56 protein-coding genes, 1 tRNA gene, 3 pseudogenes and 1 other annotated feature (1 of these 61 running past the window's edge) are annotated in these 57,671 nt (G+C 42.5%); of the genes and pseudogenes, 29 read left to right on the forward strand and 31 right to left on the reverse strand.

The window, feature by feature from the left end; all coding sequences use genetic code 11:
* Window positions 1–330: 330 nt before the first annotated feature.
* The 3 genes from PG901_RS10735 to PG901_RS10745 all read right to left on the reverse strand — a co-directional run bounded on the left by PG901_RS10735 (window position 331) and on the right by PG901_RS10745 (window position 2,169).
* Window positions 331–504: a hypothetical protein gene (locus PG901_RS10735; RefSeq protein WP_271134397.1), complete on the reverse strand. Its 174-nt coding sequence runs from the start codon at window positions 502–504 to the stop codon at window positions 331–333.
* Window positions 505–779: 275 nt separating this feature from the next.
* Entirely contained in the window at window positions 780–1,358 is a 579-nt protein-coding gene (locus tag PG901_RS10740; RefSeq protein WP_201629362.1) for a PepSY domain-containing protein, read from the reverse strand.
* Window positions 1,359–1,539: 181 nt separating this feature from the next.
* Window positions 1,540–2,169 (reverse strand): DedA family protein, encoded by a 630-nt coding sequence (locus PG901_RS10745; protein WP_201629361.1) that lies wholly within the window; start codon window positions 2,167–2,169, stop codon window positions 1,540–1,542.
* Window positions 2,170–2,540: 371 nt separating this feature from the next.
* Here PG901_RS10745 and PG901_RS10750 point away from each other — a divergent pair, with 371 nt between their 5' ends.
* Entirely contained in the window at window positions 2,541–3,017 is a 477-nt protein-coding gene (locus PG901_RS10750) for a CinA family protein (protein ID WP_227671005.1), read from the forward strand.
* On the opposite strand, the gene PG901_RS10755 is transcribed toward PG901_RS10750, so the two are convergent.
* Window positions 3,014–3,694: a DUF421 domain-containing protein gene (locus PG901_RS10755; protein WP_201629359.1), complete on the reverse strand. Its 681-nt coding sequence runs from the start codon at window positions 3,692–3,694 to the stop codon at window positions 3,014–3,016. The genes PG901_RS10750 and PG901_RS10755 overlap by 4 nt on opposite strands.
* A gap of 392 nt (window positions 3,695–4,086) precedes the next feature.
* On the opposite strand from PG901_RS10755, the gene PG901_RS10760 reads away from it, so the two are divergent.
* Window positions 4,087–4,410: a hypothetical protein gene (locus PG901_RS10760; RefSeq protein WP_201629358.1), complete on the forward strand. Its 324-nt coding sequence runs from the start codon at window positions 4,087–4,089 to the stop codon at window positions 4,408–4,410.
* A gap of 138 nt (window positions 4,411–4,548) precedes the next feature.
* Entirely contained in the window at window positions 4,549–5,544 is a 996-nt protein-coding gene (locus tag PG901_RS10765; protein ID WP_271134398.1) for a phosphatase PAP2 family protein, read from the forward strand.
* Between the two features lie 138 nt (window positions 5,545–5,682).
* Here PG901_RS10765 and PG901_RS10770 read toward each other — a convergent pair whose 3' ends face one another.
* Window positions 5,683–5,958 carry a CsbD family protein gene (locus tag PG901_RS10770; RefSeq protein ID WP_413500926.1) on the reverse strand — a complete coding sequence of 92 codons (276 nt, stop codon included), beginning with the start codon at window positions 5,956–5,958 and terminating at the stop codon, window positions 5,683–5,685.
* A 294-nt stretch (window positions 5,959–6,252) separates the two neighbouring features.
* On the opposite strand from PG901_RS10770, the pseudogene PG901_RS10775 reads away from it, so the two are divergent.
* Window positions 6,253–7,331: pseudogene (locus tag PG901_RS10775) on the forward strand (IS3 family transposase).
* Window positions 6,528–6,644 (forward strand) — a sequence feature (AL1L pseudoknot). (Overlaps the previous pseudogene by 117 nt.)
* A gap of 267 nt (window positions 7,332–7,598) precedes the next feature.
* Here PG901_RS10775 and PG901_RS10780 read toward each other — a convergent pair.
* The 7 genes from PG901_RS10780 to PG901_RS10810 all read right to left on the reverse strand — a co-directional run bounded on the left by PG901_RS10780 (window position 7,599) and on the right by PG901_RS10810 (window position 13,230).
* A complete protein-coding gene (locus PG901_RS10780; RefSeq protein ID WP_271134399.1) occupies window positions 7,599–7,940 on the reverse strand; it encodes a hypothetical protein in 342 nt (113 codons plus the stop codon).
* Between the two features lie 132 nt (window positions 7,941–8,072).
* Window positions 8,073–8,333, reverse strand: coding sequence for a helix-turn-helix transcriptional regulator (locus tag PG901_RS10785; protein WP_201629355.1), 261 nt, complete (start codon window positions 8,331–8,333; stop codon window positions 8,073–8,075).
* A 168-nt stretch (window positions 8,334–8,501) separates the two neighbouring features.
* A complete protein-coding gene (locus tag PG901_RS10790; protein WP_271134400.1) occupies window positions 8,502–9,413 on the reverse strand; it encodes a recombination directionality factor in 912 nt (303 codons plus the stop codon).
* A 126-nt stretch (window positions 9,414–9,539) separates the two neighbouring features.
* Complete coding sequence (locus PG901_RS10795; RefSeq protein ID WP_271134401.1) at window positions 9,540–10,667, reverse strand: YqaJ viral recombinase family nuclease; 1,128 nt, start codon at window positions 10,665–10,667, stop codon at window positions 9,540–9,542.
* Window positions 10,668–10,788: 121 nt separating this feature from the next.
* Window positions 10,789–11,784 carry a DUF932 domain-containing protein gene (locus tag PG901_RS10800; protein WP_271134402.1) on the reverse strand — a complete coding sequence of 332 codons (996 nt, stop codon included), beginning with the start codon at window positions 11,782–11,784 and terminating at the stop codon, window positions 10,789–10,791.
* A gap of 101 nt (window positions 11,785–11,885) precedes the next feature.
* The gene (locus tag PG901_RS10805; protein WP_201629351.1) at window positions 11,886–12,173 is read right to left on the reverse strand and encodes a hypothetical protein; all 288 of its coding nucleotides are present in this window, start codon (window positions 12,171–12,173) and stop codon (window positions 11,886–11,888) included.
* 166 nt (window positions 12,174–12,339) lie between these two features.
* On the reverse strand, window positions 12,340–13,230 hold the full coding sequence (locus PG901_RS10810; protein WP_201629350.1) for an inovirus-type Gp2 protein: 891 nt from the start codon (window positions 13,228–13,230) through the stop codon (window positions 12,340–12,342).
* Window positions 13,231–13,654: 424 nt separating this feature from the next.
* Between PG901_RS10810 and PG901_RS10815 the strand changes: the two genes are divergently transcribed.
* Window positions 13,655–14,575, forward strand: coding sequence for a hypothetical protein (locus PG901_RS10815; RefSeq protein WP_271134403.1), 921 nt, complete (start codon window positions 13,655–13,657; stop codon window positions 14,573–14,575).
* Here PG901_RS10815 and PG901_RS10820 read toward each other — a convergent pair.
* On the reverse strand, window positions 14,572–15,933 hold the full coding sequence (locus PG901_RS10820; protein WP_271134404.1) for a tyrosine-type recombinase/integrase: 1,362 nt from the start codon (window positions 15,931–15,933) through the stop codon (window positions 14,572–14,574). The two genes, PG901_RS10815 and PG901_RS10820, sit on opposite strands and share 4 nt — an antisense overlap.
* Window positions 15,934–16,216: 283 nt before the next feature.
* Window positions 16,217–16,307 (reverse strand) — tRNA-Ser (locus tag PG901_RS10825).
* A gap of 146 nt (window positions 16,308–16,453) precedes the next feature.
* Between PG901_RS10825 and PG901_RS10830 the strand changes: the two genes are divergently transcribed.
* From PG901_RS10830 to PG901_RS10840, 3 genes are all read left to right on the forward strand, one after another.
* Window positions 16,454–17,347: a DNA/RNA non-specific endonuclease gene (locus PG901_RS10830; RefSeq protein ID WP_271134405.1), complete on the forward strand. Its 894-nt coding sequence runs from the start codon at window positions 16,454–16,456 to the stop codon at window positions 17,345–17,347.
* A gap of 74 nt (window positions 17,348–17,421) precedes the next feature.
* The gene (locus PG901_RS10835) at window positions 17,422–17,685 is read left to right on the forward strand and encodes a hypothetical protein (protein WP_271134406.1); all 264 of its coding nucleotides are present in this window, start codon (window positions 17,422–17,424) and stop codon (window positions 17,683–17,685) included.
* Window positions 17,686–17,958: 273 nt separating this feature from the next.
* Window positions 17,959–18,342 carry a DUF2147 domain-containing protein gene (locus PG901_RS10840; protein ID WP_201545882.1) on the forward strand — a complete coding sequence of 128 codons (384 nt, stop codon included), beginning with the start codon at window positions 17,959–17,961 and terminating at the stop codon, window positions 18,340–18,342.
* Between the two features lie 289 nt (window positions 18,343–18,631).
* Here the strand turns inward: PG901_RS10840 and PG901_RS10845 are convergent, their stop codons facing one another.
* The 5 genes from PG901_RS10845 to PG901_RS10865 form a co-directional block, all read right to left on the reverse strand.
* Window positions 18,632–19,894: an ammonium transporter gene (locus PG901_RS10845; RefSeq protein ID WP_271134407.1), complete on the reverse strand. Its 1,263-nt coding sequence runs from the start codon at window positions 19,892–19,894 to the stop codon at window positions 18,632–18,634.
* 83 nt (window positions 19,895–19,977) lie between these two features.
* A complete protein-coding gene (locus tag PG901_RS10850) occupies window positions 19,978–20,316 on the reverse strand; it encodes a P-II family nitrogen regulator (RefSeq protein WP_271134408.1) in 339 nt (112 codons plus the stop codon).
* 448 nt (window positions 20,317–20,764) lie between these two features.
* On the reverse strand, window positions 20,765–21,619 hold the full coding sequence (locus PG901_RS10855; protein WP_201563701.1) for a universal stress protein: 855 nt from the start codon (window positions 21,617–21,619) through the stop codon (window positions 20,765–20,767).
* A gap of 148 nt (window positions 21,620–21,767) precedes the next feature.
* Window positions 21,768–23,267: a SulP family inorganic anion transporter gene (locus PG901_RS10860; protein ID WP_201563699.1), complete on the reverse strand. Its 1,500-nt coding sequence runs from the start codon at window positions 23,265–23,267 to the stop codon at window positions 21,768–21,770.
* Window positions 23,268–23,528: 261 nt separating this feature from the next.
* Window positions 23,529–23,696, reverse strand: coding sequence for a hypothetical protein (locus PG901_RS10865; RefSeq protein WP_201624953.1), 168 nt, complete (start codon window positions 23,694–23,696; stop codon window positions 23,529–23,531).
* Between the two features lie 401 nt (window positions 23,697–24,097).
* On the opposite strand from PG901_RS10865, the gene murD reads away from it, so the two are divergent.
* Window positions 24,098–25,531, forward strand: coding sequence for a UDP-N-acetylmuramoyl-L-alanine--D-glutamate ligase (murD, locus tag PG901_RS10870; RefSeq protein ID WP_271134409.1), 1,434 nt, complete (start codon window positions 24,098–24,100; stop codon window positions 25,529–25,531).
* Window positions 25,532–25,947: 416 nt separating this feature from the next.
* Window positions 25,948–27,144 (forward strand): FtsW/RodA/SpoVE family cell cycle protein, encoded by a 1,197-nt coding sequence (locus PG901_RS10875; RefSeq protein ID WP_227670463.1) that lies wholly within the window; start codon window positions 25,948–25,950, stop codon window positions 27,142–27,144.
* A 120-nt stretch (window positions 27,145–27,264) separates the two neighbouring features.
* Here PG901_RS10875 and gluQRS read toward each other — a convergent pair whose 3' ends face one another.
* The 6 genes from gluQRS to PG901_RS10905 form a co-directional block, all read right to left on the reverse strand.
* Window positions 27,265–28,239 carry a tRNA glutamyl-Q(34) synthetase GluQRS gene (gene gluQRS, locus PG901_RS10880; protein WP_271134410.1) on the reverse strand — a complete coding sequence of 325 codons (975 nt, stop codon included), beginning with the start codon at window positions 28,237–28,239 and terminating at the stop codon, window positions 27,265–27,267.
* Between the two features lie 269 nt (window positions 28,240–28,508).
* The gene (gene dksA / locus PG901_RS10885) at window positions 28,509–28,946 is read right to left on the reverse strand and encodes an RNA polymerase-binding protein DksA (RefSeq protein ID WP_201563693.1); all 438 of its coding nucleotides are present in this window, start codon (window positions 28,944–28,946) and stop codon (window positions 28,509–28,511) included.
* A gap of 409 nt (window positions 28,947–29,355) precedes the next feature.
* Window positions 29,356–30,231, reverse strand: a complete 876-nt coding sequence (locus PG901_RS10890; RefSeq protein ID WP_271134411.1) for a metallophosphoesterase — start codon at window positions 30,229–30,231, stop codon at window positions 29,356–29,358.
* A 222-nt stretch (window positions 30,232–30,453) separates the two neighbouring features.
* Window positions 30,454–31,299 carry a metal ABC transporter permease gene (locus PG901_RS10895; protein WP_201563689.1) on the reverse strand — a complete coding sequence of 282 codons (846 nt, stop codon included), beginning with the start codon at window positions 31,297–31,299 and terminating at the stop codon, window positions 30,454–30,456.
* A gap of 69 nt (window positions 31,300–31,368) precedes the next feature.
* A complete protein-coding gene (locus PG901_RS10900) occupies window positions 31,369–32,121 on the reverse strand; it encodes a metal ABC transporter ATP-binding protein (protein ID WP_372829602.1) in 753 nt (250 codons plus the stop codon).
* A gap of 155 nt (window positions 32,122–32,276) precedes the next feature.
* Window positions 32,277–32,825 (reverse strand): transcriptional repressor, encoded by a 549-nt coding sequence (locus tag PG901_RS10905; RefSeq protein WP_271134412.1) that lies wholly within the window; start codon window positions 32,823–32,825, stop codon window positions 32,277–32,279.
* 240 nt (window positions 32,826–33,065) lie between these two features.
* Between PG901_RS10905 and PG901_RS10910 the strand changes: the two genes are divergently transcribed.
* From PG901_RS10910 to PG901_RS10970, 13 genes are all read left to right on the forward strand, one after another.
* Window positions 33,066–33,950: a metal ABC transporter substrate-binding protein gene (locus PG901_RS10910; RefSeq protein ID WP_271134413.1), complete on the forward strand. Its 885-nt coding sequence runs from the start codon at window positions 33,066–33,068 to the stop codon at window positions 33,948–33,950.
* 378 nt (window positions 33,951–34,328) lie between these two features.
* A complete protein-coding gene (locus tag PG901_RS10915) occupies window positions 34,329–34,736 on the forward strand; it encodes an ATP synthase subunit I (protein ID WP_271134414.1) in 408 nt (135 codons plus the stop codon).
* A 734-nt stretch (window positions 34,737–35,470) separates the two neighbouring features.
* Window positions 35,471–36,337 (forward strand): F0F1 ATP synthase subunit A, encoded by an 867-nt coding sequence (gene atpB / locus PG901_RS10920; protein WP_149490806.1) that lies wholly within the window; start codon window positions 35,471–35,473, stop codon window positions 36,335–36,337.
* A 33-nt stretch (window positions 36,338–36,370) separates the two neighbouring features.
* Entirely contained in the window at window positions 36,371–36,619 is a 249-nt protein-coding gene (gene atpE, locus PG901_RS10925; RefSeq protein ID WP_025651437.1) for a F0F1 ATP synthase subunit C, read from the forward strand.
* 117 nt (window positions 36,620–36,736) lie between these two features.
* The gene (locus PG901_RS10930) at window positions 36,737–37,207 is read left to right on the forward strand and encodes a F0F1 ATP synthase subunit B (RefSeq protein ID WP_149490807.1); all 471 of its coding nucleotides are present in this window, start codon (window positions 36,737–36,739) and stop codon (window positions 37,205–37,207) included.
* A 13-nt stretch (window positions 37,208–37,220) separates the two neighbouring features.
* Window positions 37,221–37,844, forward strand: a complete 624-nt coding sequence (locus PG901_RS10935; RefSeq protein WP_201563681.1) for a F0F1 ATP synthase subunit delta — start codon at window positions 37,221–37,223, stop codon at window positions 37,842–37,844.
* Window positions 37,845–37,935: 91 nt separating this feature from the next.
* Window positions 37,936–39,480 (forward strand): F0F1 ATP synthase subunit alpha, encoded by a 1,545-nt coding sequence (atpA, locus tag PG901_RS10940; RefSeq protein WP_149490809.1) that lies wholly within the window; start codon window positions 37,936–37,938, stop codon window positions 39,478–39,480.
* A gap of 245 nt (window positions 39,481–39,725) precedes the next feature.
* Window positions 39,726–40,607, forward strand: a complete 882-nt coding sequence (gene atpG, locus PG901_RS10945; protein WP_201563679.1) for a F0F1 ATP synthase subunit gamma — start codon at window positions 39,726–39,728, stop codon at window positions 40,605–40,607.
* 50 nt (window positions 40,608–40,657) lie between these two features.
* Window positions 40,658–42,091, forward strand: a complete 1,434-nt coding sequence (gene atpD, locus PG901_RS10950) for a F0F1 ATP synthase subunit beta (protein WP_201563677.1) — start codon at window positions 40,658–40,660, stop codon at window positions 42,089–42,091.
* 115 nt (window positions 42,092–42,206) lie between these two features.
* Complete coding sequence (locus tag PG901_RS10955; protein ID WP_201563675.1) at window positions 42,207–42,623, forward strand: F0F1 ATP synthase subunit epsilon; 417 nt, start codon at window positions 42,207–42,209, stop codon at window positions 42,621–42,623.
* A 692-nt stretch (window positions 42,624–43,315) separates the two neighbouring features.
* On the forward strand, window positions 43,316–44,032 hold the full coding sequence (locus PG901_RS10960) for a response regulator (protein ID WP_021812806.1): 717 nt from the start codon (window positions 43,316–43,318) through the stop codon (window positions 44,030–44,032).
* 227 nt (window positions 44,033–44,259) lie between these two features.
* Window positions 44,260–45,945 carry an ATP-binding protein gene (locus PG901_RS10965; protein ID WP_271134415.1) on the forward strand — a complete coding sequence of 562 codons (1,686 nt, stop codon included), beginning with the start codon at window positions 44,260–44,262 and terminating at the stop codon, window positions 45,943–45,945.
* A 314-nt stretch (window positions 45,946–46,259) separates the two neighbouring features.
* Window positions 46,260–46,439, forward strand: a complete 180-nt coding sequence (locus PG901_RS10970; RefSeq protein WP_183621012.1) for a hypothetical protein — start codon at window positions 46,260–46,262, stop codon at window positions 46,437–46,439.
* Window positions 46,440–46,536: 97 nt separating this feature from the next.
* On the opposite strand, the gene PG901_RS10975 is transcribed toward PG901_RS10970, so the two are convergent.
* Window positions 46,537–48,009: an ATP-binding protein gene (locus PG901_RS10975; RefSeq protein ID WP_271134416.1), complete on the reverse strand. Its 1,473-nt coding sequence runs from the start codon at window positions 48,007–48,009 to the stop codon at window positions 46,537–46,539.
* Between the two features lie 286 nt (window positions 48,010–48,295).
* Between PG901_RS10975 and rpsP the strand changes: the two genes are divergently transcribed.
* From rpsP to rplS, 4 genes are all read left to right on the forward strand, one after another.
* Window positions 48,296–48,565 (forward strand): 30S ribosomal protein S16, encoded by a 270-nt coding sequence (gene rpsP / locus PG901_RS10980; RefSeq protein WP_010197931.1) that lies wholly within the window; start codon window positions 48,296–48,298, stop codon window positions 48,563–48,565.
* A 180-nt stretch (window positions 48,566–48,745) separates the two neighbouring features.
* Window positions 48,746–49,279, forward strand: a complete 534-nt coding sequence (gene rimM / locus PG901_RS10985; RefSeq protein WP_201563669.1) for a ribosome maturation factor RimM — start codon at window positions 48,746–48,748, stop codon at window positions 49,277–49,279.
* A 147-nt stretch (window positions 49,280–49,426) separates the two neighbouring features.
* Complete coding sequence (trmD, locus tag PG901_RS10990) at window positions 49,427–50,197, forward strand: tRNA (guanosine(37)-N1)-methyltransferase TrmD (RefSeq protein ID WP_201619606.1); 771 nt, start codon at window positions 49,427–49,429, stop codon at window positions 50,195–50,197.
* Between the two features lie 199 nt (window positions 50,198–50,396).
* Window positions 50,397–50,789: a 50S ribosomal protein L19 gene (gene rplS / locus PG901_RS10995; RefSeq protein WP_191690714.1), complete on the forward strand. Its 393-nt coding sequence runs from the start codon at window positions 50,397–50,399 to the stop codon at window positions 50,787–50,789.
* Window positions 50,790–51,019: 230 nt separating this feature from the next.
* On the opposite strand, the gene PG901_RS11000 is transcribed toward rplS, so the two are convergent.
* A complete protein-coding gene (locus tag PG901_RS11000; protein WP_271134417.1) occupies window positions 51,020–51,577 on the reverse strand; it encodes a DUF4442 domain-containing protein in 558 nt (185 codons plus the stop codon).
* 444 nt (window positions 51,578–52,021) lie between these two features.
* Here PG901_RS11000 and PG901_RS11005 point away from each other — a divergent pair, with 444 nt between their 5' ends.
* Both PG901_RS11005 and uvrC read left to right on the forward strand, forming a co-directional pair.
* Window positions 52,022–53,542 (forward strand): DUF3360 family protein, encoded by a 1,521-nt coding sequence (locus PG901_RS11005; protein ID WP_201619608.1) that lies wholly within the window; start codon window positions 52,022–52,024, stop codon window positions 53,540–53,542.
* A gap of 148 nt (window positions 53,543–53,690) precedes the next feature.
* The gene (gene uvrC / locus PG901_RS11010; protein ID WP_271134418.1) at window positions 53,691–55,535 is read left to right on the forward strand and encodes an excinuclease ABC subunit UvrC; all 1,845 of its coding nucleotides are present in this window, start codon (window positions 53,691–53,693) and stop codon (window positions 55,533–55,535) included.
* Between the two features lie 120 nt (window positions 55,536–55,655).
* Here the strand turns inward: uvrC and PG901_RS11015 are convergent, their stop codons facing one another.
* The 4 genes and pseudogenes from PG901_RS11015 to PG901_RS11030 all read right to left on the reverse strand — a co-directional run.
* Window positions 55,656–56,228, reverse strand: coding sequence for a dihydrofolate reductase (locus PG901_RS11015; protein ID WP_271134419.1), 573 nt, complete (start codon window positions 56,226–56,228; stop codon window positions 55,656–55,658).
* Window positions 56,229–56,272: 44 nt separating this feature from the next.
* A pseudogene (gene thyA / locus PG901_RS11020) lies at window positions 56,273–56,560 on the reverse strand (thymidylate synthase); the annotation flags it as partial.
* A gap of 206 nt (window positions 56,561–56,766) precedes the next feature.
* Window positions 56,767–56,946 (reverse strand): annotated as a pseudogene (locus tag PG901_RS11025) (restriction endonuclease subunit S); the annotation flags it as partial.
* A 119-nt stretch (window positions 56,947–57,065) separates the two neighbouring features.
* A protein-coding gene (locus PG901_RS11030) for an ATP-binding protein (RefSeq protein ID WP_068037363.1) crosses the window boundary here: on the reverse strand, window positions 57,066–57,671 show its end. Its footprint extends 873 nt past the window's final position; only the last 606 of its 1,479 coding nucleotides appear in the window; its start codon lies off the right edge, out of view; its stop codon occupies window positions 57,066–57,068.

The raw sequence follows: 57,671 nt of genomic DNA on the forward strand, positions 1-57,671 counted from the left end.
CTGAGAGAAAGTAAGGCCAGCTTTACCATAGAGGGAGAAGGGAAAGAGTTAAAACGTATTGAACGTTTTGCAGATGTGATGGCACGGCGCACAGGTAAGGGTGAGCTATGCTGAAGAAACTGTAGAACCTATAGTGTAACTTTTAAGACTGAAGCCATCAAAAAAATAGCAGAAAACAACTAAAATGTTTCAGCGACGGCAAAGTAGCTAGGCAGCTCAGGATGAATGAGATACCTTAAATATAGAAATAGGAAATGAAGCACTGCTTCGCCCCGACGCAAGATAAGAGCTATGCTCGAATGAGACCAACGTGTACTTCGCAAATCACAGTTAGTGAAATACGCCTTTATTAAAGATAACCAGTCCCTCTTCAGCATTACTACTATTTATAGTGTCGATAAAGGATTGTATGAGCTGCTTTTGAATAGCTGTGATGTCATCAAAGCTATTCATGCTACCAGCCATTTGCCCGGCCAGTTTTTTAATGTCAGATTGAGTAGTCATTGCTTATTCTCCTGTTAGTGTATTATAAGCAGTTACATTCCCTTTAGGAGAGGCTCAAAATAGCTAAATCAACTTGTTTTAGGCGCAATTTCAACAGTATATTATTGATTCAATTTTCTGTAATCATCACAGCCATCCTAATCTGCACTAACACATTTTTATAGTGGCCGCGCTAAACCAAAAGGCTCTAAGCGATCTGGGGATGGCGCTTAGAGCCTTTTAGAAATCATTAGACATGGGTGTTAACTTATTTATCAGTTCGACTTACTGTAATATTAATCATCATTATCAGCTGCTTCTACTTGGCTACGAATAATCTTACCAGTCATGCTATCGACAACCACTTTATGTACTTTAGTCCCTTTAATAATCTCAATTTTATAAGTAGGTTTGCCAAAATCCATATCAAACCCTGCTTCAATGACTTTTCCTTTCACACTTTGGTTCGCTTTTTGTATTGCTTGGTTCAAACTGGTCTTAGACTTTTTCATCGCGTTATATTCTGCTATATCTTCTTTATCAAGTTTCTCTTGCTTATTGCTTAAAACCTTACCGCTATTGGCATCTATTTTTACTTTATATTCAGTATTATTAGCGATAGTCTTAACCTCGTAATTGCCACCTGCTGAATGGTCATTTTGATCAAAGTCAGCGCTAACAACATCACCTTTAATGGTTTTTTTAGCAATAACAATGGCTTGCTCAAGACTGACCTTGCTTTGTGCCGCTGCTACAGCCTTACTGACTTCGGTTCTTGTAGTGGTGCTTTGCCCTACAGCGATAGCAGCGGTGCTAACACCTGCAATACTAAGTACCATAATGATAGATTTGCTTAGAGTTGATAAGTTTTTCATGATGTTATCCTTTGTCTTTGAGTGTTTTTTATGACAGATGGGTTGTGCCATCTACTGTATTTATAATTTCAGTATAGGGAAGAAAACATAGGTGAAGAGTAGCGCTGGTTGAGGGTTACAGTAGCTGTGTTTTATTTAAAAAAACCATTAAAATTTGGAAGTCAAATAAATCGGTTTTGTATTAAATATTATTACTACTATGCTGATCAGACAGTCGACGTTTAATAAACCAAACAATAATAATGACTATGGCAAGCAATAAGAAAACTTTGGAGTAAGGCGCTAACATAGTCGTAATGACCTCATAGTTTTTACCTAAGTAAAATCCTGCTAGGGCCAATATTGTCGTCCAAATGCTAGATCCCAAAGCCGTTAATACTAAAAAAGAGGCCATTGGCATCTTATTCATCCCCGCAGGGATGGAGATCAATGAACGAATACCAGGTACCATGCGGCCAAAAAAAACCACTTTCTTACCATGTTTATCGAACCACGCATTGGACGACAAAACATCCTCAGACTTAATAAACACGTATTTTCCGTACTTTTCAGTAAATACCATTAAGCGTTCTTTATTGAACAAAGTTCCCAGATAATAAAGAGGTAATGCACCAAGGACGCTACCAAACGTACCGGCTACTATGATTAATAGTATATTTAAATCACCTCTAGCGGCCGAAAAACCTGCTGCTGGCATAATAAGCTCAGATGGTATAGGCGGAAAAACATTTTCAGCAAACATAGCGAATAAAATGCCGACATAGCCAAACTTTGCCATGATAGCCAGCACCCACTCACTCATTTGATGCATTAATTTACCTTATCTTGTTGATGACTGATTTCTTATTATAGTGGAATAAAGCGGATTCAAATTAAAGGTAATTTGTAACAATAGTTACTAATAATTATTTGGCGGTGTTCTAAAAAGTATACTGACATCAGACACAGTCATAATTGACATAATAGAATACCAAACCAAATACTTTAAAGTGATTATCGAGAAAAATAGCATGCCCTAATCTAATCAGATTACAGAACCTAAATCATTACCTATTCTACCTTTGCTAGTGCAAACCTAATTAAAAAATACTGTTACGCAAATTCATCACGATATGAATTGAGTTTTTAATAGGAAAGGACTGTAATAGCCTTGATTGTTCTAATGTTGATATGGAGAGCGTTGTGACTAATAGCTGTGCAAAGTTGTTGGCAGATAAGCAATTAACCATAGTTTTTATTGAAAGTGCGACCGCGGGCTATCTAGCGCATCGCTTTTCTATGAGTCCTTATTCAGGCGATATATTAATGGGCGGCTTGGTATGTTACGACGTTGCGATAAAAAAGAACGTGTTAAATATATCAAGCCAATTAATTGCTGAGTGTACGCCTGAATCACTAGAGGTAACAAAAGAACTGGTTAATAAGTCTAAGACAATATTTGATGCCGACTTGCATGTCGCTTGTACAGGTTTATTAAAGCCTGGAGGCTCTGAAACAAAAGAGAAGCCTGTCGGAACGTTTTTTTATTGTATCGGCTATAAAGATGAGCTTCATGATTTTTGCAGCATCTGTCAAGGCGCGCCTGAGCAAAAGCTACGCAGCATCAATAGTCTTATTTGTAAGAGCATTATTGAGGTGGTAAACCGCCATACTGACTAATTTACAATCTTATTGTTTAAAGCTTTAGCCCATCCTCTTGAAAGATGGCAGCGATTGCATTCTTCATTTGGCGCTGAAATACATTCGACATAACCGCAATGCATACAAGCATAGAGCTGACCATCTTTTATGGCTTTCGTAGCCTGAAACTCTTTAGGAAAAATGGGTAGCCCATACTGTGTGCCCTCGTGTGGAAATAACAATACACTAAACTCACCATCTGTTTCGAGCAATCCTACTTCCACTTGTCCTAAGTGACGCACGCCTTGTTGGCGCATTTCAGCAAAGAACTCATCGTGCGACATTTTACCTTTCTTGACATCTTCCATTATCAGCATGCCATTTTCTACGATATAAGTAGGTTTGCCTTCTAATAACAGCTCAAAAAGCTTATGTTTTGTGCTGAACCACGTAAAAAATCTATAGAGAAAAAGGACAAGGCTCATGATGAGCACCGCTTGGATAAGTGGCAGATCCTCTGTAAACATTGGGTCACCAGCGATAGAGCCAAGTGCCAAAATTATAGTTAATTCGAAAATTGAAAGTTGGCGGATGCCGCGCTTACCTGTACTTCGTAATAACAAAATGATCAAGCAAAACATAATGGTGGTACGTATGACTATTTCTGCCGCAAAATCCCATGTAGTGTCATAAATAAAAATACTTATCCAATCCATTTTGTTTTTCCTTGGTATACACCGTATAGCTAAATTTATAGTGCCATGTGGAGAATTGGAAATGGCTTTCCCATATCTCCTAATGGCGATTGTACTATGACTTTAAATCCTAGGTATTTATAAGAACCATATGTCCTTTAAAAAAATATATGGCACACAAGCTAACAAACTCTTACCTTTCACTACGTGAAAACATTAAATTTGTCTGTTAGGTTTAACTTGCTAGTTGAGCGTTATTTTGGTTTTGGTTTCATAAAAGAATGACAGCAATAAATAATAAAAAGAGTAAATGGTCTGCGTTAGTACTTAAATTGGCTCAGCTCAATGACTGTATGATGGTTTCCTAGAGTTTTTTTAAATATTTCGATCTTAATTATAATAAGGATATTAAAATGAAAACATCAGTACCTACTAGGTCGCTTCAAAATAAATTATGGATAATGTTTTTAGTGAGTTTCTTTGGTCTCAGCGCTTGCAGCAGTGAAACAGAAGAGCCAGCTCCTCATACAAAATCTAGCGAAATGACACCTGTGCAAACAGCAACCGAGGCTGAAGATCAAAGCCCTGCTTCCACAGAGGATGTAGAAGGTGCGGGAGGTACAGCGTACTATTCTAGTAATGGCAGTGTAGAAAATGACCAAAAGGCTGATGATACGGTTACTGTCAATGAAAATAACTCGAACTTAGATCAAACACCAGCAGATGGAGTGCAGTAAGTATCAAAAAGCGCGCAATCCATTAAAGATTAAAGGGTTTCTGTAAGGTTGTCATCAGCTTGAATCGCTCTGATTATATCGGCGGTTGATTTACTTAAGTCAGACAGCTATGCCTAAACTCTCAGAAAAGGTTCAATAATGATATCTTTAATATCAGAAAATCAGCCATTGTTCGCCTTAGGTTTTCTGGTTTTTTTGGTTGTTACTGTTTTATTGATATTGCAGCACTCGGTTATTCGTTATGGTCAGCAGCTTTTCACTCAAGCAATCCGCTGTTGGGTGAGGATAAAAAGGAACCTTGCAAAGAACAAACGTATCATTCTATTCAGAGGTAAGTATCCCAAGCTGGATGTGATAATGTCTCGGCGGTTTGATTTACGGGATTTTTATTGGCTGTCACTGACATTTCTATGGGTAGTGATAGGTTGCATGCTGGTGTTATTCATTGCATTGGCTGAAGCTGTGGCTACGTTGAATTCTATTGTTTCCATCGATTATTTTATATCGGCACAGATGAGCTTACTACGTGATTCCGACGTTGTTGGTTTTTTCGTCCTGATAACCAGCTTTGCGTCTACGCCTATTGCCGTTTTGGTGGTTTTGTTTGTTGCTGTGAATTGCTGGGTAAAGCAGCAACGCTATATAATAGTAGGGTTATTGATTGCTACTTTAGGCAGTACTGCATTTACTTCTTTGTTGAAATATTTATTTCAGCGTGAAAGGCCTGCTAATAGCTTATTAGTTGTGCAAACTTATTCGTTTCCAAGTGGTCATGCGACGATCGCTATGGCGTTATATGGATTTATCGCTTACCTACTGATTCGATTCCACCAAAATTTTGCTCAAAAAATTCGTATATTTACAATAGCGATTATTTTTATCCTCTTGATCGGATTGAGCAGAGTTGTATTGAACCAGCATTATCTAAGCGATGTACTGGGCGGTTATCTAGTAGGTGCATTTTGGTTGACACTTGGCACCAGTATTACAGAGTGGCTAAGCGTAGAAAGTAAAATCATATGGAAAGTCGGGTGGTCAACTTCTCATGCATACATGATCTGGCTGAGCGGGTTAGGCGTATTTATTAGCACGTTGATTTACGCAAAAATCTATCAACTTCCAATGTTATCCTAAGCATCGTATTAAGCCACGATGAAGTATCAATAACACACAGCCAAAGAATCAAGTCCTAACTAAACTGACTAAAAAAGGCCGTGATCATAGTCACGGGCTTTTTATATTTTCAGGGTATGATTATTGAAGATAGAATAATCAATATTTATTTTGGTTACGCCACTCAGCCACATCCCGTTCAGCATCTTCTTGTGAATGACCATAACGCTCTTGGATACGGCCAACCAATTTGTCACGGTCACCTTCGATATGGGTTAGATCGTCATCTGTTAAATCTGCCCACTTTTGCTTTACTGAACCTTTAAGCTGGTTCCATTCGCCTTTTAGTGTCTGGTTATTCATATCATTATCCATTTTTTGATTGTTTTTGTACTGTTCATCCATACTTTGTTCGTTCACATCTTGATTGTCCATTATGGTTTTCCTTTTCCATTTATGAGTTTGTGATTCATTGTCTTTATACCAATACCAAGCTCATTCATCTTTTATTTTTTTTATTGATGAATGGGCTATCAGCAGTTATTAAGCTTCAAGCTGACATATCTAATATAGAGAGACACAATTAGGCTGTCTGTACAATGAATGTTTAAAGTGTTGCTGAGCTATTATTAAGTCCGCTAATATGTTATCACGATGTAAGTTGTGTCTTTGGCTAGACTGAACCGACTCGGGATTGTCGGAGACTAAACATTCTGAGAGAATACGACAATGAAAAGACAAACCTACACTCATGAGATTAAAGAACGTGCTGTTCGCATGCGGATTGAAGCGTCGAGCGACTACCCCTCTACATAGTCAGCCATTCAAGCCATAACGTCAAAGATTGGCTGTACATATGAAGCCCTGCGATCATGGCATAAGAAGCACATACAACAAACCATTCCTGCCTCAGTACAAGCTCAAAGCCAAGAGCAACGTATTAAGGATCTCGAGTGCGAAAATAGAGAGCTTAAGCAAGCCAGTGAAATTATACACAAGGCTGCTACTTTTTTCGCCCAGGCAGAGACGGGCCGTACACCCAAGTAATGGTCGACTTTATTGATGACCATAAAAACAATTACGGGATCGAGCCAATCTGCCTAGTACTACCGATTGCCCCATCAGCTTACTATCGCGCTAAAGATTTAAGCGACAACCCAGAAAAGTGTTCACAGCGTCAGTGGCATGTCGATTTCTACATCAGTGAAATCAGCGGTATCTGGCTGGACAGTAAATGCCGTTATGAGTGCGTAAGGTTTGGCAGCAGATGCAAGCGAACGGTTTAGAGGTTGCTCGATGTACTGTTGAGCGATTAATGAGACATTATGGCTTACAAGAAATTGAGCGGCTAGGTATATACTGCTTTTATCATTAATGTATTTACACGAGTAATTGTCGGCTGGAAAGTATCTAGTCGTATGAACACTGATATAGCAGCGGTAAATCAGGCGATAGCAGACAGAAATAAGCCTAAAGAGGTGATTCATCACAGTGATCGAGGGGTTCAGTGCTTATCCATCTGCTATACCAATAAAATTGCCGAATCGAACATTATTGCGTCTGTGGGCACCAATGGTGATTCATGCAACAATGCATTGGCTAAGACGATTAATGGGATTTATAAATCTGAGGTGTTTCATTATTTAAAGCAGAGCTGGGACGGTGTAAATGATGTTGAACTGGCAACCTTTGAATGGGTGGATTGGTTCAATAAAACCCGTTTGCATAGTACGATTGGTTATGTGTGGCCCTTTGAGTTTGAAAAGGGGTATAGTAATAATCTTAATCTGTTAGGTGAAGCTGCCTAGCTCAAGTAAATCAACCTCCGATAAAGTCGGGGCGGTTCAGTTTAGTCGTTTCTGAAGGTTGGTCTTGGTATCTTGCAAAGCGCTAAGGATAGCTAAAAACAGCTAAGGATAGCTAAATGTAGCTAGGTTAAGGTATCTAAAGTGTTTCAAAAATAGGCCTAGTAGCTGTTTGAGTCTATCGTTTTGCCACCTATCTGCCTGACTATAAATATACTCATTTATCACATATCTTGCTATATCACTTATATAGCAAAGCAAGTTAATTTCTTAGTATGCGCTAGCTGTAGTCATCCCGTTGGATTGCATATGATCTAGCTGATCGTAGATTGCGTCAGTTTGCAACCAAATACCATTACCCTCATAGTTGCTTAGCTCTTTGAGCTGGGCTGCTACAAACGATAAAATCATATCGTCGTAGTAACTCCATGAAAAAGACTTTTCTGTTTGGCGCTGATAGCAAACATCATCCCATAAGTTTTTGAGATAGCCCATATTTAATGCAGTATCAAAGTTTTGCATCCATCTGATAGTCTGTCTAGTGATCTTATCTAACAAGATTCTAGATAGCGCTGCAGAAATATTCAACGCTATTTCTTTTCTTAAATCCATAGCTATAGTCTGTATCTAACCTTTATATATGTCTAATTAAAGCTACATTGCATATAGCATGTTACTAAATTACTGGATCAAAAAGGAGGCAAAAAAACAAGCCGCACTACGCGCCTTGTTTTCTATCCTTGATCAGTGAATCCGCGCAGCCATCTTACTTTCAATCCAATCAGCCACTTCGCTTTCTACCCATGCTACACGTCCCTTTGATAGCTTTACTTGAACAGGGAATGTTGGGTCGTAACGATCAGATTTTTTATTGACCATCTCATAAATCGTAGTACTGCTAAGCGCTGTATAATGCATTACCTGCTTGAGCGGTATCATGCGAGGTATCTGTAAAGTGCTAGCTGTTGATACGTTTTGTTGTGTGTTCGCATTTAATAATTGCATGATTATCTCCTTTGTAAATTAATGAGAATCTTTCTTCTCATACAGTTACGGAGTCCCATATTTTTTTACGGCATCCCATGTAGTCCAGTGACTGGCCTTGTATGAAACAATAAAAGAAGGAGCTGAATGATCAGCTCCTTCTTATGTCGCATCTCTAGCCCGATGGTTTTAGCTCACTGCTGTCACGCTTTTTCGTAAGCCTTGCTCAATGCTGCTCACGTTCTGAGTGGCTAACCCATTCTGATAATTCCCTTGCTGAGTACTGCTCACATCCTCTGTCTCTACTGGATAAAACTCTTCAGCCACATCAAGCATGCCATCACTATCAACCTCAAAGCAGGAGTTCACATAGCCAAGCTTCGCCGCGGCCTCTAATGCCGCTTGATCAAAGCCATGTTCGCTAAGCTCACGATCAATCGCTCTAGCATGCTGTACCGCATCTTTAAGCGTCACCCCATCACGTAATGTCAGATCCACAAAGTAAATCGGCGTTCGATAGCTTTGCGTGGTGCTTTTGCCTCGTAAGGTGAGTTGTAGTGGTAAGCATGACAGCTTGTTGCCTGACACGGCGGCAAAGTAGCTTAGGCGTGCGGCAAGCGTTCTAATACTATTAAAGCCAGTAGTGCGAAAGATAAACGTGCCCAGCTCATCTTCTTCAGACAGATTCACGTAGAGTCTGCCATATGGCTTACAGGCTCCGCCTTGCGCTAATGGACAACGATCAGGGGATGGACATGGCAATTGCTCAACACCCTTGTTTGTGCGGCGCTGACAGCTCTCACCGTCACCCACACATAACGGTCTGCCCGTTTGTCTATCAAATAGCGTGTACTCAGCTCGTAGGTTTAATTCTGGATCATTGAACAGCATACGTACCGGTATTTGCCTCAGCTTGCCTTCATTATTTGCGCGTAGCTTTTCATCAAGGGGATGATTGATCCAGCCATCCTTATTTTGAACTTGACTGGTGATGGTGAATTGATCGTCTTTGGCAGGAAGACGTTTACCGTCCTTTTGAATGATACGTCCAATGCTGATGCGACCTAAAACTGGTGGAGTAATGGTTAGACCCTTAATCATGGTGATATTCCTTTTGTGTTGAATGAATTTGTTTAAGCCATAAAAAAGCCCACCTGTGCTAGGTGGGCGGTTATGAACTTATTTCGTTCAGTTGAGTAATGGGTTGATGATGAAGTAGTTTGTGACTTATTCATTAAGAATGACAAAGCGTCTGCTACCTTGACGGGTTTTACTGAATTTAGCTAATAGTTCAGGATAGGCTTTAATGACAGCTTTACTATCCAGACCGACACTGTCTTTCGAGCGCTTCCATGAAATAGCACCTTTCTCAAATACAGCGACCTCATTGTCGGCAATTAGCGTTTGCAGCTGGTGCTTTACCTGATCATGACGCTGCTCTAACTCTTGCATATAGTCACGATAACTCAGCAGTTGCTCAAATAATTTGTTGGCGCCATCGTCATCTCGCAGATCAACCTTGCTTGATGGTTTAGGGTTTGGATACAGCTGTTTTAATGCCCGAGCTGCCGATTCAGAATGGTCAGGGGTTGGTGGTGTGTCGGTTGCTACGTATTGCCAGAACAGGCGCTCATGCTCGATGATGGATTTAATCAATCGCTCATCACGCTCAACCTTATAAATTTTCGCCTCATGACCGCAAAGCAGCACACAGATATGCGCTGCAGTTTTGCCAGTGACCGCTAATTGGTGCTGTACTTGGCAAGTGACATATAACGGTACGCCATGCTTCCAAAGCTTGGCACCATGTTCCCCTGCGGTTTTACACTCTAAAATCTGTATCTTATCTGACCCCACCACCGAGTAATCTAAATTAGCCAGCATAAAGTGCTTGTCAGGATCAGGATGCTGCAAGATGGCATTGACACGCCTGACCTTATTGCCAGTGTGTTCTTGATAGTATTTCGCCACCATCGGCTCTAGCGTATTGCCCCAGTACAGCGGTGAGTAGCCCTCTAAGCTTTCATCAATGCTTGATTCCATGCGTCCTGTCTTAATCATCCATAGCTCAAGCATCGATAAATACGGATGAATACCACAAGCGGCAGCGGCATCAGAGCTGCCGATACCTTGTTTGCGAACAGCTAGCCACTCTTCACGGCTTAGCGATTTGGTATTTACCAAACGCTTAGGTGTACTTGATTGAATAGCAGACGATTTAACGGTTTTACCTTCTATCTTAGTTGTTGGTAACTCTGCGCTATTGTGCCGAGCTTTGATTGAAGCCTTACTCTTAACGGTTACACGCTTAACTCTTGGCTGAGTAGTTGTATTGTTTAATGCGATCATGTTCATAATGAATTCCTTCGTTAGATTTATTATTAATAAGTAATGCGGTACTTTGTTTGATTGACGGCATAAAAAACCACGCTCAAAGGCGTGGTTGATTCATCAAGTAAACAAAGTCATTAAGAGACTAGGCAATTAAGCGTAGCGCTTCATCCAAGCTCTTATCTTTAAGCTTCGCCCCGGCACCAAACCAAGCTGAGTCTAAGCGATGGTCCCTCGACATGGCACGGCGTTCATGATCCACAAACTCCGTCATGGCTGACAGCAGGCCATAAGCGGTATCTTTAGCAGAGTCTAAATCTGCACCTCGACCTTGACCGTTAAACATCGTCATCACCTGATTCATGGCACGGGCATTAGGAACCGCCTCTTTCTCCTTCTTAGCGGTATTAAATAAAATGAGACCATCGTCTTTGACATCGTTAAACACGCGGTTTAAATAATTGGCGGCTTCTGCTTGCGTCACTCGTCTATTGGTTAATTGCTTCATCTCATAATTAAAGTCATCCCACTGACTAACAGATACGCCTAGTTGCTGTTTGACCTTATCCGCATCAAAGGTGGTGCTATGCGGAACTTTGACCACCCCTCCGCTGCCATCAGCCAGACTGATTGCTAAGGTGTTATTACACACCACACGGATATTGGTGAACTGCGCAGTAGTCGCTAGCGTCCCATCACAAGCCGTTGCTAGCAGCAAGTAGCCATGACTGACATCACCGCCTCGTAGCGTTGCCGATTGTCCAGTACGAGCGAGTGCCCAGAACTTACGACCGCCTTTTAAAACCCCTGCTGTTTCTAACTCAAAGTCAGCTTGTTCAGTCAGATCACGATAAAACTCTAAGATCTCACTCGGTTGCACTTCTTGGTAGCGCTGACTGACCACTGATAATGGCTCTAAGTTATCAGAGCGGTAAAGCACCTTATTGGTGTCAAAAGGCATGATTAGACTTTGTCCTTTTTCATTGTTCGCCATATAACTGACGTCTGATGATTCAATACGCCAATCCATTCCCGCCTCACGTGCCCAGACTTCGATAGGCTGCTTGGGAGATAGCTCGTTGCCAAGACCGTGCCAAGGAGTGTCACCGACGTATGCGATTGATTCGATTAAATGTGCCATAAGAATATTTCCTTTTATTGTTGAATAAAATAAGTGGTTTAACTGATTGCATGCTTTGATGCATGAATCATTGAAGGTTTCAATAAATGAGCATGTTAGAGTCAGACGTTAAAGGTATGCTGACAGGTACGGCATAAATAGCGCGGCAGGACAGCCGCTCTAATGAGTGGGGGCTGCATCAGTCCTTGCTGTGCCAGATTAATGACGGTGGCAATGGCGCTGCCTGCGACCATGCCAATCATGGGATTGATCTTGTAGTACTTGCAGACGCTCATACCAAGACCAATTAGCAGCTTTGGTGAGAGTACCTGCTCTGTTAACCCTTGTGTACTGGTGTCTATGTTTTCGATGACATGGGCTGAATGACAGTTGGGACAAATAGGTTTCATAGGATCTCCTTGATAGTAGCGCATAAAAAGGCCTGCTTTATAGCAGGCCTTGATGACACGTTTTGGGGTAGATTGATGAGGCAACGATGACATCGGTGCTCATCACATAGGGATGCTATATATCTGTAATTATTTTGATATTTAAGCAAGTACAAGTGTTTATGTTCTACTTTTCCTTAAATTCACCATGTCCAAATGTTTGCATTTTAGGCAACCACACTTTGAGTTTTTGATCGTACTTACCGGACTTTGTTAAATACGTTGCCACAGTAAAAGCGTTCTTAACCTCCTGAGGATTATTGCGATGTATTCTACCGATACCTAGCTTTCCGTCTTTTTCAAGACGACGTTTATTCTCAGCATCATGAGAGCTATGATAAGTACCGACACCTTCTGTGGCCTCTTGCCATTTCTCACCTATCGTTTTAGCTATATGCCAGTCTGAGTACCTTTTTGAATTATCGTAAGTTAATACTAGGTGGCAGTGAAAACCTCCGTTTTTATAACCTTGCTCTAGTGCCCATGCATAACCCGTGAGGTGTTTAAAACAAGATCTTCTCTTACGAATAAGTTTTCTTATCTTTTCGATATGATAATAAAAATCAGAAATAGTCACATGATGACGTTGATCTTTTAAATATTTTAGCTCAATAAAAACAACTAGTACCCTTGATTTATTTTCAATCAACTTTTTAAAGTAACATTCTAAGCCTTTTTGATTTTGTGATTCCTGATAACGCCAGTCATAAAGCTCTCTTATAATACTGTTTCTATAATCTGATAATTTCGTAATAAGTTTTTGACTTCTCTCGTAATCCCAAATCATATCGCAAGGATATTCAGCACCAATTAGAGTAATGGTGCTGTTCATAAATGCGTTAATAGCTTGAGAGTAATTTAAAGAATCTTGTAAATAATACATCAGCATGAACGGTCGATATAATTCGTTCAGCTGATCTTGAAGGCGTTTACCTTTGAGGTTTTTGAATAATACATTTTTAACGAGCTTATCAACATCGTTGGTGATTTTGGATTGGTTGTAGGTTAGATGGGACATAATATTCTCCTATGAATTTATTGGTTCATAGAGTTATGTTCATCTGTATTTTTATAATATCAGTCGCTAAGAGGGTAGCTCTTAGCTTAGTAGTTATCATACTGATGTAGTTGTCCTATTGATACTGTAATACCAACTATTAGTTTGTTGATGGAGCCCTACATCTTCAAAATAATAGTAAGACTTACTTAAGAATAAAACCGTATATTCTGAGTCAAATAGAAATTCATAATAGGATAGTTACCTGAGATACTACAATTTCACTAGTTAATACTACCTACAGATAGATAGGTTATTGATATACATAAGTGTAGTCAATATTTTTAATATGGAAATACTATCGGAATACCACGTAAACATGATAATATTATTATCTAAAGAATAGTAAAATATCACGCGTGATCCACGCATGGAGAGCATTATAATGAGTGTTGTATTTTCAGATCCTATTAGTCAAAATATTTACGATAATAAGAAATACTTTGATGCAAATATAAGATCTTTGTCTCAAAGGCAGGTTCGATGGATGCAAGAGTATTTATCTTCTAATAGGGTGGAATTTACTCATGCTGGATCAACCAATAGGCATGAAGAGTTTATAAGGCAGCTAGCAAAGCGTGAAAATTTTAAAGAACTTGTAAGTATGTCTTATAAAGTGATGCTGTACCGTTTAGTACCTGAGAGTAATTTTGGATGGCTTGTAAATAATTTGAGATGCCAAATATTCATAGTGAACGTATTATCATTAGAATATAATTATAATTTCTTAGAAAATAATAGTAGTAAATTAATGGATGAGATTTACTTGTTTTTTGACAGAAAGGATTTTGATGAAAGTGTAGGTTTTAAATCTTCTTTGATAAATGATATATATCAGAGGTGGCAAGCAGTTTATAGAAAAGACAACTATTCGAAATGGTTAAAGGTTGATGATGGAAATCAGATAGAATGGAGTCAAGATTATTTAAAGAGAGGTAGCAGAGCTAAATTATTATTTAGTGATAAAGAATCAATTGAAGAAATGAGAATCTTTGTTATCGCTTCTTTAGATATCATTGATTATCCTGTTTCTAATAAAGAAAGCAATATTTACAACAATCATATACCTTCTGCTCGAAAAGAAAAACTCATAGAGAAGATGAAGCGAGCCTGGAGCCAGCAAAAATACCGAGATGCTGGTAAAACAAAAAAGCCATACCATTTGCCCCTGACAAAGAAAACAAAGGCTAGATTAGCGAAAATGTCTCAAGTACAAGGGCTGTCAGAGACAGCCATGCTTGATATATTGATAAATAGATTTTATGAGCTCGATTATGTTGATATTAATGGTAAGGATTTATACTAACGCTCGTTAATATATATTTGTAGCTCATCTGCTGTGATACCTTGATCTAACAGTGCTTTAATGAGATCTTGCTTATCAGCATTTTGTAATGAGTCAGGACGTTTGCTTTCTAACGACTTCTCAATTTGCTGCCGTGCTATCTGAAAGTCAACAACTTCGCCTGTGTCTCTGAGCAAGTCTAAAAAGTCTGCCCAGACTTGCATGATCTTGCGGCGCTCATCTAAGTGCTGAGCATGATTATAGACTGCTCGGATATCGTTTTTTTTGTCATGTGCCATCTGCTTTTCAATCGCATCGCCCATATAGCCAAGCTCGTTTAGGTTAGTTGAGGCGATGTGACGAAAGCCATGACCTGTCTGTTTACCAGCATATCCTAAGATATCAAGCGCATTATTAATAAACTCTTCGCTATACGGCTGATGCATGCCCGTATGATAGAACACGTATTCATATTGACCCGTGATAGCTTTCATTTCTTCTAGTATTGCTAGCATTTGATCTGACAGCGGAACCACATGCTTACGCGCTATTTTAAGATTATCGATATCAACACGCCATAAACGGTTAGCAAAATCGATGTGTGACCATTTCATCATACGTAGCTCAATGGTACGACAGAATGAATAGGCTAAGAATTTCATACCTAATCGGGTTTGGTCGTGACCATGATAGCCTTCGATAGCTTGGAGTAGGGCAGGTAGATCATGAATATCTACATGCTTCATATGCTGGCTTTTGGCTTTAGGATAGAGCGCCTTTAAATCATCGATTGGGTTTTGCTCAATGATACGTTCGCGTTTGGCACGCCTTAAAACATTAGCAACCAGATCGATAGTGCGTCTGGTAACCTCACGCGGCGGCTCACCGTTTTTGTTCACACGCTTTTCGATCTCATCTGCCATTGCTCGGCAATCCTCAAAGCTCACATCTTTTAGTGCAATGCCATCAAAGTGTGGCAACACGTCTTTATGCATACGATTATAGTCTTGCTGATAGGTACGCGGCTTGACGTTACGCTGACGTTCAGCGAGCCAGTCTAATGCGTAGTCGTTGAATTTTTGCGCGTGGATATTGGCAAGCTTGTCTTGACGCTTTTTATTTTTTGGATCGATACCATCTGCTAGTAGCGTTTTAATCTCAGTATTGGCTTGTCTGGCTTCCGCGAGCGACATGATTGGATAAGTACCAAGTGTGAGGCGTGTCTGCTTACCATCAAAGCGATAGGCGCTTATCCATGTCTTTGTGCCTGTACTGCGTACCAAAATCTGTAGTCCTTGCTGGTCACTGTATTTATCAGGACGGGAAGGCGTGCATTTCTCACTAGGTTTGAGCTTGCGGATCTTACTATCGCTTAACATGTTGGTCTATTCCTTATAGCTACAAGCTATATGAATCAAGCGATACAACAAAAACGTTGGTCTAAAGCTGAATCATAAAGCTTAAATGTTGGTCTTTTTGAGGTCTAATGAAATCATAGACCAACAGATAGACCAACACAAGCCATAGGATAGGTGGGTCACATTGGGTCGAATTGGGAAAATAGCAGGCATAAAAAAAACGCTAGGCGCGTTATTTATAAAGGGTTTGATTGGTATATGGGTAGAGTTGGGGCAAGGTGGGAAAACTAGGAATTTATAAGGTTGGCGGTGAAGGAGGGATTCGAACCCTCGATACGCTATGAACGTATACACACTTTCCAGGCGTGCGGTTTCAGCCACTCACCCACTTCACCGTTTTTTGCAAGACCAAGATTTTTGGCTGCCTAAGTATAGCGGATAGCATTTAAAATGTCACCACTTACGCCGCATCTTTCTTTATTGGTAACTGCCTGCTAGGATAGCGCATACGTAATGGCAGGCATAGATGGTTAAAAGTGGCATGATAAGTTTTTTTAAAGATAAAGCACGGGTTAAAATTAACCTCATAATGGCAGTATTCACTGTCTTAATAGGGATATCGTCTGCACAAGCGGATGACCTCAGCCAATGTAGCCAGTCGTTTTATGGTGGCGTCTATCCTGAATTTACCAATCCTAAGCTCAGTAATAATACCCAAGCGCTATGTATGGACGGTTTTGCCGTTATGTACTCGGGCGTATCACGCACCCCGCTGTGGTCAGCAGAATATCTTGACCGCAAGCGCTTGCAGCAAGCCAAAGAGATTGACCGAGAAGACAGCTTTCATGAAGAAAGCCGCCTGCCAAAATCCATGCGCGCCAAACTGTCTGATTATTCAGGCTCCGGTTATGATCGCGGGCATTTAGCGCCTAATGGCAATATGGCCAATCGCAGCCAGCAGTATGATAGCTTTAGCCTTGCTAACATCGCGCCGCAATCACCGCGTAATAATCGCTATATTTGGCGTAATATTGAGTCTGCCACGCGCTATCTAACCCAGCAATATGGCGAGGTTTACACCATTACGGGAGTGTCTTTTACCAGTAAAAAAACCAAACAACTGGCGGATCGTGTACTGGTACCCAGTCATTTCTTTAAAGCGGTTTACATACCTGCAAGCAACCAAGCAGGCGTCTATTATGCGCCCAATGATGAATCAGAGCGTATAGAGGTGATTAGTCTCGATGAATTAACCGCCAAGATTGGCATCGATGTGTTACCGGTATTGGATGCCCAAACCAAAGCCCAAGCGTTTGATTTGCCTTTAAAGGCAGGTGACAGCTCCGATTTGCCCGAAACTCCCCAAGAAGAACCGGTTTGGATGCTATTTGTCCTAGCAATCATTGACTGGCTCATGGCACAATTACAGGCATAAGTGGTTTAAATGTAACTAAATCCCCACAGCATTGAAAGATTGGGTAATGCGCTGTTAAGGTAAAGGAGGACGAGATGATTGATCCATTTGCAAATAATCACCAGAGTATGCAGATTGGTGATTTGGTTATTGAAAATCAAGAAGATAAAATCATTATTTATGGCGACATTAATCTGGTCTTTAATGAGGCGGGATATGAGCAAGCACAGCAGCTACACGAGCTCACTAGTAAAATTATGCTGGCATTTGAAAACCGCAGTCAATATAGTAATTACGATGATAAGTCAAAAGAAAAAGATGACCAATCGGATAAAATTGTAGACAATCCGTTCCTGTAACTGATTGATATGCTTTTGATTTTATAGTAATAATAAACTATAAAAAAATTACTAGGCAAAATCTAAAAATTGCTTATAATGGGTCAAGACATCGCTTATGTCGATCAAACCTTTTTTGCAAAGCTAAGCATTAATAAGATATTAATATCGGCTTTCAACTGAAACTTAGGATAGAGCTGCAAGCTTGCAATAAAAGATTGTTGATAAAAGGATAAGCGTAGGACATCAGAAACACAACGTTTCTAGTAATCATTGAATGAAGGGAGTCAATTTATGAAATTATTCGCAAAAACCACTTTAGCAGTTGCTGGTATCAGTTTAGCAAGTATGGCATTCGCCGCTGACCCATTACACAACACTACTTGGCAGACTTTTGATGAAGGCCAGCCAAAAGGCGTGGTTAAAATCACTGAGTCTAATGGCGTCCTAACGGGTAAGCTTATCAGCACGACTTCAGAAAAAGGTAAAAAGCATGTTGGCATGACGATTATCTCTGGTCTGAAAGCTGACGGTGGTGGTAAATACAGTGGCGGTACGATTACTGACCCTGAAAAAAATAAAGATTATCGTATGACTGCTAACTTAAGTGGCAGCACTTTAAAACTAAAGGGTTATATCGGTCCATTCTCACGTAGCCAAACGTGGAAAAAGAAATAAACTGCTATAATTCTGCCTTGTGAAGTTTGGTTGTTAACGTAAACTAGACTTGATAGAAAGATAAAGTGTTAAAATTTTAAAGCATAAAGAATCCCGCATGACCGAAAGGTTATGCGGGATTCTTTTATGCGGGATTCTTTATGGTGGCGCTTTTATCAATGATGTTTTTTTAATGTGAAATTTATTAATACCGATTTTATCACTGCCAATTTTATCACTGCCAATTTTATTAATGATGGTCTTATTGTGGATAAAATAGTCCTCAATAAAACCATCGTAGATAGTAGGCTTACCTTATAAACTCTGGATAGGCTTCCATACCACATTCAGCAATGTCTGCTCCTTGATATTCTTCTTCTTCAGAGATACGCAGACCTATGACAAATTTAATGATGCTCCAGACCATCAGACTACTGATAAACACCCAAGTAAAGATAGTTGCGGCACCGGCGATTTGACCGAGCAAAGTAGCGGCTGGATTGGTCAGAGGGACAATTAGTAGACCGAATAAGCCTGCCACGCCATGCACCGAAATGGCGCCAACTGGATCATCAATTTTTATTTTATCTAATATTAAGATGGATAGTACAACAATAACGCCTGCCACCATTCCAAATAGCGTTGCCTGAAGCGCCGATGGCGTAGAGGGTTCAGCAGTGATAGAGACAAGACCTGCTAATGCACCATTTAAGAGCATGGTCAAATCTGCTTTACCAAAGATAATGCGCGCGATAATAAGGGCGCCGATGGCACCACCGGCAGCAGCGGCATTGGTATTTAAAAACACTACCGCAACTGCATTGGCGCTGGCGATATCGCCAAGCTTGAGCACTGAGCCGCCATTAAAGCCAAACCAGCCCATCCATAAGATAAGAGTGCCAAGCGCGGCCAAGGGTAAATTAGCCCCGGGAATAGCACGTATCTCACCATTGGGACCGTATTTACCTCTACGCGCCCCTAACAGCAAGACCCCTGATAGCGCGGCAGCGGCTCCTGCCATATGGACGATACCTGAGCCCGCAAAATCAGAAAATCCCAAATCGCCAAGGCTAAATAAACCAAACACGGCTTTACCGCCCCACGTCCAGCTACCTTCTAATGGATAAATAACTCCGGTCATAACAACGGCAAACAGTAAAAAAGACCATAACTTCATGCGTTCAGCTACGGCACCTGAAACGATTGACATACAGGTGGCGACAAAAACCACTTGGAAGAAGAAATCAGAGGCGGCCGAATATACGGCATCGCCAGCAAAGCCATTTTCAGCTGAGGTCGCTAATGCATCTGCTACTAAAGTTTCAGTGCCAGCAATACCACTCAAAAACAGATTGCCATCATACATAATGGCATAACCGCATATCATATACATGGTACAGGCGGTGGCAAAGAGGGCGATATTTTTGGTGAGGATTTCGACGGTGTTTTTTGAGCGTATCAATCCTGCTTCCAACATGGTGAAGCCAGCTGCCATCCACATGACCAGCGCCCCACACATTAAGAAATAAAACGTATCTAGCGCGTACTGGAGCTCAAAGATTTGGTTTTGCATGTTAATTCCCCCTTGAATATATGCAATATAACTATCGAGATGACCTATAAATCAGTGTTTATAGATGGTCTGGCGCTTAATTATTAAATAGCGTCAGGACCTGTCTCACTCGTACGAATACGAATGACTTGCTCAAGATTGGTCACGAATATCTTGCCGTCACCGATTTTGCCAGTACTGGCGATACGCGTAATGGCTTCGATAGCAGGTTCGACCATCTCATCCATCACCGCCACTTCGACTTTTACTTTAGGTAAAAAGTCCACCACGTACTCGGCGCCGCGATAGAGCTCGGTATGACCTTTTTGACGACCGAAACCTTTAACCTCGGTGACGGTGACGCCTTTCACACCGATGTCAGAAAGCGCTTCACGCACATCATCGAGCTTAAACGGTTTTAAGATCGCAGTGATTAGCTTCATAAAAAAATCCTTATATGGGTGATGTCGCAGGTTAATAGAGGCAGTTTGTTTGCTGCCGCATATTATTGTCATGCTTATGGTTAGCGCTTCAAGAACTGTGCCAAACCTACTCAAGGGGGTAGGTAGGTTTGCACACATGCGCTCAAAAACACTCATCAGTATGACAAAGAATAGCGCTTATACCATAACAATAAATAGCACAGTTATTGGTATAAGTTAGGGAAATCAACCTTTAACGTTGCATGAACGAAAACTTTATTATAACCAACTTTTTAAGCACTTGGGGAGGCTATCACTTTATTTCATGTGATGATTTGATAAAAGGTGAGGGCAAAGAAACGAGGAGGCGTAACAGGAAGAGGTTACAGAGGCTTAAGCTAGATACGATAGTAAAGCGCGATGAATCACGCTTAACATTCAGCCTCTGTATTCAAATAAACGAGCGGCCTTAGGCCTTGGGGAATAGTAAATACGGGGTTTTGGTGCTACCAAGCAGTTTTTTGGTCTCGCTACCTTTTAGCAATTCAAGCAAACGTGGTTGCCCAAAAGCACCGGTCATCAGCAGACCAATATCATTTTTACTTTGATAATAGTTTAAGGCGGCAGTCACATCGCGGCAGTCAAGCAAAGCCTTTTTGCATTTGATGCCAGCTTGTTTGAGGCGCGCATACGCTTCCCGCAGTGCATCACAGTTTTCTGAGTTTTCTTTGGCAACCATGACGATATGCACGGTCAGCGCCCGCACAAGAGCCGTTTTACACAGCCAATTGAGCAATTTATGCGAAGTAGGGCTATTGTCAAAAGCAAATAATGCCGTGGTTGGGGGCAAAAATGGTGCATGAGTCACCAAAATGGGGCAGTGGCTTAAGCGGATAAGCTGGCTTAAGGTTGATTTGCAGGTGACATGATGACCGATGACGATTAATTGTGCCTTGTCATCGACGTAATCAATACTATCACTCAGGTTTTCATGCCGATGTAACGTATAGGTTTTAAACTTATGAGGTTGCTGCTCGCAGTAAGTGGTTGCTTGGTGTAGCAGCAGCTTACCTTGGGCTTTTAGCTCACTATTACTGAAGTGTTCTTTTGCCGTAAATTGATCGAGCAAGACATTTTCATCATCGATATTTAGGCAGCCGGAATAATCAACAGCGGCTTTTTGTTGTAAACTTGGTACGGAATGCAGCAGGCCAATGGGTGCTTGCAGACGAATAGACGCCCACATACTGGCATCCAATACGGCCTGCACATGATCAGGACAATCCAAGCAAGCAATCACGCTATCTGGCTTCAAATTACTCATAAAGGCACCACATATCTCAATAATGAAAACACAGGCCCGTTGGTTAAAGTCATCCTTTAACCAGCGAGCCTGATTTTATATACCAATATAATTGCTGATGAATAAACCAAATGTTTATCTCAGCTTGATAACACCCATGCAGTTTTGCTTAATCCAAGAGCCCAATATCTCGGCGATCATGAATCGAAAAACGATCGATAAGGGTGCGGCTGGCGCTATTGAGTCCAACCACTTTGACATCAATGCCTTCACGTTGCAAGCGCATGACCAGCTTGTCCAAGGTATCAACGGCACTGACGTCCCAAAAATGAGCTTGGCTGACGTCAATATGTACGCTGTCTAACGCTTCTTTGGTATCAAAACTCTGCAAAAACTGCGTCGTTGAAGCAAAGAAAACCTGCCCTTGCACGTAGTAATAGCGGGTATTGCTGCTGTCGTCATATTCACTAAAGATGGTTAGGAATTGCCCGATTTTATTGGCAAATGCTAAGGCAGATAACAGCACCCCAACGCCAACGCCATACGCTAGGTTATGAGTAAAGACGGTGGTCAAAACCGTCGCTAGCATAACGATATTAAAGGACATCGGATGGGTTTTAAATTCACGGATAGATTGCCAGTTAAAGGTGCCGATAGAAACCATAATCATCACCGCCACCAGTGCAGCCATCGGTATCAGGCTGACCCAATCACTCAAGAATACCACCATGATAAGCAGCACCACGCCAGCGATGAGCGTTGATAAACGCGTACGACCGCCAGATTTGACGTTAATCATCGACTGCCCAATCATCGCACAACCTGCCATACCACCAAAGAATCCCGACACTACGTTGGCGATACCTTGCCCGCGGCATTCTTTGTTTTTATCACTTGGCGTATCAGTTAATTCATCGACAATGGTTGCGGTCATCATAGATTCTAATAAACCTACGACGGCAAGCGCGATAGAATAAGGTGCGATAATCAATAAGGTATTCAAATTGAGTGGAATATCAGGTAATAAAAACACCGGTAAAGAATCTGGTAAATCGCCCATGCTACCGACGTTACGAATGTCAAGATTCATATACATGGCGACCGCGGTTAGGCCAACGATACAAATCAGCGGCGATGGAATCACGCGTCCGATTTTAGGAATCAGCGGAAACAAGTAGATAATGGCTAAACCGGCTGCGGTCATGATATAAACCGTCATGCCGACGCGCTCAGTCATCGGGTTCAGTTCGGGCAACTGAGCAGCAAAGATCAAAATCGCCAGCGCATTGACAAAACCAATGACCACCGAGCGCGATACAAAGCGCATTAAATTGCCAAGCTTAAAGATACCCATGATTATCTGGATAACGCCGCAAAATAAGGTTGCCGCCAGTAAATACTGCAAACCGTGCTCGGCAACCAAATCAACCATGACCAGCGCCATGGCACCGGTCGCCGCTGAAATCATACCCGGACGACCACCGACAAAACTGATCACCACGGCGATACAAAACGACGCATACAGACCGACTTTTGGGTCGACACCGGCGATAATGGAAAAGGCAATCGCTTCTGGAATCAAGGCCAGTGCGACGACCAAACCTGATAACGTATCACCGCGAATATTGGAAAACCACTCTTCACGTAAACTGCCAAAAAAAGATGTCATAAGTAAACTGCATAGGGTTAGAGGCAAAAAAAGCAATCGTTCATCATTGAGCGTTAAAGCTTAGCGATAAAAGGATTGCATCGTGATTAATTATGTCGAGATGATATCGACCATAATTACGTTATAAAAATCAGTCATCGTGATAGATGCTGATAATCGTTCTGTAAACAGGTACTCATGCAGCCATATGGCTGTGGCACTATTATTTGCTTGAGTAATTATTTGCTTGGATAATTACCTGCTTGAGTATTAGCTAACTACTTAGCTATCGACCTTTATAACGGTATCGCAAATGCCATCACCCATAATCAATATGATGACAGTCTTTAAAATGATGAATAAGTGTCCGCGATGGTCTGTTGCGGTAGAAGAAGATAAATAATCTGTCAGACGAAAACGCCACAATATAGGGCAGTGCTTGCCTGTCATACCATTATCACCATATGAATCGTTGCTGAAGAGATGTGACAATAGCGCGATACGTGTGACAACATGCTAAACTAAAATGCTAGATTGCATACTTGGTCAAAATAGCTATTTAACCTAGCGCTTCCTATTAGGGCAGCTATTATAGCATTAGCGACTCAATATAAAAACAGGCGCATAATAACACAAAGTCTCAAAAAACCAGTACCGAAATCCGAGTGATACCTTTATGATGCTGTTCATCTAAAGCGTCTTACGCAGGCTATATATAGCGCCTATTTATAGAGCTAAGCTTATAGGCAGTTTGTTTATAGAATCTACTTATAAAAGCTGTTTATAAAGCTGCTTATAAAACCCGTATGCTTGACACAATTTTGTTCGTCCAATAGATAGAAGGAATAGATATGACCGCCAGCACCGCAAAAGAAGCCTTACTTCATAAAGGCAGTGGTTTACAAGTCGTGGTCGGTTTGGGGCAGTCGGGACTGTCGGTGGCGCATTATTTGACCGCGCAAGGCTACCAAGTCGCTGTGACTGATAATCAAGTGAGCCCCACTTTAGCAGACCAATTACCTACTGCGGTCGAGATTCGCCAATTCGGAGCGATAGATGCAGAGTTATTGCAACAAGCCGCTCGAATTATCATCAGCCCTGGCATCTCATTAAAAACAGCAGCAGTTGCCGCGGCTAAAGAGGCGAATATTCCGGTCGTCAGCGACATTCAATTATTTTGTGAAGCGTGCCGCGTACCGATTATTGCCATTACTGGCTCTAACGCTAAAAGTACCGTGACCACATTGGTTGGACAAATGGCGGCGGATGCAGGGGTGAATGTTGGCGTGGGCGGCAATATTGGCGTGCCAGCACTGACTTTGCTGTCTAATAGCGAGATGGAGTTGGCAGTTCTGGAGCTATCAAGTTTCCAATTAGAGACCGTAACCAATTTAGGCGCACAAGTGGCAACGGTACTTAATATGTCACCTGACCACTTAGACCGTCATGGCGATATGCTCGGTTATCATCAAGCCAAACACCGTATCTTTCAAGGTGCCAAGTCAGTGGTTATCAACCGCGAAGATGCCTTGACGCGTCCACTGGTGGCGGATAATTTGCCACGTTTGAGCACGGGCATTCACGCCCCTGATAAAGGTCAGTATGGGCTTATTACCGACTCAGAAGGGCAGACGTATCTAGCCCACGGGACAGAGCGTTTGCTCTCGGCGGATAAACTGCGCATTAAAGGCCGTCATAATTTGCTTAATGCCCAAGCAGCTTTGGCATTGGGCGAGCTTGCCGGTTTACCGCTTGATAGCATGCTTAATACTTTGCAAGCATTCACAGGGCTTGAGCATCGCTGCGAATATGTCGCCACCGTCGATGGGATTGATTATTTTAATGATTCTAAAGGTACCAATATTGGCTCAACCATGGCAGCTGTCGAGGGCTTAGGCGCGGTATATGCACCCAAAGACGGTAAGCTGTTATTAATCTTAGGCGGGCAGGGCAAAGGGCAACAATTTGGTGAATTGACGCCGTTTATCAATCAGTATGTCAGCCAAGTGCTATTTATTGGCGAAGACAGCCAACAGATTGAGCAGCATTTACGAGCAGCAGGCATCCGTGCTGACGATGTCTCATTACATCAATGCCAGACGTTAGAAGACGCTTTTGTGATGATTAAACAGGTCACAGAAAGCAGCTTATCGCAAGTACAAGCGGTGCTCTTGTCACCAGCTTGCGCCAGCTTTGATCAGTTTAGTGGTTTTGCTGCCCGTGGCGAGCACTTTAGTCAGCTTGTTAAGCAGTTAGACACTGTCTCACAAGGCAGTGCTTCTTAAAGCAGGGTTTATTAAGATAATGTTTCATCAGATAGTTGGTCGTGAGATAAGTTGCCATAAAAGAGCTTGTCACTAGATAGCACGACCATCAGCTTTTATACTGTTTCGTTTATCGTTGTAAAAATGGCAGGCGTTTTTTGATAAATGATTGTTTTGCTTATAAATTGCTGCTACTGTCAAATATAAGCAGTGAGGCTTGCGACAACCAAGTGATGAATCAGGTGACGAACCAAGCAGTAACCCAGCCACCTTGCCATGTCAGTACTGAATATTGACACGGTAAACTACCAAAAAGCGTGGTTTGTCACTGCCTAGCTGTCTGCTATTATCTTTTTAAATAAAACCTATTTCATATTTTTTAAACGGTGGCGTTTTATAAACGCCGTGTTTTTTCGTTTGCTAGTGTATATAAAATTATGGCGCTCTCTTCTCTTTTTCGTTCGAACTCTCAATCGCCACAAGCTACTGGCTCAGATGGTATTCTGTCTATGCCATCAGCGCGCGCAATTTTATTATCGAGCGTCGGCTGTATGTTGGTGCTTAGCCTATTGATGGTGGCTTCTGCTTCTATTCCTTTTGCGCTCAGTCGCGGCATGAGCGAGCTGAACTTTTTCTATAATCAGCTCCTCTACATGGGTATTGGTCTGTTTATCGCCGGTTTTTCTTATAAACTGGTATCGCTAAAAAGGCTCTATAGAACTGAAACCCAGTTTATGCTGTTGGCGATTACCGGGCTCTTGTTATTTGCCACCTTATTTAGTACGCCTATTAACGGCTCGAAGCGTTGGCTAACGCTCGGCGGTTTTAACTTTCAGGTCGCAGAGCTTGCAAAGCTGGTGATGATTATATTTGTCTCAGACTTTGTGGTACGGCGCTCATTTGAGGTACGTAATGGTTGGGATGGCTTTTTACGCATTGCGATAGTAGTCGGGCTAATTACCGTTCTGTTACTAGCGCAGCCAGATTTTGGCTCGTTTGTGGTTATTATCGGTACTGTCTTTGCGATATTCTATATTGCTGGCGCGCCTTATAAGCAGTTTATCGCGCTCGGTGCTGTCGCCGTTGGTGGCGCAGTATTAATGGTGGCGACCGTCCAATATCGCCTCGTACGCGTGATGTCGTTTTTGGACCCTTTTGATGATGTGCAAGATACCGATTATCAGTTAGCCCGCAGCTTAATCGCCTTTGGTCGTGGTCAGTTTACCGGTGTCGGTTATGGCGAAAGCGTACAAAAACTGTCGCATTTGCCAGAGGCGCATACGGATTTTCTGTTAGCGATTACCGGTGAAGAATTGGGCTTTGTTGGTGTGACGATGATCTTGATACTGGAGGCGCTGATTATCGGTAGTGCGATGCGCATCAGTTATAATGCCCTTAAGCGTCGCCAAATGCGCATGAGTTATACCGCCTTTGGTATCGCCGTGGTGTTTATTGCCCAGACGATTATTAATGCGGCGATGAATATGGGGGCGATTCCGACCAAAGGTTTGACCATGCCATTCTTTAGTTATGGCGGTTCATCGATGCTGATTAGCTTGGTAATGGTAGCGGTACTGCTAAAGATTTATAAAGAAAGCCCTGAGATTGAGAAAAGCCAGTGTCGTTATTATTAAGTCATTTAATGATAAAGTGATAAATATCTTTAGATTGTTTAAGACATTTTCATTCTAATCATTAACTATAAAAAAGCGTCGCTAATAGCGGCGCTTTTTCTATTAGGGCTTAGGACTATGTTATTCAATGCTAGGCATATTTAAAGATTGCATATTTTGTAGCGGCAAGTTATCCCATTGTGCAATCGCTTGCTTCAGCATATTTTCTGGAGCATCTCTATCAACGGCAGGCTGCTGCAATAGCTGTAAAGCATGGGTAATTAGCTTGCTTGGGTCGCGAGTATCAATCGGCTGGGCAAGGTTTTGTTTGGACAGCTTTTGACCGTCAGGACTGCATATCAACGGCAAATGATACCAATGATCGATAGCCGGCAAGCGTGCAGCATGCATGATGCTGATTTGGGCGGTGGTCATCGGTAAAATATCTAAGCCGCGCATGATATGCGTGATGCCTTGCAAGCCATCGTCCAAACTGGCGGCTAAAATGTAATTAATCATGCCATCTTGGCGACGTACCACCATATCTCCCAAGGTGTACTGCGGGTTATCCCATTGCACGCCTTGAATGCCATCTTTAAAGCCCATGCGATAATTTGGCAACTGTATCCGTAGCTTATTTTGCGCTTTATCAAAACCTGCATCTAGACAGCAGCGCGGATAGCGTTGTCTGTTTAGAAGTTTTTGGTTTGCCTGCTGCGGGTCAATACTTTCTCCTATCGCTTTTCGCTCCCAGTAACGCTCAAGACTTTTGCGTGAGCACTGACAGCCGTAGGTCAGCGGATAGAGACTTGAAGATAAGTAATCATTATAAATATCAATGCGCTCAGATTGGTAGATGACATCGCCATCCCAGTGTAGCCCGAGCACCTCCAAATCAATCAAAATCTGCTCAGTAAACTGGCTATCGCAGCGTTCAGTATCAGTGTCTTCGATACGTAAGAGCCACTTGCCACCGATAGATTTGATGTGACAAAAGCTGGCAAGTGCCGTCGTTAATGAACCAAGATGCAGCTCACCAGTGGGTGATGGGGCAAAACGCCCGATAGGCTGTGATGACGATGATGATGCGGCTGGAGTTGAAATTTGAATTGGCATAGGAGTATGGATGGTTTTCAAAGTAGGCAGTATCAGTAGAATAAAAACATAGAATAATAAATATAGCGCTAAAAAGATATTTATCAAATATGCCTATTTTGTTGGTGGCGTGTCAATAAGCATCAAGTTCATCTATAACTGGCAATGTATAAAACGCAGGAAAATAAAAAAACAAGAATATAAAACAACAACATAAAACGCAACGAGCGACCAATAGATGGTCGCTCGTTTTTATATTAGAGTATTAATGACTGTTAAACTAGCTGGATTTAAGCACCTTGGTTTTGACGCTCTTTAATCTCAGATAAAGTTTTGCAGTCAATGCACTGAGTTGCTGTTGGACGGGCTTCAAGGCGACGCAGACCAATCTCTACGCCACAAGTTTCACAAAAACCGTAATCATCGTTTTCAATTTCGGCGAGAGATTTATCGATTTTGCGAATCAGCTTACGTTCACGGTCACGCGTACGCAAGGTCAAAGCAAACTCTTCTTCTTGCGTGGCGCGGTCATTGATATCTGGCATGGCGCTAGACTCATCTTGAATATAAGTCTTGGTACGATCCGCTTCGCCAATCAGTTGGTGCTTCCAATCTAATAACATTGCCTTAAAATGCGCCAATTGCTCATCAGACATATACTCTTCGTCTTTGGCAGGTTCATAAGGGGTGAACTTTACATCACTCGGATTCGTGGTCAGGGTGCTCATATGGGTATCCTACTTTTTCAAATTAATTCAATAAAACGACATATCAAAAGACAAGACGTTATAAATTTATCAAACGCTATAAATTGTCCCTTTATAAAACGTTTTACCACTTAGTAACACAAGTAACACAGCTGATCTAATAATACGGTTATCTCGATAGGACGCGGGCGACCTATCAATGGTCAGGTATATTGTCATGAATTTATTTATTTAAATGCTTACGGTTAAATAAATAGACAAATCCCTGACTGTGAAAACTTAGCTTGTGGTCAAGTTAGCCATCCTAGCTATTATAATTTTGTCTAAATAAAGCTTAGACCATGCTTATTTTTCTTACATTGTCTAACAGTATAAGATACAGGCTCTGGCGATATTATTCTAGCCAAATTTTAGCCAATAAAACTGGTCGTCAAGTATCTAGTCTTTCGACCCAGCTTGCAACCTCTCCATTGTTGGCTAATTGCAACCAACGATATCCGGGTAGGGCGTTTTTATCATAAGCAAAATCGTCTTCAAAAGGCTTAAATTGATAGCAAGTAGACGGCGTGCTATACACCGTCACTCCTTGGCGCTGACGGACTTGCTCTTGATGGGTATGCCCGCTGATAATCACTTTTAGATGCTCAAATGCCGCCATCTGTTGCCAAAAAGTATCGGCATTTTTTACCATATGCTGATCAATCCAGTCAGAGTCGACCGGTATCACATGATGGTGTAAGGCGATGAGCGCAGGCTTCGTGCAAGTCTCTAGCTGCTGACATAGCCAATCAATGTCGGTCGTCGTCACCTCTCCTGCTACTTTGCCAGTGATGGACGAGTCTAATAGCAGCAGCTGCCAATGCTCCGTCTCAATCATATGTCGGCTTAGCAGGCGCTCATCGGTAGGTCTGGCAATCAGTTCACGCTGAAAAAATGGCAGCTCACTGTCATTTTCATCGGTGACATCATGGTTGCCTGCAATACAAGCAAAAGGAATGCCGGTCGCCTGTAACACCTTAAAAATATGGTCGTAAATATCAGTTTGTACTTTATTGACCAAATCGCCTGTGACAATGATTAAGTCACAGCGACGATCTTCACTTAACGCTTGTTTGATAATTGCCTCAAAGCTGTACTGGCAAATCGCCACTTCACTACTGGTTTCGTCAACCGCCGCAGGCACATGGGATGATAAGTGCAAATCAGTGATTTGCAGAATATTTACCTGTCCGTCTGGCGTGCTGATGGCGCTGGCAGGATAGCTAAGCATTGGATTTAGTCCCTTATCAATCAAAATCGCGTTCAATCAAAACACCGTAGAAAGCATTTATTTTATTATAAAAGTCGTTAACTATATTCTTGATAATATTAGAGAAAGTTTATAACATTATGACGAGTAAAGCTCTAGCAATATTGATGAAATAAAGTTCGATAAAGGCGAAGTAAATAGCTTTCTTACGACGGTGATAATAATTGCTGCGACCGCCATAAGCGCTGCCAGATATTTGGATATTTGGTGGCGTGGCGACTAGTGGCGTGGCGACCAAAATTTTGCCATCAGAGATTTTGTACCTGATTTTATGCCTATTAGCTTTGAGATAATCAGCGCAATAAAAAATAAAATAGCGAGGACTAAAACAATAGCAAGTCCGGTCTGGATATCAAACCAGATACTGCCCCAAACGCCAAGCGTGACGCCAAGCTGGGCAATGATTAAAGCGATAATGACCATTTGTTTTGGCGATGCTGACCAGAGACGGGCGGTCAGAGCGGGCAATACCAATAAACCACTGATTAATAAGCTACCAACCGCTTGCAAGGCAATGGCACAAAACCCCGCCAATACGCCCATAAAAAATAGCCGCTGGCGAGTCGGATTAATACCTTGAATCCGTGCCAAAGCCTCATGAGTAGCCAGTTTGATTTGTGCTGGCCATATATAAATAAGTAGCCCCAAGCCAACCAAAACACTGGCTGCAATTAGGGGTAAATCCGCCCAATCAAGCTCGAGCAAATTGCCAAACAAAAAGCCTAAGACATTGGCTTGCTGATCGGTCAGCTGGGTTAACGTTAATAACCCTAAGCATAGTAGCGACACGGCAACCACAGCCAATACCGCATCGACAGGCAAACGCTCGTCATCAATTAACACCAGTCCTAGCACCACCATCACACTGACAATGCCAATACCAATGCCCATAGGTAATTGCCATAATACTGCCAACGCTACCCCTAACAATGTCCCATGCGCCAGTGCATCGGCAAAAAACGCCATGCGCCGCCATAATACTAAGCAACCTAAGGGCGCAGAAAGTAAGGCTAAAATACTGCCAGCAATCCAGGCAGGGGCAATGATGGCTAACCAAGCGGTCATAATAGATATCCGTAACATTTTTATAAAAAGGAATAAGGCGGTTGTTGCTTGAATAAGCTTGGTTGTTAATTATATCTCGCTTGGCGCATGATGCTCGCAGGCGTGCGGCTGATGGACATACGGCTGCTCATAATGATGTCCAAAGAGCTTTTGAAATTCAGAACTAATAGCAAGCTCGCTTGGTTGCCCTTCGCAGCAGATATGCTTATTAAGACAAATAACACGCCTGCTACCTTTCATCACCCAGTGCAAATCATGCGAAACGACTAACATGGCGCAGCGCAAAAACTCCGGTAGCTCATCAATAAACTGATACAGCCAAACTTCCGTATCAGGGTCAAGCCCTTGCATTGGCTCATCTAAAATTAATAAATTGGGTTTATCCAACAAAGCACGCGCCAGCAATACGCGCTGGGTTTCACCGCCTGATAAATGCAGCATTTGCCGTGATAGCAGATGCGTTAAAGATAATTTTTCAAATATAAATTGACGCTGCTCAGGTGTTAGGCGCTTTTTGTCTGCTTGGGCCAATAAATCGCACACGCGTAAAGGTAAAATAGGCGCGACCGTAAAGCGCTGCGGCACATAACCGAGCTGTAACTTTTGGTGCGGTGTTATCTGTCCACTTGTTGGCTCTATTAAGCCCAAAACCAGCTTAACCAAGGTTGATTTACCCGCGCCATTAGGACCGATAAGGCTGACCGTTTCATTGACAGCAATATCGATATCAATATGCGAGAGGATGCGTTGCTGCCCGATATGGTAGCTGATATCGCTTAAGCTCAGCAATTTGGTGGCATTATTCATCGTCTTATCACTCATATTAATGGCAGAGGATGGCTTGGTTGGGGAAGTCGCTAGGCTCATAGGGCAGTACTGATATGTTGGTGATAAGTGAGTAATGGAACCACAATAATTAGGATAAAAGCATCGCTAAGGGCAAAAGCGTCAACCTAAAATATTGGCAATCAACTATTTTATTGACACGCTTGGCAACGACCACTGAGCTCAATGACACTGCGCTCCACCATAAAACCGACATCTTGTTGCGCAAAGCTCATGATTTCTTGCACCGGTAAACTGCTGCATTCTTGCACACGCTGGCACTGCGCACAGATTAAAAATGCTGCTGTATGCTGGGCGCGGGGATGACAGCAAGGCACATAAGCATTGATAGAGGTTAGCTGATGAATCAAACCTTCGCTTAATAAGAACTCCAAGCTGCGATAAACAGTTGGCGGTGCGACGTTTTTTGGCGTCTGACTGTTTTTCTGCTTAGCTGAAGCAGGGTTTTTGGCTTCAGGCTCGGTCAGGCGCATTTGCTGCAGCTGCGTGATCAAATCATACGCACCCACAGGTTTATTGGCTTCTAACACCAACTGATAGATTTGTTGGCGCAACGGCGTAAAGCGCGCACCGCTTGCGCGACATTGCTCTTTTGCGGCCATAAGGCGCTCATTCACATCGGACGGCGTAAAATCTTGCACATCGTGTACATGATCGCAAACGGGTGAGTGACTAGACATGAAGCAAGCTCCTAAAAATGACCCAGCGCTTTTATAATTATCACCTTTATATCTACAAGGTACTTTAGTATAAGGCGCATTTTATGATGGTTTTTTATATTGTTATAGTATAACATAATAATATGCAAAGGCGGATATCGCGTTTGAACCTATCGGTCCATACGTCTATTTTGATCAAAATAACGTCTCAAAACGATTATTCGCACTATTATTATTTATTGACCTTTAAAAGCAGCCATTATGATTTCATTTTTTAAAAGTTTTATACGTTTACCGAGGAGCTTACAGCGCTTATTAGCGACAGGCTTCATTATATTTGGCTCGTTAATGATGAGCGCGCAAGCAGCAACCGTCAGTGTGAGCAATTATCCCCTGTTTTTATTAAGCCAAGCGGTCACAGAAGGTGCGCCATCTGCCAAGCAGTTATTGCAAGCAGGGGAGGTGGGGCATCACGGTAGTATCAGCCCGGGCGATATCAAAGCGATTCAGGACAGTAAGTTTGTGGTCTGGTTTGGTGAACCCTTAGAGAACAACTTAGCCAGCACTCTAAATAGCGCGCCCAATGCAATTGCTTTATTTAAGTTTGATGCGTTTAAACGTCATCCGCTCCGTGATATTAAAGGTAAACCACTCGCTGGCACGCTTGACCCGCATATTTGGCTCGATCCTGACAATGCAAAAGCCATTACCCGTGCGCTTGCCGTCATTCATAGTCATGCCAATCCGCAATATAAAGCGCTTTATCATGCCAATGCGCAAAAATTTGCTCAGCGCATGAATAGGGCAGTGGCCGCAGCCAATGCAAACCACGCGCAAAAACCTTTGCCGTATTGGGCCTATCACGATGCTTATCAATATATGGAAGACAGCGCCAAATTACAGCTGATTGGCAGCTTAAGTACCGATCATCATTTAGCGCCGAAAGCCAGTCAACTACGCTGGCTACATGAGCAGCGCCCAGCCAAGCAAATGTGTTTGGTCAGTCCAAGCAGCCCTGCCAAAGGCTTGCTCGCCAAGCTCCAACCGGTTAAAAGTACGGTACAAGCAGAAGATATGAGCAACAGTAAAGATTTCATCAGCGGTTGGCAGACGATGGCGCAGCAAATTCGCCAATGTATCGCATAAATACTTTTCTATAAATGGCTTGCAAGATGGTAATTTATAAAGCTATTCAAAAAAGCTATCTAAAAGACTCGGTAAACAAGTAATTAAAAATGACGTAAGGCGCATTTGCTTAATCATCATTAGCAAATGCGCCCATATAAACGCCTTGTTATTAATGTATTCGCGAGACTTTATTCACTCTGTAGAGCGTTCTTTATTGCCGGATAAGTAAATGCTTGATAAAAGGCATATTTTACTTGCTTAAAATTGCCTTGCTCCCTATAATAAGTGGCGTTTTAATTTGGTTAAAAGATAACGTCTGTAGAGTGAGCCATTCACGGATAACTTTGTCGCAACTGTGCTACATTATCCCCACGTTATAGAGCTATAGAAATATCGATGACCAAGCCTGCCAAACGCACCCAAAAAGATAAGATTGGTATTTACCTAAAACGCCAAGCATGGATTTTATTTATCCTTATTGTGATTGGCTGGATAGTAGATGTCGCCTGGCTAGGTAGTGATAATCACACGCTGGTTATTGCAAAGAGTAACGCCATTGGTGCGCTACTCAGTTTTGCCACCCAAGCCGTGTTTGCTGGATTTATCTTTTGGTATACCGGATATCGCGCGCGCAGACACATTGTCAGCCAGCTATATCGTGGTCAGATGGTCAAATGGCTACTGACCGTGTTCGGTTTCGCACTAATTTTTATTACCATACAACCTCTATCAGCGCCTGCGCTATTCATCGGTTTTATGGTAATGCAGATTAGTCACAGTTGGATGTTGTGGCATATACGCTAGTATTTATAGACGATTATCGTTTTAATGGTCAATATTATAAATAATGTTAGTTTGTCATCCTGCGGTCCAACTTCTCTACGATTACTGTTATAACGTCATTGATACATCAGAAAATGACTCAGAACCGTTTTTACAATAAAAATATGAATATAGCGCTTATATCAGCGTAAAGCGTCAAATAATTGCGATTACTAACCCCTTATCTAAACAGGGTTATCAGATATAATTAAATTATCAATATTGTATTATAGACGCAAAGCTATGTAAGCTAACGTTAACAGCGATTAACGTATTCATACAGTAAATAAAAAAGTCATAATTGACTTTACACGAATACCACGCTGCATTAATATAGGCAGCTAAATATCTTGCTGACAAGCGCTGTATTGAGCGTTTATCGTGATAAAACGATATAAGCAGACACATATATGACATTTTTGCGTACACATGCAAGGGCTATTACTGAATCATCATAAGCCCTTTTTTGATAGCTAAAATTTATCGGGCGCTATCGAATTGAGCAGTAGTCGTACATTGGTTATTCAGTTTGGTTAATGAGTAATAGCAGATTAATTAGATAGTTATGGGTTGGATGTTATTGGTTACATGAGTGCTGTCGCAGGATTTATTGATTTGCTTCGTAGTAGATTCACTAAAACCGCCAACACCTCATCAGATGACAACCATATTTTTTGGTAGTTGATTAAATCGTTGATTAATAAGAAGCTTACATTATGGCATCCGAGCAAACATCATCAGAATATATCTCTCACCACTTAACGAATTGGACGTACGGCTATCTGCCGGGCGAAGGATGGAAAGTTGCCTATACTGCTGAAGAAGCAGGTTTAATGGGTTTTAAAGCTATCCACCTTGACTCTATGTTATGGTCAATCGGTCTGGGTATTTTATTTTGTGCCATCTTTTGGATGGTTGCCAAAAAAGTTACTTCAGGCGTACCAAGTAAGACTCAAGCAGCGGTTGAGATGATCGTTGAGTTTGTTGATAACAACGTTCGTGATTCTTACAGTGGTACCTCAAAATTGATTGCGCCTTTGGCGTTAACCATTTTTGTGTGGATTTTCTTGATGAACTTGATGGATCTATTACCTATTGACTTTATTCCAAGTCTTGCAGGCCTAGTTGGCGCTGCGATGGGTCATGATCCACATCATGTGTTCTTCAAGATTGTTCCAACGACTGATCCTAATATCACCCTTGGCATGTCGTTCTCTGTCTTTGCGTTGATTATCTACTATAGTATTAAAGAAAAAGGGTTGGGCGGCTTTGTTGGTGAGTTAACACTGCATCCGTTTAGCGCCAAAAACCCAATCATGCAAATTATTTTAATCCCCATCAACTTTATCTTAGAGTTTGTTACTCTGATTGCCAAACCAATCTCATTAGGTTTGCGTCTATTCGGTAACATGTATGCTGGGGAGCTGATCTTCGTATTGATTGCCCTGATGCCGTTTTGGATTCAATGGGCGTTATCTGTACCGTGGGCAATTTTCCACATCTTAATTATTACCCTTCAAGCGTTCGTATTCATGATGTTGACGATAGTTTATATGTCGCTTGCATCATCAACTGAACATTAATTATACATTCAATAGGTAAATGAGGATACATCAATGGATCCAGTATTAGGTGGTTACACAGTTATCGCAGTAGCACTGCTTATCGGTCTTGGCGCACTTGGCACAGGCATTGGTTTTGCTATTCTAGGCGGCAAGTTCTTAGAAGGTGTTGCACGTCAACCAGAACTTGGTTCACAGCTGCAAACTCGTATGTTCATCGTGGCAGGTCTACTTGATGCCGTACCGATGATTGGTGTTGGTATTGCTATGCTATTGTTGTTCGCTAACCCTCTAGCAGGTTAATCAGAAAGCTCAGTTGTAAATGTTTGGTGGTCAAAGTTTGTATATTAAACATAGCCAAAGTTTGGCTATCAAATATGATCAATGAAACTGATTTTTCATTAACAAAGAGGTGATCACGTGAATATCAATTCTACCCTCATCGGTCAAGCCATTGCTTTTGCAATATTTGTGATTTTTTGCATGAAATTCGTGTGGCCACCACTTATCGGTGCCATTAATGAGCGTCAGCGTAAAATTGCTGAAGGCTTAAACGCCGCAGAAAAAGCAAAAGCAGATTTAGCGACCGCGGAGCAAGATGTACAGCAGGAGCTTAATCTTGCAAAGACCAAAGCTGCTGCTCTAATTGAGCAAGCGAACAAGAGCGCCAATCAGCTTGTTGAAGATGCAAAATCGCAAGCCCAAGCGGAAGGCGAGCGCATTCGTCAACAAGCGCAAGCCTCTATCGACCAAGAAATCAATCAAGCGCGCGAATCATTGCGTGCCCAAGTTGCTGAACTGGCTGTACTTGGTGCAGAGAAGATTTTGCAAGACAAAGTCGATGTGCAAAAACATGCCAGTATGTTAGACCAACTGGCGGCGAAGCTGTAATTGTGAGGATATCATGGCTGACTTATCAACCTTAGCACGACCGTACGCTAAAGCCGCGTTTGACTATGCCAATGAAAACGGGGTAGTAAATGAGTGGGAAAACTTCTTATTTATTGCCAGCACCGTTGTCAGTGACAAGTCGTTCAGTACTTGGCTAGACAATCCAGCTGTTTCTGCTGAGCATAAGTCAGCTGCTTTGGTCGATCTTTATGATACAGAAGTAGCTAGCGCGAATGATTCTGCTTTTAAGCAGTTATTAGTCGAGACCCAAGGGGCTCGTCATGACAGCAACGCCAGCTATCCAAAAGTATCAGTAGCACTTAGTAACTTCGTTAAACAGTTATCAGAACAAGAGCGTCTGGCGCTGCTTCCTGAAGTTTATGAGCATTATCGCCGTCACAAGGCAATAAGCTTAAAGCAGCTTGACGCTTATGTGACCTCTGCTTATCCATTAACCGATGCCCAGCGTGATACGCTGCAAACGCGTCTTGCTGCTTCGCTCAATGCGAGCGTGGTGATTCATGAGTCGGTTGATCCTAGTCTTTTGGCGGGCGCTACGATTAAAGTCGGTGACAAAATCATCGATGATTCGATGCGTGGCAAGTTACAACAGTTAAAAACACAGCTAACTGCCTAATGCCAATCATCAGTGCAGCTTAATAAAGCTTGCGTGATATAAGAGCATTTAAGTCAGTGGCGGGTTATCATAAATTAAAGGAAACAAGGCAATGCAACAATTGAATCCAGCGGAAATCAGTAATCTGATTAAGCAGCGTATTCAAGACCTTGATGCGGGTGCAACTGCAAAGAATGAAGGCACGATTGTCAAAGTATCTGACGGTATCGTGCAGATTCATGGTCTTGAAGATGCCATGTACGGCGAAATGATTGAGTTTGAAGGTGAAATCTACGGAATGGCGCTTAACTTAGAGCGTGATTCTGTTGGTGCGGTAGTATTAGGCGACTTCCTAAAACTACAAGAAGGTCAAAAAGCCTATTGTACTGGTCGCATTTTGGAAGTACCCGTAGGTCCTGAGTTGCTAGGCCGTGTTGTTGATGCTTTAGGTAACCCTATTGATGGCAAAGGTCCTATCGATGCCAAGATGACTGATAAAGTCGAAAAAATCGCCCCAGGCGTTATCGACCGTCAATCAGTAGATCAACCAGTAATGACTGGTTATAAAGCTGTTGATACCATGATTCCAATCGGTCGTGGTCAGCGTGAGCTTATCATTGGTGACCGTCAGACGGGTAAAACCGCGATGGCTATCGATGCGATCATTGCTCAGAAATCATCTGGCATTAAGTGTGTATACGTCGCAATCGGTCAGAAACGTTCTACCATTGCCAACGTGGTACGTAAGCTTGAGCAAACTGGTGCCCTTGAATATACGACTGTAGTTGTAGCTTCAGCGTCAGAGCCAGCAGCACTACAGTATATCGCACCGTACTCAGGTTGTACGATGGGCGAATACTTCCGTGACCGCGGCGAAGATGCACTGATTGTTTTTGATGATTTATCAAAACAAGCCGTTGCTTATCGTCAGATTTCACTATTGCTACGTCGTCCGCCAGGCCGTGAAGCCTATCCTGGTGACGTATTCTATTTACACTCACGTTTACTTGAGCGTGCATCACGCGTAAACGCGGCGTACGTAGAAAAATTCACCAATGGTGAAGTGGTTGGTAAAACAGGTTCTTTAACCGCACTACCTATCATTGAAACCCAAGCTGGTGACGTCTCTGCATTCGTACCAACCAACGTGATTTCAATCACTGATGGTCAGATCTTCTTAGAATCTAGCCTATTCAACTCAGGTATCCGTCCAGCAGTTAACGCTGGTATCTCGGTATCACGTGTTGGTGGTGCTGCTCAGACTAAGATTATTAAGAAACTGTCTGGTGGTATCCGTACCGCTCTAGCTCAGTATCGTGAATTGGCTGCATTTGCTCAGTTTGCATCAGACCTTGATGACGCAACGCGTGAACAGCTTGATCATGGTGAGCGCGTGACTGAATTGATGAAACAGAAACAGTATCAGCCAATGTCTATCTCTGAGCAAGCCGCAGTTATTTATGCGTCGAACGAAGGGTTCTTAGCGGACGTTCCTGTTGAAAAAATCGGTTCTTTTGAAGAAGCTTACTTACGCTATATGCATGATGAGCAGAGTGAATTGATGCGTGAGATTGATGACACTGCGAATTACAATGATGATATCGCAGGTCGTTTAAAGTCATCTTTAGAGACCTTTAAACAAAATCACAGTTATTAATTTAACGGGTTAAGCCTGAGTTGGTTAGCACTCTAGTTTAGGGTGCAAAAAGTGGCGCATTATCTGATAAGGTTTCTTTTAAGGAATTCTCTTTTAAGATAGCAGCGCCACTGTTTTAACCAGCAATGGTCTAAGATTGCGTCATGCCACAAAATGTAAAGACATTATACAATAAGTTCAGTGTTTTATATTAAATGATTGTTGCATACGCCCATGCTTTTTAACCCTCTTATATTGGAATCATTATGGCAAGCTTAAAAGAGATACGTGCCAAAGTCACCAGTATTAAAAGTACCCAGAAAATTACTCGCGCTATGCAAATGGTAGCCGCCAGTAAAATGCGCCGTGCCCAAGAGCGCATGGAAGTGGGTCGCCCGTATGCTGATAGTATGCGCCGGGTTATTTCGCATTTGGTGCATGCCTCATCAGATTACAAACATCCGTACATGGTAACGCGTCCAGTTGATAAAGTTGGCTATATTGTCATCACATCTGACCGTGGTTTGGCGGGTGGTTTGAATATTAACCTATTCAAAGCTCTATCTAAAAGTATTCAGCAATATCAAGACCAGTCTGTACAAGCCGAGTTTGCAGTAATTGGCGCTAAAGGCGTCAGCTTCTTCAAAAACTTTGGTGGTAAAGTCACCTCAGCTGTGACTGATTATGGTGATAAACCCACGTTTGAGCAATTAAACGCGCCGGTCCAAGCAATGTTAGAAGACTATAGTAACGGTAAAATCGACCGTATCTACGTGGTCTATAACCAGTTTGTAAACGCCATGACCCAAAAGCCGATTGTCAATCAATTGGTGCCTCTACCAGAGGGCTCATTTGGTGACGAAGAAAGCGGTATTCAAACAGAATTGAGCTGGGATTATATCTACGAGCCTGACATCAAAACTTTGATTGACCAATTACTTGGTCGCTATATCGAGTCGATTGTCTATCAAGCGGTAATGGAAAACATTGCCTCTGAGCAGTCTTCACGTATGGTTGCGATGAAAGCGGCGACAGATAATGCTGGTGACCTAATTAACGATTTACAGTTGGTTTATAACAAGCTGCGTCAAGCGGCGATTACCCGAGAAATCTCGGAAATCGTTGGCGGTGCTGCTGCTGTTTCATAATTGAAACCCTTTATAAAACCAACTATATACAGAAGTTCAAGGAGAACGCAATGAGTAGCGGTCGTATTGTACAGATTATTGGCGCGGTTCTTGACGTTGAGTTTAACCGTAACGAAGTTCCTCAGATTTTTGATGCCTTGCAAGTAGACGGCACTGAAACCACCCTAGAAGTACAGCAACAGCTAGGTGATGGTATCGTACGTACTATTGCGATGGGGTCAACCGAAGGCCTAAAGCGTAACCTACCAGTGACCAACACTGGCGCACCTATTTCTGTACCAGTAGGTATGGGTACCCTAGGTCGCATCATGGATGTTCTTGGTCGTCCTATCGATGAAGAAGGTCCGGTCGCAGCAGATGAGCGTTGGTCTATTCACCGTGAAGCGCCAAGCTACGCGGATCAGTCAAACAGTACTGAACTACTAGAGACTGGTATTAAAGTTATCGATCTACTTTGCCCGTTTGCTAAAGGTGGTAAAGTTGGTCTGTTTGGTGGTGCTGGTGTTGGTAAAACCGTCAACATGATGGAACTGATCAACAACATCGCTCTTAAACACGAAGGTTTGTCAGTATTTGCTGGCGTCGGTGAGCGTACGCGTGAAGGTAACGATTTCTATCACGAAATGCAAGAAGCTGGCGTTGTAAACACCGAAGACTTTAGCAAATCTAAAGTTGCGATGGTATACGGTCAGATGAATGAGCCACCGGGTAACCGTCTACGTGTTGCACTGTCTGGTTTGACCATGGCTGAGTACTTCCGTGATACCAAAGATCCTGCCACTGGCAAAGGTCGTGACGTATTGCTATTCGTTGATAACATCTATCGTTATACACTAGCCGGTACGGAAGTATCAGCACTACTAGGTCGTATGCCATCAGCGGTTGGTTATCAGCCAACACTAGCTGAAGAGATGGGTATGCTGCAAGAGCGTATTACTTCAACGCAATCAGGTTCTATTACTTCTGTACAAGCGGTATATGTACCTGCGGATGACTTGACGGATCCATCACCAGCAACGACGTTTGCTCACTTGGATGCGACAGTGGTACTAAGCCGTGATATCGCTTCACAAGGTATCTATCCTGCGGTTGATCCACTAGATTCAACGTCACGTCAGCTTGATCCATTGGTTATCGGTGAAGAGCATTACAACGTTGCTCGTGGTGTTCAAGAAGTTCTACAGCGCTATAAAGAGCTTAAAGACATCATCGCCATCTTGGGTATGGATGAGTTATCAGAAGAAGATAAACTAGTCGTTTATCGCGCTCGTAAGATTCAGCGCTTCTTATCACAGCCATTCCACGTCGCTGAAGTATTTACCGGTGCACCTGGTAAATATGTCCCACTACGCGATACCATTGCAAGCTTTAAAGCAATCATCGCTGGTGAGTATGATAGCCTACCAGAGCAAGCTTTCTATATGGCTGGCGGCATCGACGAAGTAGTAGCTAAAGCTGAAAAAATGAAGTCTTCTGCAGCGTAAGTTGTATTGGTATTGACTAACGAGTAGGTATAATATAGACCTTGTATCTACTCTTCAATCACGCATCGCAGTTTTTACTGTTTTTTGATCGCGCTTTGATGGTAAGGAATTAAGTATGGCAACGTTACAATGTCGCGTCGTAAGTGCTCGTGAAGAGTTGTATTCAGGCGAAATTAGCATGTTAATAGCTAGTGGTACCGAAGGCGAGATTGGTATATTGCCAGGTCACACTCCGCTTATTACTTTGCTAAAGCCAGGTGCAATGCGCGTACAAACGCCTAACGGTGAAGAAGAAGTGATTTACGTCTCAGGCGGCGTGTTAGAAGTACAGCCAAAAATGGTCACCGTACTTGCTGATACTGCCATGCGTGCGCACAATCTTGACGAAAGTAAAATCGTCGAAGCACGTAAGAAAGCTGAGCAAATGCTGGTCAACCAAACTGATACCGTACAGACCAATGCTGCCTTGGCTTCATTGGCTGAGTCAGTCGCCCAGCTACAGACTATCCGTAAATACAAAAACCGCGCTTAGTCTTATAGTTTGTAGCAAAGGTTAGAGTATTTCTTTAACTTTTTTACAATAATAAAAAAACAGTCCATCATGGGCTGTTTTTTTATACCTGTTGTTCTGATAGCTAGTAATTTTTTCTGTTAACGTATCGGTTTTGATGTGCACAGACTATACATAGAAATTAGTTATATTATTCAAGAATTCTTAATAACCAACCAATTTTTAGTAAATGAATGAGAAGTCACTAGCGACAATGACAATATATGGTTATATTAGGGGTTAGATAAAAATTTGCTCACGATAAAAGTTTCTTACAAAGATTTTCGTTACATGCATTCTTATAAAATGCATTCTTAAAAGAGTGTCCTAATTATATCTATATGAGTGAGAGGTTCAGTAGGGCAGGACGTTTGGCTGATTAGCAGCAAACGCTTATTTCATATAAATAATGCCTGATGCCTTTTTATCAGGATAAAGGGTATAATTTTTGGACGCAAACTAAAGTTTTAATGGGTGTAGTTTATAGGTTTTGTTAACAACTATAAGCTATAGTATAGGAAGCTGTGTGTTTAATAGTATACTGTGCTACCAAGTTTGTAACCGCTATAACGGCATCGATTGCAACAGGTTACGGATCGATTAAGTTACGGTGCTATTAATTTACCGCTCTTACTTTTACTGCTTTTAAATTAGATGTATTAGAGGATATAACAATGACAACGAATGAAGAAGACAACACCCCCCGAATCTTGATTGTTGAGGATGACGAGCGTCTGGCCATGTTGACCCAAGATTATTTGGTCAAGAACGGTTTAGAAGTGGCAATTGAAACTGATGGTAATCGCGCCATTCGTCGTATTGTCAACGAACAACCAGATTTGGTCGTGCTTGATGTCATGCTTCCTGGTAGTGATGGCTTGACCGTATGCCGTGAGGTACGTCCACACTATCAGAACCCAATTTTGATGCTGACCGCGCGCACAGAAGATATGGATCAGGTATTGGGTCTTGAGATGGGCGCTGACGACTATGTTGCCAAACCTGCGCAGCCACGTGTATTGCTCGCGCGTATTCGTGCGTTATTACGTCGCTCAGAAAACGCGCCATCAGAAGATGTGCCACAGCGTTTAGAGTTTGGTGAATTGGTCATCGATAATGGTGGTCGTTCAGTGAATCTAGGTGATGAGCTGGTTGATTTCACCAGTGCAGAATATGACCTATTATGGTTATTGGCTTCTAATGCCGGTCGTATCTTGTCACGTGAAGATATCTTTGAGCGCCTACGCGGTATCGAATATGACGGTCAAGATCGCTCAATTGACGTGCGTATCTCGCGTATCCGTCCAAAAATCGGCGATGATCCAGAAAATCCTAAACGTATCAAAACCGTCCGTAGTAAAGGGTATTTGTTCGTTAAAGAAGGCAATTAATACTTTATCTTTGATACAAGTATTTAGACTGCATCACCTTTTAATAAAAAACCAGCATCATGCTGGTTTTTTATGGCCTAAATTTTAATTTTTAAACTTAAATGCTGTGTTATGTGCTTTAATTGAGCGATAATTATCGATGCTAGATATCTAGTATCAGGTAAAAAATGCCATAATCATTTATTATCTATTAATAATTTTTCTAAATTAGGTTGGTCACGGCACGTATGTCATTAGTTTCTTCTCTTAAACATAGTATTTTTGTTCGTATCTATGCCGGACTATTGATAGTCTGCTTGTGTGTGGCATTGTTCGCCCAATTATTGATGGACACCATCAATAAAGAGCGCGTGCAGTCTTACCGTGAAAACATGGCGACGGGTGCCTTTCATATTGTCAGTGAAGGCATTGCGCATCAAGAGAGTGACTCTCAGCGCGAATATTGGTTGTCTGATGCGAGTAGCTTATTTGGCGCAGAATTTAGTATTGTGCCGATTAATGAGGTCGATTTTAATGCCAGTGAGCTGCGGCGCTTTGAGAAAGGCAATACTGTCGTTCGCTATGTCAGCCAGCCTGTTTATGCCGATGTCTATTATCGTTTGCCAGACAATCGAAATGTTTTAACGGCGCGCATATCGCAGGTGACCGAACAACAAGTACGTGCCATCGCTGTATTTTTGCTCGATGACTTATCGTACCATGCCACCTTGTCTGATAAGCGGGCGCGCTTGGCTGAGTTAGAGAAAAAGTTTGCTTTTCCCTTAGAATTTAAAGCGGTCACTACGCTCAATTTAGATCCTGATCAGATGGCACGTTTGCGCCGCGATGAGGTGGTCATTTTATTACAAGATACCAATACCAGTAAAAGTAACTCCTCAATCAAAGTCGTTGTACCGTCTGAAATCAATGATATGGCGATTTTAATTGGTCCGGTGCCGTTATTTAACTGGTTCCCGCTCAATCTGATTGTTAGTATGATTTTGATCAGTATGTTTTTAATCAGCTTGGGCGTATATGCGCTTATTTTCCCGCTCGAGCGCAAATTGCAATTGATTCAAGTTGGTGTCAACGAGGTTAGTAAAGGCAATCTTGATATTAAAGTACAGGTTATCGGTCAAGATGAAATTGCGCGTTTATCCGCGACCTTTAATGCGATGACGGCGCATATTAAGCGCTTAATTGAATCGCAGCGTGAGCTGACGCGTGCGGTATCGCATGAACTGCGTACACCCGTTGCCCGTATTCGTTTTGCTGTTGATATGCTGGCAGATACCGATGATGAAGATTCACGTTTTATGCAGCGTGATTTTATTGATGAGGATATCGAAGCGCTTAACGGCTTGATTGATGAGATTTTAACTTACGCCAAGCTTGAAGAGGGCTCACCGAAACTAGATTTAGAGCCGGTCAATCTGCGAGAGTTGCTCGAGCAAATTGAGCGTGAGACCAATGCTTTAGGTAAGCCTATCAAAATAGTGACCAACCTGCCCAATGCTAAAGTAACGGCGGTTGCCGATAGACGTTATCTACATCGGGTGATTCAAAATCTTGCCGGTAACGCGCTACGTTATGCAGAGACGACCATTATCATTAGTGCTGGGGTCAAAAAAGGCAATGCTTTTGTCAGTGTGGAAGATGACGGTCACGGTATTCCAGAAGAAGATCGCGAAAAAGTCTTTATTCCGTTTTCACGCTTAGACGATAGCCGTACACGAGCGTCTGGTGGCTATGGTTTAGGTCTGTCTATTGTGTCGCGTATCGCCTTTTGGTTTAATGGCAATATGAAAGTCGGCGAGAGCCGTGAGCTTGGCGGCGCCCGCTTTGTCATGACTTGGCCTATCAAACCATTGACCCAAGTGCTTGCTGCTGATGAGCTTACCCAAGAAAAAAGCAACCGCGATTTTGATGCTTAATTAAGTCTATTTGAATGGCAATGTCTAGTCAGTTCAAAATAAAAGCACTACGTTATAGCTATGTGCGACGGGTATAAATTTTCCTTGCTTGCTGTTATCACAGAGGCTAAGAAAAATTCATCCCAGTCGCACTGTATCGATTTTAAAGTAATTCTACTATATTAAGTACCGAAAAGTGTTTAAGCATGTTATTAGCATTATGATTGGTAGAAGCTGATACATCATTGGTTAAAAAAGCCGTGTTTAATGGTTGATTAACAACTGATGGTTTATGACAGCTTTTAAAGCAGATTAAAAATAGAGGAGGGCAAAGGATGCCGTATTTATTTGGTGGTTTAGTGGTATTGAACGCAGCAGCGCTCGGTTATTATTTATTCCTGCAACAGCCAACCAGCACTGAGACGCTAAAGGCTGCGCAGAATGAAATAACCCAGCCTTTAGCTTTTACCAATAGTGCGGAGTATATTCCGCCTATTATTGGTACTAGAGAGTAGTACGGCTCGTTTGGCTAACAACTAATAATTCACAATGAATAGCTATTAACCAAATATTGGCTGTGATTTCATTATTGTTTATCTACAGATCATTTATCTACAGATTATTTATATTATCATCAGGGACAGATGATTTGTCGTTTTCAACATCTAATGGCGGCTCACCTGCCACTTTAGAGATGAGTGGGATACGCACACAAACTTGTAGCCCGCCGTCTGGATGATTAATCGCCTCAACCGTCCCATGATGCAAGCGCGCAATACGGTCGACAATCGCCAGACCAAGCCCGCTACCTTGCGTGGTACGCGCTGATTCGCCACGCTCAAACGGTTGCATGACACGCTCTAACTGGTCTTCTGCGACCCCATCGCCACAGTCGCGCACACATATCACCAATTGCTCTTTTGCTTCTTTATTGACCTCGTTTTCAGTCACCACATCGCTGTCTTCTATCTCAGCCGTCTCTATAAAGGTCGGTACGACGGTCGCTGATAAATAAATCGGTGCTTTGCCGTAACGCTTGGCATTATTGACCAAATTGATAACCAAGCGTTTAATTGACATCGGCCGTATAGGAACCACTTTGTGACATTCAGACTGGTAAATAAATTCCAGCGGCGCAAATTGCACCATGATTTCATTAAAGATGGTATCTAAATTGGTCAGGCGTACCGGCTCATCGGAACCGTCTTTCATAAAGGAGATAAACTGCTCTAAAATCGCATCCATATCCTCGATATCGTAAATCAAACCTTCACGAAAAAAATCGTCGGGCAGCATCTCAGCGGTCAAACGCATGCGAGTCAGCGGTGTGCGCAAATCGTGCGAGATACCGGCTAGCATAATCGTCCGCTCTTTTTGCGCTTGATTAAGGGTGGTAAATAAGCGGTTAAATGCCATATTAACTTGGCGTATTTCAGTCGGTCCATTATGAGTCGGTAACGTAGTGGCATGACCCAAGCGAATATAATTGGTTGCTGCGCGCTGTAAATACCGTAGCGGACGATTTAATTGCCGTGCCAATAAAATAATAGTCAACAAGGTCAAAATAGGTAGGCCTACTAAGAATAACCATAATAGCGCAGGGCTATATTGCGAGTAATATACCACTGGTTCGCGAATCCAAAAGCTGGTATCACGGCTGTCTTGCACCCACAGCTGCGGCGTTGGTTTAAACTTAAAATACACTTCTACTGGACGCCCCAACTGCGCGCCAATTTCGCGTTGCAATACATCGGTAAACACGCCAACAAAGGCTTTATCTTCTATCGTTGGAAAGTCGCTGGGATTATTGACCACCACCACGTGTGAGTGCTGATAAATCCATTGCCGCACGGCAGGGTTATGTTTCCAGTCTTGGTTGACGCTGTTCATTAAGCGTAATTCGCTGGTTAGATAGCGCGCATGGTTTTTAAGCTCGGGTAAATACAGACTACGCCAAAAAAACGAAATCGATACCCCGACACTGATGATGACAATAAACGCCACCATTAAGGTGGTCAGCCAAGTGTTGGAGTAGGAGCGGGCAAGCCGACCTTTGCGCCGTGGTTGCGATTTTGGTGTGGTCATAAGAGTCCAAGTTGTGCGGTTTGATAGTAGGGTTTGGTCTTAGCGTTTGCTTGTAGGATAGCATAATCAAATAATGCGGTTGTTGGCTTTACCGATAGAATTAGTAGCCAATTTAATAGGGTCAAGCCCAATAAATAGACCACGAATTATGAATTATGTTTTACATGCATTGCTATTTAAGCTATTGTTAATAAATAATTAAATAAGCACAGTTTATGTTTTCAATAAAACAAGACTGTGCTATAATTATGCCCTTTTTGGTATACCTGCGAAAGAGAGAATTCACATGGTTGTTATTCGTTTAGCACGGGGCGGTGCCAAGAAACGCCCATTTTATCAAGTAGTTGTTGCTGATCAACGCCGCGCGCGTGACGGTCGCTACATTGAAAACATCGGCTTTTTTAACCCACTCGCTAAAGAGTCTGAAGAAGCAGTACGCCTAAACATGGAAGCGTACAATGCGTGGATCGCTAAAGGTGCACAACCTTCAGATCGCGTTGCTTCATTAGCAAAAGCTTATAACAAGTCTGTAGCTCAAACTGAAGCAACTGCTTAAGTTTTGGCTACTAAGTACTGATAGCGTGATGTTTGCGTTTATTAGTCGACTTTAGAAAACATAGCGTAACTGGTCTGACCAGGGTGCGCCATTAACTGTTTATTACTTTTGATTGCGTTTATCGCTTTTGATTGAACTGTATTCAGCATTGCTGTTTTAATCATCGTTAGGTTAGCCGTTATGTCATCTGTTCCAAACGCTAGTGCACTTATGAAAATTGGTCAGCTAAAAAAGCCTTATGGCATTAAAGGCTGGCTGTGGGTATTTAGCGATACGGATGATCGTACGGCAATATTTGACATGCAGCCTTGGTGGATGAAAACTGCTACTGGCATGAAGCCTTTGACCGTAAAGGCTTGGCGTGAGCAAGGGACAGGTATTGTCGCTCAATTTGAGCAAATACCTGACCGTAACCTTGCTGAGACCATGAATGGGGTAACCCTTTGGGTCGAACAAAACGTTTTGCCAGAAACAGCGGAAGACGAATATTATTGGTCGGATTTGGTCAGCTTGCGCGTGATAAACGAGCAAGATGAGTATCTAGGCAATATCACTGAAATGTTTGAAACCGGAGCCCATGACATCATGCGCGTAACGGCAAATTCAGACAGTTTGGATAAAGAAGAGCGCCTGATACCTTGGCATAAGCAAACAGTGATTGAAGTCAATATGACTGAAAAAACCGTGCTTGTGGCATGGCCAAGTGACTATTAATAATAAGTGATTATTAATCAGTAATGGTTAATAAGAAATTATTAAGACAAGCTTTGGTGAGATAAGTTTCGGCTTTATCATTAAAAATTGTTAATAGTCACACCGATTTATTTAGCCACTGTTATCCCTTGTGCAAGTAGACATCAGATGTATTTTGCCGTGATTAGTATTTTCCCTGAAATGTTTGCCACGATTCGTGAGTTTGGAATCACGGGTCGGGCAGTCACTCAGGAGCAAGTCACGATTGAATGCATCAACCCGCGTGATTATACCACTGATAATTATCGCCGTATTGATGAGCGCCCGTATGGCGGCGGTCCTGGCATGGTGATGATGGCTGAGCCATTATCCCAAGCAATTGAGGATGCCCGCCTACGAGCCAGTCAACATGGCTGCCGTGTCGATAGTGAGCATTGTCCGGTGATATATATGTCACCACAAGGCAAAACGCTCAGCGAGAGTAGTGTGGTCAGTATGACTGAGTATGACGGCATGATTTTATTATGCGGTCGTTATGAAGGTATTGATGAGCGCTTACTGTCGCAGTATGTCGACATGGAGATATCGCTCGGTGATTATGTCTTAACGGGTGGTGAGCTACCAGCCATGGTACTGATGGATAGTGTGATACGTCGTCTGCCTGATATTATGGGTGATGATAAGTCAGCTGAGCAAGACTCGTTTGTCGATGGCTTGCTTGATTGTCCACACTATACTAAGCCGCATGAGTTTGCTGGTATGGCGGTTCCTGAGGTATTGCTTTCAGGACATCATGCCAATATCGCTAAGTGGCGCTTTAGCCAACAGGTCAGTCGCACGCAAGCGCGACGTCCCGATTTATGGCAAGCGTTTACCCCAACGGTAGAGCAAGCAAAGTGGCTCAAAGCATTGGCTAAAGCAGATAAAAAGCCACGTTAATAGCGGTTAAAAACATAAACAGTTAAGCAATAAAATTTTGAGCAGTAATAAAACGAGTCATAGCATAATGGCCGTTTGTCATAACCCATTTACGTTGTAGCTATTATTAATTCAAGATATTAATAACAGCTATGATTAATTATTACAAACAGGTGATATGCGTCAAGCCTCTATTATCTAATGTGAGGAGATAACTCTCATGAGCAACAAGCATCCATTGGTTCAGGTCATCGAAAATGCTCAATTGATTGAGCGCCCAAGCTTTGCACCCGGCGATACCGTTGTGGTTCAAGTAAAAGTACGTGAAGGTGAGCGTGAGCGTTTACAGGCTTTTGAAGGCGTTGTAATTGCTAAGCGTAACCGCGGTCTAAACTCAGCATTTACCGTTCGTAAAATTTCAAGCGGTGTTGGTGTTGAGCGTGCATTCCAATTGCATTCACCAATCATTGATAGCATTGAAGTGAAACGCCGTGGCGCAGTTCGCCGTGCGAAACTATACTACTTACGTGAGCGCTCTGGTAAATCAGCACGTATCCGCGAAAAGTTGGTTGCTCGTGCTCCTAAAGCGGCTCAGAAAAAAACTGACGCTTAGACTGTACCGAGTATCTGATTTTAAGCATCGCGCTTAAAATTACTTTTATGATTCAGCTGTCTATTGTACGGCTGCATTGTGAAGTAAAAGTAGATACAAGCCCTTATTCATAGGTTTATTTATAAATAAGCGGGCCATACCAAAAAAGACAAAACCCCAATCTGTGCGCATGCCAGATTGGGGTTTTTGTATGTGGGGCTTTATTTTAATTGAACGCTTCAAACTTAACGTTAGCTTTCGAGGTTGTCTATACGGTTGGTTTGGTCTTTAGATTTGCTGTACTTACGCAGTCGAATATAAAGGGTCTTAGTCACAGTCGCGATGACTTTCTGTTGTTCATCAACGATATCGACCTTATATTCACGAAATACCGGCTCACCTTCTTTCGCCAATTCCTGAATAGTAATAATCTCAGCGCTAGGGATTTTCATGCGCGCGGTGACTTTGCTATGACCAGGGGCAATAAATTCAATGTGTGAGCTTTTATCCCAAACCACATAGCTGCTACCGAGTTGGTGCATCAGCATCAGCATATAAAATGGATCAACCATCGAATATAGACTGCCACCAAATTGGGTGCCGACGATATTCTTATTTAAGCTATTTAGCCCCATGTTGACCACGCATAAACCTTGGTCTAGGTTGATATGCTCAATCTTGATACCGGCACCGATGTAGGGCGCATAAGTGTTGATACGCAATTTAAGCAAATAAGGGGTGAGTAATGGCATGATGTTTTTTTTGGCATTACGTTTTAGCGTTTCAAGATTTTTAGGCAGTAAACTCATCAATATTTCCTATTGGCTTTTCCGGTTTTGCTAATCTTATCGTATGGATTTTTTCATCGTATGAAGTATTTTTATTGTATGCAGTCAACCTTGACCGCCGTGCTTGCTGCTTTTAAATGCGAGCTATCAAGCAATGGGCGATAAAGAGATATTTATCATAGTGAAAAACCCCTAAGCTCACCAGCTTTAAAGCGTAACAAGCGCAAAATGACCATGATACCGCTTATCGTTTCCGTGGATTCATTACATTTTTATGGGTGTTACCTGCTAAGCCATAATAAATACTTTTCATAACGATACGTATGGTATCTTTTCATCTATAAAACCTCGCATTATCCTTGCCGATGCCTTACAATAGCCGCAATTTTGTTTTGGGCAGCGTCATATTTACCCGCTCTTAGGGTAGTAGCGCCGCTCAAACCTCAGTCGACATAAGGAAATGTGATGAGTGGTACACAGCTTCCCGCCTCAGGGTCTAACCCGCAGCAACCAACCCCTTCTGATAGTGATTTGCAAGACAGCTATGTAGACTTACATAAGCCCAATTCTAGTTTTAAAAATCGTAACGCCTATCTCAATCATGAATTGCAAATTATGCAGCCGAAACGCTGGCGTCCAAACTTGCCGTTCCGTGATTATCGTTTTGAGTATGAAGATACGATTCCAGCGATGGCAGCGACCATTGGTAAAGTCGTGATGGTGGGCGCCATTGCGGCAACCTTTGCAGGTCCTCTTGGTTTGAGCGATGCTTTTGTCCTAGAAAACGTGCGTTATGAGCTGCTCATCGTGGCATTTTTTGTCATTTTATTCTCAGGCTTTTTGCTGCCGACCGCCAACCTTGCTGGTACGCATGGTCCACTGATTCCGCTGATTCCTATCGTTGTTGCCGCTGGTGGTCACCCAATGGCCTTTGGTCTGCTTATCGGTGCTTTTGGCTTGTTACTGGCCATCAGTAAAGGGGGCAGTCTGCTGGCAAACTTGACCAGTAAAGGCGTGTGCGGTGGTTTGCTACTGTATCTGGGCTTTATTGGTACCATCTCGCAAGTCAAAAACCTATTTGCGTGGGCAGAAGGTATCGGCATGGCGCATATTGCCTTTGTGGTCATTCTACTGACGATTATATTGTATGCCGTATTAGAGAACTTCCAAAAGCGCTGGCTTGCGGTGCCGCTAAGCTGTCTGTTAGGTGGCGGGGTTGCCTTTGCGATGGGCGCGCCCTTTGCCTTTGAAACGGCACCGGGTTTACCGCACATGAACCCTATGTATTGGTGGGGTGAAGATACCGGTTGGATGCTCGGCTTGCCAACCATTGAAAGCTTCGTTGTGGTGTTACCCTTTGCGGTGTTGGCCGTCGCCATGTGGTCGCCAGACTTTTTAGGTCATCAAGTCTTTCAAAAAATTAGCTATCCAAAACGCACTGAGCGCGTGCTTATGGATATCGATGATACGATGACCAGTGCTTCTATTCGTCAGGTAGCAGGTTCTTTACTAGGCGGCGCGAACTTTGCATCGTCATGGGGCACGTATATTGTACCTGCAGCAATTGCCAAGCGTCCTATTCCAGCCGGTGCGGTATTAACGGGCGTATTTTGTCTTATTGCCGGTATTTGGGGTTATCCAATGGACTTGGCGATTTGGGAACCGGTGATGTGTGTGGCGCTGATTGTTGGTGTGTTTATCCCATTGCTTGAAGCTGGGATGGAGATGACACGCGAGGGTAAAACCACTCAGTCTGCCGCTATTGTTGTCTTTGCGTCAGCCTTGGTAAATCCAGCCTTTGGTTGGTCAATTACCCTAGTACTGGATAATTTAGGCTTAATTGGCTCGAAAGAGCGCAGTGCCAATCTGACCAAAATGAGCCGCTGGATTATTCCTGTGGTCACGTTTGTGATATTAACAGGGGTGATGGCAATCGTCGGTATGTTGCCAGGTATCCCAGCACTATTACCAAATTTCCGTCACTAGTCGCACTGTAGGGTTGTTTTTCTGCAAAAAGTCAGCCTTGGTGCTGGCTTTTTTTATGGTTGTTGCTAAGCTGATAAAGGTTCTTGTAAAACGCTCACTATCGCCCCATAAATAGCTATATATCAGTATCTTGAGAGCAGTAAATTCTATGGTTAATGTCTCAGCATCGAGTCCCGTCGACGATAAAAAAGCCCGTCTTAAGCATTTGATTCAGCGCCTGCCAAATTTGCCAGGGGTATATAAAATGCTCGGTAAAAATGGCGATATTCTTTATGTCGGTAAAGCCAAGTCGCTTAAAAGTCGCGTCAATAGCTACTTTGCTAAGACTATTGACCATCCAAAGACGCGAGCGTTAGTCGCGCGGATTCATAATATCGAAACCATTATTACCCGTAGTGAAACCGAAGCGCTGCTGCTCGAGCAAAATCTGATTAAAGAACACCGTCCGCCTTATAATGTGCTATTGCGTGATGATAAATCTTACCTTTATGTGTTTATCTCAGCGGATAAACCTTATCCCAGATTGGCTTATGGGCGCGGTAAGGGCAATCACCAAAAAGGCCGGTTTTTTGGTCCTTTCCCATCGGCGCATGCGGCAAAAGAGACGCTGGTGCTCATGCAAAAAATGTTTCAGATGCGCCAATGTACCAATACCTTTTTTAAACAGCGTAAGCGCCCATGCCTTGAGTATCAGATTAAGCGTTGCCGTGCGCCCTGTGTTGGTTTGGTGTCGCCAGAAGAGTATAGCGAGGACGTCAATAATACCATTCGTTTCCTAAAAGGCGATTCTAGCGATATCCATAGTACGCTGATTGAAAAAATGGAAGGCGCGGCTGAAGTGTTAGATTTTGAAAAGGCGGTCTTTTATCGTGATCAGCTGTCTATGCTGCGCGAAGTCCAAGCAAAGCAAGCTGTTTATACCGTACAAGGTGAGGCCGATGTAATAGCTATTGCCAGCCAAGCAGGCATGACCTGTGTCAATGTATTGACGGTGCGTGGCGGGCGCGTGCTCGGTGGTAAGAACTATTTCCCTGATGTTGATAGCAGTGAGCCGCTTGCTGATAATTTATCTGCGTTTATTACTTCATTCTATTTTCAGGTAACCGATGACTTGCCAGCAGAAATTATACTCAGTCATGAGCTACCCGATCAGATAGCGGTGAGTGAAGCACTGGCAACGCATTTTGGTAGCAAGGTTGTTATTAAAACTAACGTCCGTGAGCACCGCGCTGAGTGGTTAGATTTGGCAAAACTTAATACCAATAATGCGCTAAAAACCAAACTTGGTGATTATTTAGAATTGCATGCCCGCTTTGGCGCGCTTAAAGAGGTGCTAGCAGAGGTTACTGATCGAACCATCGACCGTATCGAGTGTTTTGATATCTCGCATACCATGGGTGAGGCGACCATCGGTAGCTGTGTGGTCTTTGACCAAGGTGGCTCGCGCCGCCGTGATTATCGCCAATATGCGATTCATGATATTGTCGGCGGTGATGACTATGCGGCGATGAAGCAAGTGCTAACGCGTCGTTATAAAAAGCAGCCATTGCCTGATTTATTGCTGATTGATGGTGGTAAAGGTCAGCTCAGTATGGCAAAAGAGGTGCTGGTAGAGTTGGGCATTTTAGGCGATACCTTACTTATCGGTGTGGCAAAGGGCGAGGGGCGTAAGGCTGGGCTTGAGGTATTGCATTTCCTTGACCATGAGCCGCTTGATTTGCCGATGGATAGTAAGGCGCTGCATTTATTAATGCATATTCGCGATGAAGCGCATCGTTTTGCCATTACTGCGCACCGTAAGAAGCGTGATAAGCGCCGCTCGTCATCAGTGCTAGAGGTCATACCGGGGCTGGGTGAAAAGCGTCGTCGTGACTTGCTTAATCACTTTGGTGGTATGCAGCAATTACTTGGTGCGTCACAGCAAGAGCTGGCTGGCGTGCAGGGAATTGGTCCGATATTGGCGAAAACTGTTTATAAAGTGCTGCATGAATAATTTTAGTAATATGTGCTGAATTTAAGTTTCTGCTAACAAAATCCAATAAGAAAAAAAGGCTGTCTTAGAATTATCTAGGACAGCCTCTTTTTCTTAATATTTTAAATTCATGAACTGCTATTATTTAGTAGCTTCTCTTTTATAAGTCACAAACTTAAAATCTAGCCCACTTTTCTCATCGTTCATTTGCTCAGATTCTGCTGCGACTACAAACTCATTTGGCAGCTCTGGATAAAAGGCATCGCCATCCATAATATCAGTATCGACATGCGTTAGCTCGACACGGTCGGTATACATCATCGCTTCTTTAAACACGCGCTCGCCGCCGATGACCCAAATGGTATCAAGGTGCGCACCATGAGCCAAACTTGCTGCTTGGGTGAGTGCATCGTCTAAATTATGCATCACATAAGCTTTTTCGCTACCGACCAAGCCACTTTGCTCAGCATAATCTAATTGGCTGGTGATGATAAAACTGATACGTTTTGGCAGTGGTCGGCTGCCCATCGACTCAAAAGTCTTACGACCCATGATGACGATACCTTGTATTGCGCCATCGCTTTGCTTGGTCGTCATGCTTTTAAAATGCTGCAAGTCAGCTGAGATATACCACGGCAGCTCATTTCCTTTGCCGATACAGCGATTGCTACTGATAGCCGCAATCTGGGCAACTTCGGTATTGGCATAACTCATAACCTATCCTTTTTATTGTTTTTTAACATTCAAGCGATAAAAACTTAGACGGCAACTTTGGCTTTAATGGCAGGATGCGACTCATAACCATCGATGCTGATATCATCATAGTTAAAGGCAAAAATATCGGTCACATCAGGATTCAGGGTCAAAGTTGGCAAGCTATAAAGCTCACGTGTCAGTTGCAGCTCAACTTGCTCGCGATGGTTTTGGTAAATATGACAATCGCCACCCGTCCAAACAAATTCACCAACTTCTAAACCACACACTTGCGCCACCATATGGGTAAGCAAGGCGTAGCTGGCGATATTAAATGGCACACCTAGGAATATTATAACCCCTAATTTATGCACAAGACGCCTAATAACATAGCCTTAACAGCTATAATAGCATTGTGCACTTTTAATTCTGCACAATATGGGTTATACATACAAGGTTATTATACCTGATTTTAAAATATCACTGCTAATAGAAGGTCTTGTTTATTTCTTTTAGTTGTACTAAGGCATATAAAACGTGATTGCTCCAACATTAAAACTCACCCTAAAGCCCTATCAATCAACGCATCGGTAAGCTGAACCTGTGTCTCTTGAGACTGCTGTAGCTTAACTTTTAACTGATCGCAAATAGCCATTAGTTCATCGACTTTAGCAACGATACGGTGTTGTTCAGCTAGAGGAGGTATAGGAATTAAAAATTTTGATATATTTCCCATGCTAAGATTAGCTCTTGCATTGTCGAGCCTTTCCTAAAAAGTGTGTAACTATCATTTAGATTGTAGAAGTACTTACACGAAATTTAGGAAAGGCTCGTTCATAGACAGTATGAAGGTATTTACTACCTGGCAATCAACAACTTTACAGCAACCTCAAAAAGACACTCATCTTTGATAGTAATACTAACTTTGCCATTATGAGCATTGGCGATAGCTTGCACAATAGATAAGCCTAAGCCTAAGCCTGTTCCTGAATGCATCGTATTCGTTTTATCATGACGATAGAATCGCTCAAACAGTTTATCGGCTTCAATCTGATTTAATGGTTTGTCTAGACGGTTGGTCATAGTTATTCTTAACCAGAGCTGCTCTGGGGATTGAATATCGTCTTTTGGCGCATTAAGCGAGGTGCTTGAAGTGAGGACAGTAGCGGATATCATAATAGTGCTATTACTAGCCGCATAATAAATCGCATTTGACATCAGGTTGGCAAACAGCCGTTGCAATAAGCCTTTATCACCTAGTACTGTTTTAAAATCACCCGATTTTTCAAAGATTATCTCACGATCCTCAGCAATCATCTCATAATAATCTATAAGCTTTGTGATCAAGCTCTCTATATCGACATGACTGATTTGCGAATCACTCAGCTCTTTTTGAGTTTTTGCCAGTAATAACATATCGTTAATCATGGCGGATAACTGCTTTAACGTATCATGCTGATGATG

The sequence above is a fragment of the Psychrobacter sp. ANT_H3 genome (assembly GCF_027919975.1).
Taxonomy (GTDB): Bacteria; Pseudomonadota; Gammaproteobacteria; order Pseudomonadales; family Moraxellaceae; genus Psychrobacter; species Psychrobacter maritimus.

What these genes read in the sequence shown, in the direction of transcription:
- PG901_RS10735 (WP_271134397.1), bottom strand. Translation starts at nt 504, where the DNA reads ATGACTACTCAATCTGACATTAAAAAACTGGCCGGGCAAATGGCTGGT.
- PG901_RS10740 (WP_201629362.1), bottom strand. Translation starts at nt 1,358, where the DNA reads ATGAAAAACTTATCAACTCTAAGCAAATCTATCATTATGGTACTTAGT.
- PG901_RS10745 (WP_201629361.1), bottom strand. Translation starts at nt 2,169, where the DNA reads ATGCATCAAATGAGTGAGTGGGTGCTGGCTATCATGGCAAAGTTTGGC.
- PG901_RS10755 (WP_201629359.1), bottom strand. Translation starts at nt 3,694, where the DNA reads ATGGATTGGATAAGTATTTTTATTTATGACACTACATGGGATTTTGCG.
- PG901_RS10760 (WP_201629358.1), top strand. Translation starts at nt 4,087, where the DNA reads ATGAAAACATCAGTACCTACTAGGTCGCTTCAAAATAAATTATGGATA.
- PG901_RS10765 (WP_271134398.1), top strand. Translation starts at nt 4,549, where the DNA reads ATGATATCTTTAATATCAGAAAATCAGCCATTGTTCGCCTTAGGTTTT.
- PG901_RS10770 (WP_413500926.1), bottom strand. Translation starts at nt 5,958, where the DNA reads ATGGACAATCAAGATGTGAACGAACAAAGTATGGATGAACAGTACAAA.
- PG901_RS10780 (WP_271134399.1), bottom strand. Translation starts at nt 7,940, where the DNA reads ATGGATTTAAGAAAAGAAATAGCGTTGAATATTTCTGCAGCGCTATCT.
- PG901_RS10785 (WP_201629355.1), bottom strand. Translation starts at nt 8,333, where the DNA reads ATGCAATTATTAAATGCGAACACACAACAAAACGTATCAACAGCTAGC.
- PG901_RS10790 (WP_271134400.1), bottom strand. Translation starts at nt 9,413, where the DNA reads ATGATTAAGGGTCTAACCATTACTCCACCAGTTTTAGGTCGCATCAGC.
- PG901_RS10795 (WP_271134401.1), bottom strand. Translation starts at nt 10,667, where the DNA reads ATGAACATGATCGCATTAAACAATACAACTACTCAGCCAAGAGTTAAG.
- PG901_RS10800 (WP_271134402.1), bottom strand. Translation starts at nt 11,784, where the DNA reads ATGGCACATTTAATCGAATCAATCGCATACGTCGGTGACACTCCTTGG.
- PG901_RS10805 (WP_201629351.1), bottom strand. Translation starts at nt 12,173, where the DNA reads ATGAAACCTATTTGTCCCAACTGTCATTCAGCCCATGTCATCGAAAAC.
- PG901_RS10810 (WP_201629350.1), bottom strand. Translation starts at nt 13,230, where the DNA reads ATGTCCCATCTAACCTACAACCAATCCAAAATCACCAACGATGTTGAT.
- PG901_RS10815 (WP_271134403.1), top strand. Translation starts at nt 13,655, where the DNA reads ATGAGTGTTGTATTTTCAGATCCTATTAGTCAAAATATTTACGATAAT.
- PG901_RS10820 (WP_271134404.1), bottom strand. Translation starts at nt 15,933, where the DNA reads ATGTTAAGCGATAGTAAGATCCGCAAGCTCAAACCTAGTGAGAAATGC.
- PG901_RS10830 (WP_271134405.1), top strand. Translation starts at nt 16,454, where the DNA reads ATGATAAGTTTTTTTAAAGATAAAGCACGGGTTAAAATTAACCTCATA.
- PG901_RS10835 (WP_271134406.1), top strand. Translation starts at nt 17,422, where the DNA reads ATGATTGATCCATTTGCAAATAATCACCAGAGTATGCAGATTGGTGAT.
- PG901_RS10840 (WP_201545882.1), top strand. Translation starts at nt 17,959, where the DNA reads ATGAAATTATTCGCAAAAACCACTTTAGCAGTTGCTGGTATCAGTTTA.
- PG901_RS10845 (WP_271134407.1), bottom strand. Translation starts at nt 19,894, where the DNA reads ATGCAAAACCAAATCTTTGAGCTCCAGTACGCGCTAGATACGTTTTAT.
- PG901_RS10850 (WP_271134408.1), bottom strand. Translation starts at nt 20,316, where the DNA reads ATGAAGCTAATCACTGCGATCTTAAAACCGTTTAAGCTCGATGATGTG.
- PG901_RS10855 (WP_201563701.1), bottom strand. Translation starts at nt 21,619, where the DNA reads ATGAGTAATTTGAAGCCAGATAGCGTGATTGCTTGCTTGGATTGTCCT.
- PG901_RS10860 (WP_201563699.1), bottom strand. Translation starts at nt 23,267, where the DNA reads ATGACATCTTTTTTTGGCAGTTTACGTGAAGAGTGGTTTTCCAATATT.
- PG901_RS10865 (WP_201624953.1), bottom strand. Translation starts at nt 23,696, where the DNA reads ATGACAGGCAAGCACTGCCCTATATTGTGGCGTTTTCGTCTGACAGAT.
- murD (WP_271134409.1), top strand. Translation starts at nt 24,098, where the DNA reads ATGACCGCCAGCACCGCAAAAGAAGCCTTACTTCATAAAGGCAGTGGT.
- PG901_RS10875 (WP_227670463.1), top strand. Translation starts at nt 25,948, where the DNA reads ATGGCGCTCTCTTCTCTTTTTCGTTCGAACTCTCAATCGCCACAAGCT.
- gluQRS (WP_271134410.1), bottom strand. Translation starts at nt 28,239, where the DNA reads ATGCCAATTCAAATTTCAACTCCAGCCGCATCATCATCGTCATCACAG.
- dksA (WP_201563693.1), bottom strand. Translation starts at nt 28,946, where the DNA reads ATGAGCACCCTGACCACGAATCCGAGTGATGTAAAGTTCACCCCTTAT.
- PG901_RS10895 (WP_201563689.1), bottom strand. Translation starts at nt 31,299, where the DNA reads ATGACCGCTTGGTTAGCCATCATTGCCCCTGCCTGGATTGCTGGCAGT.
- PG901_RS10900 (WP_372829602.1), bottom strand. Translation starts at nt 32,121, where the DNA reads ATGAGTGATAAGACGATGAATAATGCCACCAAATTGCTGAGCTTAAGC.
- PG901_RS10905 (WP_271134412.1), bottom strand. Translation starts at nt 32,825, where the DNA reads ATGTCTAGTCACTCACCCGTTTGCGATCATGTACACGATGTGCAAGAT.
- PG901_RS10910 (WP_271134413.1), top strand. Translation starts at nt 33,066, where the DNA reads ATGATTTCATTTTTTAAAAGTTTTATACGTTTACCGAGGAGCTTACAG.
- PG901_RS10915 (WP_271134414.1), top strand. Translation starts at nt 34,329, where the DNA reads ATGACCAAGCCTGCCAAACGCACCCAAAAAGATAAGATTGGTATTTAC.
- atpB (WP_149490806.1), top strand. Translation starts at nt 35,471, where the DNA reads ATGGCATCCGAGCAAACATCATCAGAATATATCTCTCACCACTTAACG.
- atpE (WP_025651437.1), top strand. Translation starts at nt 36,371, where the DNA reads ATGGATCCAGTATTAGGTGGTTACACAGTTATCGCAGTAGCACTGCTT.
- PG901_RS10935 (WP_201563681.1), top strand. Translation starts at nt 37,221, where the DNA reads ATGGCTGACTTATCAACCTTAGCACGACCGTACGCTAAAGCCGCGTTT.
- atpA (WP_149490809.1), top strand. Translation starts at nt 37,936, where the DNA reads ATGCAACAATTGAATCCAGCGGAAATCAGTAATCTGATTAAGCAGCGT.
- atpG (WP_201563679.1), top strand. Translation starts at nt 39,726, where the DNA reads ATGGCAAGCTTAAAAGAGATACGTGCCAAAGTCACCAGTATTAAAAGT.
- atpD (WP_201563677.1), top strand. Translation starts at nt 40,658, where the DNA reads ATGAGTAGCGGTCGTATTGTACAGATTATTGGCGCGGTTCTTGACGTT.
- PG901_RS10955 (WP_201563675.1), top strand. Translation starts at nt 42,207, where the DNA reads ATGGCAACGTTACAATGTCGCGTCGTAAGTGCTCGTGAAGAGTTGTAT.
- PG901_RS10960 (WP_021812806.1), top strand. Translation starts at nt 43,316, where the DNA reads ATGACAACGAATGAAGAAGACAACACCCCCCGAATCTTGATTGTTGAG.
- PG901_RS10965 (WP_271134415.1), top strand. Translation starts at nt 44,260, where the DNA reads ATGTCATTAGTTTCTTCTCTTAAACATAGTATTTTTGTTCGTATCTAT.
- PG901_RS10970 (WP_183621012.1), top strand. Translation starts at nt 46,260, where the DNA reads ATGCCGTATTTATTTGGTGGTTTAGTGGTATTGAACGCAGCAGCGCTC.
- PG901_RS10975 (WP_271134416.1), bottom strand. Translation starts at nt 48,009, where the DNA reads ATGACCACACCAAAATCGCAACCACGGCGCAAAGGTCGGCTTGCCCGC.
- rpsP (WP_010197931.1), top strand. Translation starts at nt 48,296, where the DNA reads ATGGTTGTTATTCGTTTAGCACGGGGCGGTGCCAAGAAACGCCCATTT.
- rimM (WP_201563669.1), top strand. Translation starts at nt 48,746, where the DNA reads ATGTCATCTGTTCCAAACGCTAGTGCACTTATGAAAATTGGTCAGCTA.
- trmD (WP_201619606.1), top strand. Translation starts at nt 49,427, where the DNA reads ATGTATTTTGCCGTGATTAGTATTTTCCCTGAAATGTTTGCCACGATT.
- rplS (WP_191690714.1), top strand. Translation starts at nt 50,397, where the DNA reads ATGAGCAACAAGCATCCATTGGTTCAGGTCATCGAAAATGCTCAATTG.
- PG901_RS11000 (WP_271134417.1), bottom strand. Translation starts at nt 51,577, where the DNA reads ATGAGTTTACTGCCTAAAAATCTTGAAACGCTAAAACGTAATGCCAAA.
- PG901_RS11005 (WP_201619608.1), top strand. Translation starts at nt 52,022, where the DNA reads ATGAGTGGTACACAGCTTCCCGCCTCAGGGTCTAACCCGCAGCAACCA.
- uvrC (WP_271134418.1), top strand. Translation starts at nt 53,691, where the DNA reads ATGGTTAATGTCTCAGCATCGAGTCCCGTCGACGATAAAAAAGCCCGT.
- PG901_RS11015 (WP_271134419.1), bottom strand. Translation starts at nt 56,228, where the DNA reads ATGAGTTATGCCAATACCGAAGTTGCCCAGATTGCGGCTATCAGTAGC.